Genomic DNA, 56,716 nt, shown 5'->3' on the forward strand with positions numbered 1-56,716 from the left:
GCCCGGTACAGGCCGGCCAGCAGCCCGCTGACAAATGCGTCGCCCGCTCCTGTGGTATCGACCGGTTGCAGCGGCCTGCCGGCCACGCGGCCGCTCTGTCCCCGGAAATAGTAAGCCGCGCCGTCTGCGCCGAGGGTAACGACAATCAGCTGTTCGGGGGATTGCGCCGCTAATGTGCGGGCGGCTTCGTCGGGTGCGGTGATGCCGGTTAAGAGTGTCAGCTCTTCTTCCGAAAATTTGACGATATCCGCCATGGCTGCCACGCGGTTTACTGTGGTTTTCATTTCTTCGGCCGACGGCCAGAGTGTTTCGCGCAGATTAGGGTCGAAAGAGAAGCGTCCGCCGGCTGCTTTGATGCGGCGGACGGCTTCGAGCGTGGCGGAACGGGACGGTTCGTTAATCAGGGCGATGGAGCAGCAGTGCAGATAGTCGCCCGCCGAGAAATGCGGCAGATCGCCGCTTTGCAGGAATTGGTCGGCACTCGGATTGACCATAAAGGTAAAGCTGCGTTCGCCCTGATCCAGATCCACGATAACGGTTGAGGTGCGGTGGTCGGGGTCGAGAATCATATGCTCGGTGGCCACGCCTTCCGCACGCAGCGTTTCCAGCATAAAGCGGCCGGGCGGATCGTCGCCGACCCGTCCGATAAAGCCGGTTTCGATGCCCAAACGTGCTGCGCCCACCGCGACATTGGCCGGTGCGCCGCCCGGGCATTTGAGGTAGTGCTGTCTGCCGTCGGGAATCAAATCGACGACGGCATCGCCGAGAACCCAGATTCTGCTCATGTTTTTCTGTCCTGTGAAAACCGAAACCTGCACGGGGCGGCCGTGCAGGTCGGGAAAGTGCTGTCTTGCGGAAGATTATTTTTTCGGCTCGACTTTAACCAGCTTGATGTCGAATACCAGTGCCGAATTGGCCGGAATATCGCCCGCTTCGCGTTCGCCGTAAGCCAGTTTGGCCGGGATGAACAGCGTGTATTCGCCGCCTTCCTTCATCAGCTGGACACCTTCGGTCCAGCCCGGAATCACTTGATTGAGCGGGAAGGTAACCGGCTGTCCCTGTTTTTTGCTGCTGTCGAATACTGTACCGTCAATCAGACGGCCTTCGTATTCCACCGTTACCACATCGTCGGCTTTGGGCTGCTTGCCGGTGCCTTCGGTTTTCACCGTATATTGCAGGCCGGAAGTAGTGGTTTTCACGCCTTCTTTGGCCGCATTTTCTTTCAGGAAGGCTTCACCTTTGCCCAGATTGGCTTTGGCCTCTTCTTCGGCTTTGGCCGCAGCTTTCTGCTGCTGTTCGGTCAGGAAAGCCATCATGACTTCCTGTGCCTGGGTTTCAGTCATTTTCGGCTCTTTGCCGTTTACCACGGCTTCGACCGCTTCGTTAAACAGTTTCAAATCGACTTCGGTACCCTGATCTTTCATCTGTTTGAATGTGCGGCCGATGTCGATGCCCATTGCGTAGCTCGCCTGTTGCAGCGGCGAACCCAAATCGGCAGCCGCCGCCGATGCCGGCTTTTCCGCCGTACCGGCAGAAACGTTTTGCTTGCAGCCTGCCAGTGCCAAACCTGCGGCCACGGCCAGTAATCCGAATTTGAAACCCTGTTTCATGTGATTGACTTTCTGAAATATAAATACCGCATGGAGCGGAACGGCGGGGATTATATAATAATTATCCGGGTGAATGATGCAGGCCGTTTGTAAAAATCAGACAGAACAGGTTTACGGCGGCAACGGGGAGCAGCTTTACACTAAAAAGTCTTTACGCTATATTTGCCGCTGACCGGTTGCGGGCGGTAACCGTACGCCGGAAGCAGAAAATATCATGACAGGGTACTGCGCTGCCGTGCGGTGCCGTTTCCCGGTACAGAAAAGGAGAAATCCATGACCCAAGCAGCAGAACGCGTGCGCCACGAGGGCTTGCGCGCCAAAATCATGTCGGCCGAACAGGCGGCCGAGTTTGTGCAAAACGGTATGATGCTGGCCGTGAGCGGCTTTACCGGCGCGGGTTATCCCAAAGCCCTGCCTACCGCGATTGCCGAGCGTGCCAAAGCGGCACACGCGCGCGGCGAAGAATTTAAAGTCGGTATGGTAACCGGCGCATCGACCGCGCCCGAGTGCGACGGTGTTCTGGCCGCTGCCGACTGCATCAGCTTCCGCAATCCTTTTCAATCGGATCCCACTCTGCGCAACAATATCAATGCGGGCAATATTGCTTATCAGGATATGCATCTGTCGCATGTCGAGCAGCAGATGCGCCAAGGTTTCTACGGCAGCTTTGATTTGGCCGTTATTGAAGCTTCGGGCATTACCGAAGAGGGAAAAATCATTCCGGCCATGGGTATCGGCCACGGCAACGAAGCCTTGAAAGCGGCGAAAAAAATCATTGTCGAAGTCAATACGGCGCAAAACGCCAAATTGGAAGGTATGCACGATGTGGTATACGACATCGGCGTGCCGCCGCACCGCAAACCGATTCCGCTGACCGGCCCGTTCGACCGTATCGGTTCGCCCTATCTGGAATGTGATTTGGACAAAATCGTTGCCGTCGTGATGACCGACAGCGGCGACCGCAACAGCAAATTTGCCGACCCCGACGACAATTCCAAACGCATTGCCGCGCAGATTATCGATTTCTTCAATCACGAAGTGAAGGCAGGCCGTCTGCCGAAAAACCTTCTGCCGCTGCAATCGGGCGTGGGCAACGTGGCCAACGCCGTATTGGCCGGGCTGTTGGACGCGCCGTTCGACGATTTGACCGGCTACACCGAAGTGTTGCAGGACGGTATGCTCGATCTGATTATCGCGGGCAAAATGAAGTCGGCTTCGGCCACCGCGCTGTCGTTCAGTCCCGACGCGCTGCAACGCTTTAACGACAACATCGAATTCCTGCGCGACAAAATCATTCTGCGCCCGATGGAATACACCAACAATCCCGAAGTGATCCGCCGTTTGGGCATTATCGGCATGAATGCGATGATTGAAGCCGATATTTACGGCAACGTCAATTCCACGCACGTGATGGGCACCAAAATGATGAACGGTATCGGCGGTTCGGGCGACTTTACCCGCAACGCGTTCTTCTCGTTCTTCGTGTCGCCCTCGGTGGCCAAAGACGGTGCGATTTCCTGCATCGTGCCGATGGTTTCGCACCACGACCACACCGAACACGATGTGATGTTCATCGTTACCGAGCAGGGCATGGCCGATTTGCGCGGCAAATCGCCGCGCCAGCGCGCGAAGCTGATTATCAACAACTGTGCGCACCCCGATTACCGCGACCAGCTGAACGATTATTTCGACCGTGCCGAAAAAGCGGGCGGCCTGCATACGCCGCACATTTTGAGCGAGGCACTTTCTTGGCACCAGCGGTTTGTCGAAACGGGCGATATGCGCGTGAAATAATCCCGTTTTCCGTTACAGGCCGTCTGAAAATGCGATGGGTGCGTTTTCAGACGGCCTTTCTGTATCTGCTGATCGGAGTGGAGTAATTGCTTCTATTTTCTGCTTGTTTTTCCTGCCGGAACGCTCTATAAAGACAAAAATATCCATAAATTTAAATTTGTTTACAATTTATTGTGTAATGTGAGGAAAACTTATGAGAATCGGTATCCCGAAAGAATCTGCGGCGGGTGAATCCCGCGTGGCGTGTACGCCGGAATCGGCAGAGCAGTTGCAGAAGCTCGGTTTTACCGTGATGGTAGAGCGCGGGGCGGGTGTGGCGGCCGGTTTGGCCGATGCGGATTATGAGGCGGCAGGCGCGGTGTTGGCCGATGCGCAAAGTGTGTGGGACTGCCCGTTGGTTTATCAGGTCAATCCGCCGAATGAGGAGGAGACAGGCCGTCTGAAAGCGGGGCAGACGCTGGTGAGTTTTTTATGGCCGGCTCAAAACCCCGATCTGGTGCAGAAACTGGCCGACAAAAAAGTGAATGTGCTGGCAATGGATATGGTGCCGCGCATTTCGCGCGCGCAGGCCTTGGACGCGCTTTCTTCCATGGCCAATATCAGCGGCTATCGTGCGGTGATTGAGGCGGCCAATGCGTTCGGCCGTTTTTTTACCGGCCAGATTACGGCGGCGGGCAAAGTGCCGCCCGCGCAGGTGCTGGTGATTGGTGCGGGCGTGGCGGGGTTGGCCGCGATTGGTACGGCCAACTCTTTGGGCGCGGTGGTAAAAGCGTTCGACACGCGCTTGGAGGTGGCCGAACAAATCGAATCGATGGGCGGGAAGTTTCTCAAATTGGACTTTCCGCAGGAAGCGGGCGGCAGCGGCGACGGCTACGCCAAAGTGATGAGCGAAGAATTCATCGCCGCCGAAATGAAGCTGTTTGCCGAGCAGGCCAAAGAGGTGGACATCATCATCACCACCGCCGCCATTCCCGGCAAACCCGCGCCCAAGCTGATTACCAAAGAAATGGTGGAAAGCATGAAGGCGGGCAGCGTGATTGTGGATTTGGCTGCGGCCACCGGCGGTAACTGCGAATTGACCCGCCCGGGCGAATTGTTCGTTACCGACAACGGCGTGAAAATCATCGGCTACACCGATATGGCCAACCGCTTGGCGGGGCAGTCTTCCCAACTCTACGCCACCAATCTGGTCAGCCTCACCAAGCTGTTAAGCCCGAACAAAGACGGCGAAATCGCGCTGGATTTTGAAGACGTGATTATCCGCAACATGACCGTTACCCGCGAGGGCGAAATCACCTTCCCGCCGCCCGCCATTCAGGTTTCCGCCGCGCCGCAACAGCAGGCCGCCCAAGCCGCGCCTGCGGCCAAACCCGAGCCGAAACCCGTTCCCGCTTGGAAAAAACTTGCGCCTGCCGTGATCGGCGCGGTGTTGGTTTTATGGGTGGGTGCGGTGGCGCCTGCCGCTTTTCTGAACCACTTTATCGTGTTCGTGCTCGCCTGCGTGATCGGCTATTACGTGGTGTGGAACGTGAGCCATTCGCTGCACACGCCGCTGATGTCGGTAACCAATGCGATTTCCGGCATCATCGTGGTCGGCGCACTTTTGCAAATCGGCCAGGGCAACGGCTTGGTGTCGCTGCTCGCCTTTATCGCGGTGCTGATTGCCAGCGTGAATATCTTCGGCGGTTTTTACGTTACCCGCCGTATGTTGAATATGTTCCGTAAAGGATAGGCTTGAAGGCCGTCTGAAGAAACCACTGAAGGAATGCGGAAATGACTTTTGCCCAAACACCCGAACCGCCTTACTACGCCGTGATTTTCACATCGCAGCGCACCGACGGCGACAAAGGCTACACCAAAACTGCCGGGCGCATGGTTGAGTTGGCGCAACAGCAGCCGGGCTTTCTCGGCGCAGAAAGCGTGCGGGCAGACGGCTTCGGCATCACAGTTTCATACTGGGCAAGCGAAGCGGACATCACGGCATGGAAAAGCCATGCCGAGCACCGCATCGCCCAAGAAACAGGCAAATCCATCTGGTATGCCGACTTCGCCGTCCGCGTGTGCAAAGTGGAGCGTGCCTACGGTACGGTTTTTCAGACGGCCTGAGCGATCTAAAATACAAAAATTCGGAGAACAAATCATGTCTTCAGGACTCGTAACCGCGGCATACATTGTTGCCGCTATTCTGTTTATTTTCTCGCTGGCGGGGCTTTCCAAACAGGAAACCGCCAAAAACGGCTGCTATTACGGCATCGCCGGTATGGCGATTGCGCTGTTCGCCACGATTTTCAGCGAAAACACCGCCGGCTTGGGCTGGATTATCATTGCCATGGCGCTGGGCGCGGCAATCGGTATTTATAAAGCGCAAAAAGTCGAAATGACCGAAATGCCCGAACTGATTGCGCTGCTGCACAGCTTCGTCGGCCTGGCCGCCGTGCTGGTGGGCTTCAACAGCTTTATCGAAGCGGGCAATATGCCGTCTGAAATGCACACCATTCATTTGATTGAAGTATTTTTAGGCGTATTTATCGGTGCGGTAACGTTTACCGGATCGCTGGTGGCGTTCGGCAAACTCAACGGCCGTCTGAAAAGCAAGCCTTTGCAGCTGCCGCACCGGCACAAGCTCAATCTGGCGGCTTTGGTACTGTCTTTTCTGCTGCTGACCGGTTTTGTCGGGGCGGACGGCAGTTGGCCTGCCCTGGTGGTGATGACCTTGATTGCCTTGGCTTTCGGCTGGCATCTGGTGGCTTCCATCGGCGGCGCGGATATGCCGGTGGTAGTGTCCATGCTCAATTCCTATTCGGGCTGGGCGGCGGCAGCGGCAGGCTTTATGCTCGGCAATGATTTGCTGATTGTAACGGGTGCACTGGTCGGTTCCAGTGGGGCGATTTTGTCGTACATCATGTGTCAGGCCATGAACCGTTCGTTTATTTCCGTCATCGCGGGCGGTTTCGGTACCGACGGCTCGTCTGCCGTATCGGACAGCGGTGAAGTGGGCGAATACCGCGAAGCGAAGCCCGCCGAAGTGGCCGAAATGCTGAAAAACGCCGACAGCGTGATTATCACGCCGGGCTACGGTATGGCGGTGGCGCAGGCGCAATATCCGGTGGCCGAAATCGTGGAGCTGCTGCGCCGGAACGGTACGCAGGTACGTTTCGGTATCCATCCTGTTGCAGGGCGGCTGCCGGGCCATATGAATGTTCTGTTGGCCGAAGCCAAAGTGCCTTACGACATCGTGCTGGAAATGGACGAAATCAATGATGATTTTGCCGGTACCGACGTGGTGTTGGTAATCGGTGCGAACGATACGGTCAATCCTGCCGCACAGACCGATCCGGGCAGTCCGATTGCCGGTATGCCGGTTTTGGAGGTGTGGAAGGCCAAAGAAGTGGTGGTGTTCAAGCGTTCGATGAATACCGGTTACGCAGGTGTGCAAAACCCGCTTTTCTTCAATGAAAACAGCGTGATGTGTTTCGGTGATGCCAAAGCCAGCATTGATGGGATTCTGGCAGCGTTGAAGTAGGCAGGGTTATTGATTCCGAAATTGCCGGAGCGGGATTTTGAGGGCGTGGCAGGTGTCGGATACGGAGTATCCGACACCTGCTCTGAAATCCAGCCTGTCATATATTCGGCCGTCTGAAAACGCCGATGGTGCGGTTTTCAGACGGCCTTTTGCTGTCGCGGCGTTTAACCCAGGGCTTTGCGCGCACCGGCAAACAGGCGGTACCAGCCGGACAATTCGCTGTCGCGCCATGTTTCGGGTGCCCAGCTCATTTGTACGGTGCGGTAAACGCGCTCGGGGTGCGGCATCATGATGGTGATGCGGCCGTCGGTATTGGTTACGCCCGCGATGCCTTGCGGCGAGCCGTTGGGGTTGAGCGGGTAGGTTTCGGTGACCTCGCCCAAGCCGTCGGTGTATTGCAGCGCGATGGCGGTTTCGGACGGCACGCGGCCGCCCTGACGGGCAAAATCGGCGCGGCCTTCGCCGTGGCTGACGACGACGGGCAGGCGGCTGCCCTGCATTTCGGCCAGAATTAGCGAGGGCGAGCGGGCAACGGACACCATGCTCAAACGGGCTTCAAACTGCTCGCTGCGGTTGCGGCGGAATTTCGGCCAGGCGGCGGTGCCGGGAATGATTTCGGCCAGATTGCTCACCATCTGGCAGCCGTTGCACACGCCCAGAGTCAGGGTATTCGGATCGGCGAAAAATGCGCTAAATTGGTTGCGCAGGGCAGGGTGGAACAGAATCGATTTGGCCCAGCCCTCGCCCGCACCCAATACGTCGCCGTAGCTGAAACCGCCGCAGGCGGCGATCATTTTGAAGTCGGCGAGTTTGACACGCCCGGCCATCAGGTCGGACATATGCACGTCATAGGCATCAAAGCCGGCGCGGGTAAAGGCGGCAGCCATTTCGATTTGGCCGTTCACGCCCTGCTCGCGCAAAACAGCGATTTTCGGCTTGGCACCGCGGTGGATAAACGGCGCAGCGATATCTTCGCGAATGTCGAAAGTCAAATCGGCAGACAGCGCGCTGCGTTTGTTGTCGTCCAGCAGGGCAAATTCGCTGTCGGCGCATTCGGGGTTGTCGCGCAGGCGTTGGATGCGGTAGGACGTTTCCTGCCATGCCTGTTGCAGTTCGGTCAGCGGTTCGTCAAACAGAATGCTGCCTGTCTGTGTACCGCCGGTGCCGAGAATGCGCAGGCGGCCGTCTGAATTTAAATGTGCCGTGATGCCGTTGTCCAATGCGGCACGCAGGCCGCAATCGGCAAACATTTTTTCGACGGCGGCACGGTCTTCGTTGCGGATTTGAATGACTGCGCCCAATTCTTCGTTAAACAGGGTGCGCAGCACGGTATCGGGTGTGTGCGTTCCGGCACCCAGATCAACCGTCAGGCCGACCCGGGCGGCAAACGCCATTTCTGCCAGTGCGGCAAACAGGCCGCCGTCGCTGCGGTCGTGATAGGCCAAGAGCCTGTTTTCGGCCACCAGTTGCTGAATAACGGTGTAAAACGCTTTCAGACGGCCTGCATCGTCCAAATCGGGCGATTCTCCGGCTATTTGCTTGTATACCTGCCCCAAGGCAGAACCGCCCATACGCGCCCGGCCAAAGCCCAAATCCACTGCCAGCAGCACGCTGTCTGCTACATTTTTCAATTCGGGGGTAACGGTTTTGCGCACGTCCTGAACGGGCGCGAATGCCGAAATAATCAGGCTTAGCGGCGAGGTAACGGATTTTTGTTCCGCGCCGTCCTGCCACACGGTTTTCATCGACAGGCTGTCTTTGCCTACCGGAATACCGATGCCCAGTTCCTGACAGGTTTGCGACACGGCCTGAACCGTGCGGTAGAGTTTTTCGTCTTCGCCTTCGTTGCCGCAGGCGGCCATCCAGTTGGCGGAAAGTTTAATGTTGCCCATATCGCCGATATGGGCGGCGGCGATGTTGGTTACCGCTTCGCCGATGCACATGCGGCCGGAGGCGGGCGCGTCCAGCAGGGCGGGGGCGGGTCTTTCGCCCATGCTCATCGCTTCGCCGCGATAGGTGTTGAAACCCATCAGGGTTACGGCGCAGTCGGCTACGGGGGTTTGGTAGCGGCCGACCATCTGATCGCGGTGGGTCAGGCCGCCCACGCTGCGGTCGCCGATGGTAATCAGGAAGTTTTTCGCGGCGACGGCGGGCAGGCGCAAAATGCGGTAGGCGGCTTCGGTCAGGTTGATGCCGTCTGTATCGAAGGCGGTTTCAGACGGCCTGACGCTGATGTCGCTGCGCGTGGTTTTCGGCGGTTTGCCCAGCAGAACGTTCATCGGCAGGTCAACGGGGTGATTGTCGAACAAGTCGTCGCGCACTTGCAGACGACCGTCGTCGGTGGCCGTGCCGATAACGGCAAACGGGCAGCGTTCGCGTTCGCAAATGGCGCGGAATGTGTCCAAATCCTGTTCCAAAACCGCCAAAACATAACGCTCCTGCGCTTCGTTGCTCCAAATCTGCATCGGTGTGAGGCCGTTTTCTTCCAGAGGTACGGCGCGCAGGTTGAATATTGCGCCACGCCCGGCATCATTGACCAGTTCGGGGAAAGCGTTGGACAGACCGCCCGCGCCCACGTCGTGAATCGAAATAATCGGATTGTCGCCGCCCAGCTGCCAGCAGCGGTCGATGACTTCCTGTGCGCGGCGTTCGATTTCGGGGTTGCCGCGCTGAACCGAATTGAAGTCCAGCCCGGCATCGTTGGTACCTGTATCCATAGAAGAGGCCGCGCCGCCGCCCAGTCCGATCAGCATACCGGGGCCGCCGAGCTGGATTAACAGCGCGCCTTCGGGGATTTCGTCTTTATGCGTTTGTGCGGCCTGAATATTGCCCAAGCCGCCTGCAATCATAATCGGCTTGTGGTAGCCGCGCACACGGCCGCCGAATTTTTCTTCAAAGGTGCGGAAGTAGCCCAACAGATTGGGGCGGCCGAACTCGTTGTTGAACGCCGCACCGCCGATGGGGCCTTCGATCATGATGTCCAGCGGCGTGGCGATGTGGCCGGGTTTGCCGTAAGGCGTTTCCCAAGGCTGGCCGAAACCGGGGATATTGAGATTGGAGACGGTAAAGCCGGTGAGGCCGGCTTTGGGGCGCGAACCTTTGCCGGTGGCGCCTTCGTCGCGGATTTCGCCGCCCGCACCGGTGGCCGCACCGGCAAACGGCGCGATGGCGGTGGGGTGGTTGTGGGTTTCCACTTTCATGATAATGTGGGTGTTTTCTTTATGAAAACGGTAGGCCTGACCGGCGGCGGCATCGGGATAGAAACGCTCGATTTCCGCACCTTCGATGACGGAGGAATTGTCTTTGTAGGCGACCACCGTGCCTTCGGGGTGGGCGTTGTGGGTGTCGCGGATCATGGAAAACAGGGATTTTTCCTGTTTTTCGCCGTCCAGAATAAAATCGGCGTTGAAGATTTTGTGGCGGCAGTGTTCGCTGTTGGCCTGCGCGAACATCATCAGTTCGACGTCGCTCGGATTGCGTCCGATGGCTTGATAATTTTCCAGCAGATATTCGATTTCGTCCGGCGAGAGTGCCAGTCCCATGTCACGGTCGGCCGCTTCCAGGGCCGCGCGGCCGCCGTTCAGAATATCGATGCGGGCAAAGGTCTGCTCCGGCGCGCTGTGGAACAGTTTTTCGGCCGACTGAAAATCGGACAGCACGCTTTCGGTCATGCGGTCGTGCAGCAGAGCCGCCCAGCGGCGGTAGTGTTCTTCGTCCAAATGCCCGTCCAGCCACACGGCCGTACCGCGTTCGATGCGGTGTATGCCCGACAGGCCGCAGTTGGCGGCAATGTCGGTGGCTTTCGAGGCCCAAGGCGAGATGGTGCCGATGCGCGGCGTGATGAGAAACAGCGTGCGGCCGCCGGTATCCTGCCCCCCGTCGGCTTCTGCGGCCAGCAGGGCTTGGAGGCGGGCGGTATCGGATTCGTTCAGTGGGGCGTCGCTGTGGACGAAATAGCGGTATTCGCTGCTGACGGCGGCAGGCGGCAGCCCGGCCGCAGCGGCTTTTTGCAGCAGTTTTTCAATACGGAAATCGGACAGGGCGCGCTCGCCGCGCAAAGACAGGACGACAGACATGGATACAGTTTCCGGGCAGTTGGACAAACGGGCGGATTATACGCGATTTGTATTGTTTTGGCTTGGGATTTGTCGGGCGGGGAGGCCGTCTGAAAACGGTGTCGGAACGGTTTCGGACGGCCGGCAGGGCAGCGGCGCGGTTCAGCGGAACACCTGCCACAGCATTTTGGCGGCAATCAGCAGCAACAGGATACCGAAACCCGTTTTCAGACGGCCTGCGGGCAGTTTGTGCGCCAGCCGCACGCCGATGGGGGCGAATAAGACGGTAGCGGCGGACAGAACCAGCACGGCAGGCAGATAGATGAAACCGGCGGAGCCTTCCGGCAGTACGGCACCGGATGTGAGGCCGGCCAGCCAGTAGCCCAGCGCGCCGGTCAGCGCAATCGGCCAACCCAGCGCGGCCGAAGTGGCAACGGTGCGGTGCATGGAAACATGGCAGGCGGACAGGTAGGGAATGACAAGCGAACCGCCGCCGATGCCCACCCAGCTCGACAGAATGCCGAACAGGCCGCCCATGCCGAAGAGCGTGCGCCGGCCGGGCAGGCTGCGCATGTTTGCGGGACGGATGCCCAGCAGGGTGCGCAGAGCCAGAACGGCGGCAAAACAGGCGAAGAAAATCTGCATACCGCTGTTGGGCAGATAGCGTGCCATCTGCGCACCGGCGGCCACGCCCAAAATCATGCCCGGTGCCATGCTTCTGAACACCGGCCACTCGATGGCCTGTTTGCGGTATTGGGCATAGGCACTGGCAAACGACGTGAACACCATCACGGCAAACGAGGTGCCGACGGCCAGATGCTGGGCATGTGCCGACCCCGCACCGCCCTGAATTTGCAGCACCCACAGCACCACCGGCACCAGAATCATGCCGCCGCCGATACCGAACAGTCCCGCAATCAGGCCGGCCAGCGCACCCATGCCCAGCATCAGGCCGACGGCTTCGGGCGACCACATCAGCTGTGATCTCCCAGCAGGGCCACCAGAACGGCTTTGATGGTGTGCATACGGTTTTCCGCCTGCTCAAAGACGATGCTGGCCTCGCTCTCAAACACATCTTCGGTGACTTCCACGCCGTCCAGCCCGAATGTTTGGTAAATCCATTCGCCGACTTGGGTTTCGCGGTTGTGGAAGGCGGGCAGGCAGTGCATAAACTTCACATTCGGGTTGCCCGAGGCGGCCATCAGGCCGGCGGTGACGCGGTAATCGCGCAGCAGCCCGATGCGTTCGCGCCACACTTCGGCCGGTTCGCCCATGCTCACCCAAACATCGGTATGGATAAAATCGACGCCGTTTACCGCTTCCTGCGGCTTGTCGGTCAGCAGAATACGCGCGCCGCTTTTTTCGGCCAGCCGCTGTGCGGTGGCAATGATGTTTTCAGACGGCCACAGCGATTTGGGCGCGCCGATGCGCACGTCCATGCCCAAAAGTGCGCCGGTAATCAGCAGCGAATTGCCCATGTTGTAGCGCGCGTCGCCCACATAGGCATAGGCCGTCTGATTCAGCGGTTTGCCGCTGTGTTCGCGCATCGTCAGCATATCGGCCAGCATCTGTGTAGGGTGGAATTCGTCGGTCAGGCCGTTGAACACCGGCACACCGGCGTACGCAGCCAATTCTTCGGCTACGGCCTGGCCGTAGCCCCGGTATTCGATGGCATCGTACATTCTGCCCAGCACGCGCGCCGTGTCTTTGATGCTCTCTTTGTGGCCGATTTGGCTGCCGGAGGGTTCGAGATAGGTAACACCCGCGCCTTGGTCGCGCGCGGCCACTTCAAATGCGCAGCGGGTGCGGGTGGAAGTTTTCTCGAAAATCAGCGCGATGTTTTTGCCGGTCAGGCGCGGTACTTCGCGGCCGGCTTTTTTCGCCGCTTTCAGTTCGGCGGCCAAATCCAATAAGGCGGTGATTTCTCCGGCGGTGTAATCGAGCAGTTTCAGAAAATGTTTTTGGCTGACAATGGGCATGATCAGGTTTCCAAGGCGGGGCGGTTAGTCGGAAAAAGGCAGTCCGGCGAGCCAGTCGCGGGGCATGAGATAGCGGTTCAAACGTGCTTCGGGCGAGCCGGGTTCGGGGCGGTAATCGTATTCGAAACGCACCAGCGGCGGCAGCGACATCAAAATGCTTTCCGTGCGCCCGCCGCTTTGCAGGCCGAAATGGGTTCCCCTGTCCCACACCAGATTGAATTCGACATAGCGGCCGCGCCGGTAAAGCTGGAACCGGCGTTCGCGCTCGCCGTAGGGCGTGTGTCTGCGTTTGGCGACAATCGGCACATAAGCATTAAGATAGCCTTCGCCCACGGCGCGGGTGAAGGCAAAACAGGTTTCGAAGTCCCAGCGGTTCAAATCGTCGAAAAACAGGCCGCCGACGCCGCGCGTTTCGTTGCGGTGTTTCAGATAAAAATAATCGTCGCACCAGGTTTTCAATTCGGCATACAGGCCGTCTGAAAACGCATCGCAGAGGTTTTTGGCGGTTTGGTGCCAGTGCAGAATGTCTTCGTCGAACGGATAAAACGGCGTTAAATCGAAACCGCCGCCGAACCACCACACCGGCGCGGCGTTTTCGGGATAGGCGGCAAAAAAGCGTACATTGGCATGACTGGTCGGCACAAAGGGATTGCGCGGGTGGATTACCAGCGATACGCCCGCCGCTTCAAACGGCGCACCCGCCAAATCCGGCCGCCGCGCACTGGCCGCCGCAGGCAGCGATGTGCCTTTGATATGGGAAAAATTCACGCCCGCCTGCTCGAAAACTGCACCTTCTTTCAATACGCGGCTGATGCCTTGCCCGAGCGGGCTTTCCCAGCGGTCGGACACAAATCCGGCCGCGCCGTCTTGGGCGGCCAATTCGTCGCAGATGCGGTTTTGCAGGGTTTGCAGCCATGCCGTTACGGCTCCGGTGTTCATGCGCTATTCCTTCAAGGGCTGAAAAACATCATTATATACCGTCTGCACGCTTGGCAGGCCGTCTGAAAAGCCAGTAAGATGGCTTTTTTACAACGGCTTTTGTCAGGAGTATGCTGATGGCTTATTCTTTCACACTTCCTTCTTCCGCAGGGCGCGATTTTGTTTCAGACGACCATCTGCCTTTGGTGCTGTATTTCTATCCGAAAGACCACACCCTGGGCTGCACCACCGAAGGGCGCGACTTTCAGGCACGGCTGGCCGATTTTCAGGCTTTGGGTTACACCGTGGCGGGCGTATCGCGCGACAGCGTCAAAACCCATCAGAATTTCTGCGCCAAACAGGGTTTTCGGTTTGAACTGCTGAGCGATGCCGACGAGACCGTCTGCCGCCTGTTCGATGTCATCAAACTGAAAAAACTGTACGGCAAAGAATCTTTGGGTATCGAGCGCAGCACTTTTGTGCTGGACAAAAACGGCGAAGTGGTTCACGAATGGCGCAAAGTCAAAACGGCCGGCCACGCGCAGGAAGTGCTGGACACTTTGCGTGCGGCCTCGGAAAATCAGGCGCGCTGAACGGCGGACACTTTGATTTCCACCGCCCACGCGCTGTCGGCCAGCTTAGCTTCGACACAGGCGCGGGCGGGCGCGCGTTCGGGATTGACCCATTCGTCCCATGCCTCATTCATGGCCGCATAATCGGCCAAATCGCGCAGGAAAACAGTGGCTTCCAAGATATGGTTTTTATCCGAACCGCATTCGTTCAGCCAGTAATCAATCTGGCGCAGCACATCGCGCGTTTGTGCCCGGGTATCGGCTTCGGGGTTTTCCGGCACCATGCCCGACAAAAACACCAAGCCATTGGCGCAGACGGCCTCGGACAGGCGCGCGGTTTGGCCGAAATAGCGGATAGTCATAGCTTGCTCCTGAGTGATGATGGGGTGGAAAATCAAAGTGCAGACGGCAGAAAGGCCGTCTGAAAATACGTTTGCCGGACCGGCAGCCCTTGGCGGGCGCAGCCGCATTTACGGCGGGCGCCCGACTAATATAACGGCCGCAGCCGCGGCAGGCAAGGGCGGAAGATTAGTGCGGAGTATCAACATGGGCAAAACCGATTATCCGATTACCGCAGCGGTGCGCTTTTTACGCGCGCACCAAGTGGACTTTACGCCGCATCTCTATCCTTATGCGGAACGCGGCGGCACGGCGCATTCGGCCGCCTGTCTGGGCGTAGACGAGCACAAAGTCATCAAAACCATTATCCTGCAAAACGACCGCAAACAGGGCTTGGTGATGCTGATGCACGGCGATAAGCAGATTTCCACCCGCAATCTGGCGCGCCATCTGGGCATGAAGCACATCGAAGCGGCAGACCCCGCGCAGGCCGGCCGCTGGACGGGCTATCTGGTCGGCGGCACTTCCCCGTTCGGCCTCAAAACCGCGCTGCCCGTGTTTGTCGAGCAGAGTATTTGGGATTTGGACGAAATGTATATCAACGGCGGCAAACGCGGTTTTCTGGTGTCGGTACGGCCGGAGGCGTTGAAGCATCTGAATCCGCAAACGGTCCGGGTGGCGGTGTAGCAACGGGTCGCCGTTGTGCATGAAAAACCGTACGGTGCGACACCCAATCCATTCAAATGCGGTGGCAGTACGGCCGTTTTGACTATTTTTTCAGGGAGCAGTGATGATTTATCTGTTAATCAGTATTGTGTGCAGCGTGGCGGTGTCCGTGCTGTTGAAAGTGGCGCGCAGCCGTCAGGTGGATTTGGAACAGGCGGTGGCGGTGAATTACCTGATGGCGATTGCGTTATGCCTGTATTGGCTGCAACCCGATGTGGCCGGCTGGCGGCAGCTGCTGCCGACTTGGTGGCTGTTTGCCGCTTTGGGTGTGCTGCTGCCTTCGGTATTTGTGGTGATGGGGCGGGCGGTTCAGACGGCCGGGATTGTCAAATCCGATGCTGCACAGCGGCTGTCGCTGTTTCTGCCCGTGCTGGCTGCGTTTACCCTGTTCGGCGAACCGTTGGCGCAAAACCGCCTGATCGGCTTGGTGCTGGCATTTTGTGCGCTGTTCTGCCTGTTGTGGAAAGACGGCGGCGGCAAAAAAGCGGCGGGCGGTTCGGGTGCGCTGTTGCTGCTGGGTGTATGGGGTGGTTACGGTATTATCGATATTCTGTTTAAACAGTTGTCGAAAAGCGGGCAGGCTTTTTCGGCCAACCTGCTGGTGGCCTTTATGCTGGCGGCGGTGCTGATGTTTGCCTATCTGTTTGCCAAAGGGACGCGCTGGCGGACGGGCAGCGTGGCGGGCGGCCTGCTGCTGGGTGCGCTGAATTTTGCCAATATTTTGTCGTATATCCGTGCACATCAGGTGATGTCGGCAAACCCCACGCTGGTGTTTGCCGGTATGAATATCGGTGTGATTGTGCTGGGTACGCTGGTGGGCGCGGCGGTATTCGGGGAAAAAATCAGTACGCTGAATGCGGCGGGCATCGTACTGGCACTGGCCGCCATCGGCTGTTTGTTCTACTGGCTGCCGTAAGCGTGGGCGGGCAGTGTACCGCGGACGTCAATCACGGCGATTTCCGACTGCGAACCCAGTCTGAACGGTACCGCCCAAAAGCCGAAACCCGAGGTAACGATAAAATGGCCGCTGCCGATTTGGCGGTAGCCGTAATTCATAAAATTGACTGCTTGCGCGATCAGGTTGGCGGGAGCAATCTGCCCTTTGTGGGTGTGTCCCGCCACCGCCAGATCCACCGGCAGGGTACTTAATTTGGGAAACTCTGTCGGACGGTGTTCCACCAGAAAAACCGGTTTTTCTGTATCCAGGTCTGCCAAGAGTGTATCGGCGTTGCGGCGGTTTTTGACCATGTCGTCTTTGCGCCCGACCACATAAAACCGCCCGTCCGGCGAAATGCTTTCGTCTTCCAAAACCGTCAGGCCGGCTTTTTCCAGCTCCTGCCGTACTTTTTGCGGCTCGACCATATAATCGTGGTTGCCCAAAGCGGCATATACGCCGAGCGGTGCTTTCAGACGGCGTAGGGCGGATTGCAGATTGCCCGCCGTATAAGCTTCTGTACTGTCGTCCATGATGTCGCCCGCCAGCAGAACCATATCGACTTTCTCTGCCGCAAATAAGGCGGTCAGACGGTCGATCTGGTGTTTGCCGACCAGTCTGCCCAAATGCAGGTCGCTGGCCAGCCCGATGCGCAGCGGTTCAGCCAGGGGCTTGTCGATCTGCACCGAATAATAGACGGTACGCGGCGTGTAGGCATGGTAAACGGCCCAAGCCGCCAGTGCGGCGAATACAAAGGGATAAGCGGCTTTCAGACGGCCTTCCAGCCCGGCGCGGTTTCTGCCCAGTTTTAAGATACAGAATGTCAGCGCACTGACGATAAACACCAGCCACAATACCGCAAACAGCGCACCAATCCATTTAAAACTGATGCCCAAGCGTAAAAATGCCGCCGCCGGAAGCATGTTCAGCGCGGTTAAGGCGGCAGCCAGCAGTATTTTCCGGTTTCGGGGTGTAAGCTGAGACAGCCAGGCGAGGGTACGGACTAAATTCCAGATCAGAAGCTGCAAGGTAAAAAATGCGGCGGCAAAGATGAAGTAGTAATAAAATTCCATTGTGTGTCGAGCCGGAATGGGAAGTGCATGCTGCGGACAAACCGCCGTTCAGACGGCCCGGAAAAGCAGCATCCCAGTACCGGCGGGGGGCGGAAGTGCGCTGTGGCGGTGTTCCGCCGTGGGCGGCACTGTGTGTGGTGGGTAGAAATATTTTATCGGTTTGGGAGAACAGCGGGATTGTGTTGTCTTCCTACTTTCTGTTCGGGCAGCCGGAGGACGGTAGCAGAAAATGAAAAATCCGCCATCTGTCTGCCGATAACACAGACTGACGGCGCATTATAGCACCCGACGGGCGTTCGGGCGGTTTTCGAGAAAGGTAAAAATATGAAATGGCAAACGGTTCCGCAGGAAATCCGCCTGCATTCGGGCGGCCGTTTTCTGTCGCTTTATTACAGTAGTGGCGAAAAAGTTCTGAGTGCGGAGTATCTGCGCGTTTATTCGCCCAGTGCGCAAGTGCGCGGACACGGGCGGGGCAATGGGGTGTTGCAGGCGGGAAAAGCAGACGTGTCTGTTGTGTCGCTGGCGGCGGCAGGCCATTATGCGTTGAAAATAACGTTTTCAGACGGCCACGATTCGGGTTTGTACGATTGGGATTACCTGTATAAATTGGCGCACGGATACGCTACAATGTGGCCTGATTATCTGCAACGCCTCCAAGCTGCGGGTGCTTCGCGTTTTGCCGAGTCGGCACAAGAGCACCAAGCGGCAGGCATGAAGAGCCAGAGAAAGACATGATGAGCGACAACAAAACCCATTTCGGCTACCAAACCGTCGATGAAAGCGAAAAAGCCGGCAAAGTGGCCGAAGTATTCCATTCGGTTGCCAAAAACTACGACATCATGAACGATGTGATGTCCGGCGGCCTGCACCGCGTTTGGAAACATTTCACTATCAGTACCGCGCGCCTGAAAAAAGGCGATAAAGTCTTGGACATTGCGGGCGGCACGGGCGATTTGTCGCGCGGCTGGGCCAAGCGGGTGGGGAAAACGGGCGAAGTGTGGCTCACCGACATCAATTCTTCCATGCTCGGCGTCGGCCGCGACCGTCTGCTCAACGAGGGTATAATCTTGCCCGTTGCGCTGGCCGATGCGGAAAAACTGCCGTTCCCCGACAATTATTTCAATCTGGTTTCCGTGGCTTTCGGCCTGCGCAATATGACGCACAAAGAAGATGCCCTCAAAGAAATGTACCGTGTACTCAAACCGGGCGGCACTTTGCTGGTGCTGGAATTTTCCAAAGTCTTCAAACCGCTGGCACCGGCTTATGATCTTTATTCGTTCAAACTGCTGCCGCTGATGGGTAAGCTGATTGCCAAAGATGCCGACAGCTATCAATATCTGGCCGAGTCGATCCGCATGCACCCCGATCAGGAAACCCTGAAACAGATGATGTCGGATGCGGGCTTTGATGCGGTGGACTATCACAATATGAGTGCGGGTGTGGTGGCACTGCACAAAGGTGTAAAGTTCTAATCGGCTGCCGTGCAGATTCAAATCGAAAGATGCTGTGAGGTCTAGTTAATTTTCTTTGGGTCTGTAATAATATCAGCCTGTAATATATAAGGCCGTCTGAAACCCAAACCGGTTTTCAGACGGCCTTTTTTGTCCGGGCTGTATGCCGCTGTGCAGGCCGGATACTTGTATCCGGCTTGTCGGGCTGCACCTATGGGCAAACGGGAGCGGCTTTTACGCCAGAGGCAAAACAAGTTTTTGCCGATGTCGCCGATCTGATGGCTGCGGCAAAGTAGATAATAGCAAAATCGTGCAAGATTTGATGCCGTCTGAATTGTGTGATTGCGTAGGTCGGATATTTATATCCGACATAACAAAATAATCCACCCCCTACAAAAGTCGGATACAAGTTTCGTAGATTGGATTTTCAAACCGACATTAAAAAGGCAATGGCACAAAATGGCGTTGAAATGTTGGATTCAAGAATCCAACCTACAATTATCATTATCCGAATGCTGTAAATGTCAAAAGACCGTAGATCGGATTTTCAAATCCGACATCGGCAAACTCCTTGCCATAATTGCAAAAAAAATAGCAAAAATAGTGAGTATTCACAGCGCTTCCTGCAAGGCTTGCGAAGCCTGCTCGTCGGCGTGGTAGGAGCTGCGTACCATGGCGCCGATGGCGGCGTTGGTAAAGCCCATGTCGTAGGCTTCGCGCTCAAACTGCTTGAACATTTCGGGCGTAACATAGCGCAACACAGGCAAATGCCCATCAGACGGTTGCAAATATTGCCCAACCGTAATCATTTCAATATTGTGTTCACGCATATCGCGCATGATTTCGCGCACTTCCTCGTCGGTTTCGCCCAAGCCGACCATAATGCCCGATTTGGTGGGAATGTCTGGCTTCATTTCTTTGAAGCGGCGCAGCAATTCCAAAGAATGCTTGTAGTCGGAACCGGGGCGTGCCTGTTTGTAGAGGCGCGGGTGGGTTTCCAGATTGTGGTTCATCACATCTGGCGGGGTTTGCGCCAGAATATCCAGGGCGATGTCCAAACGCCCGCGAAAATCGGGAACCAGAATTTCGATTTTGGTTTCGGGGCTGCGCTCGCGGATGGCACGGATGCAGTCGGCAAAATGCTGCGCACCTCCGTCGCGCAAATCGTCGCGGTCCACCGATGTGATGACGACATAGCGCAGTTTCATCGCCGCCACGCTTTCGGCCAGATTCTTCGGCTCGTCGGGATCGAGCGGGTTGGGGCGGCCGTGTCCCACATCGCAAAACGGACAGCGGCGCGTGCAGATGTCGCCCATAATCATAAAGGTGGCCGTGCCTTTGCTGAAACATTCGCCGATATTGGGGCATGAGGCTTCTTCGCACACGGTGTGCATTTTTTGGTCGCGCAGAATGTTTTTGATTTCGAAAAACTTTTTTCCGGTCGGCACTTTGGCGCGGATCCAACTCGGCTTTTTCAGTTTTTCTTCCAACGGCACGACTTTAATCGGAATACGCGCGGTTTTCGCCGCGCCTTTGTGTTTCACGCCTTGGGCGTTGTCGGGCTTGATTTCGATACTCATGTGCTTGCTTTCTGTACAGGCCGTCTGAAAACGGCTGCGGTTGGGTTGATACCTGCGGTTCAGGCCAGTTCGTGCTGTAAATGGGCCGTCAGGGTTGCCGACACTTCGGACATCGGCGGGCAGGGGGTCAGCCGGTCGGCCATCTGCGTCATTTCCAGACCGGCATAGCCGCAGGGGTTAATCTGCCGGAACGGGGCCAAGTCCATATCGACGTTCAATGCCAGCCCGTGATAAACCGAGCCGTTTTTAATCCGCAAACCGAGCGAGGCGATTTTTTTGCCGTCCACATACACACCCGGCCGCTGCGGGTCGGCGGCGGCAGTGATGTCGTAATCGGCCAGCGTGGCGATGATGGCGTTTTCCAGCGCGGAAACGATGTGGCGCACGCTCTGTTTGCGCCGTTTGAAATCGATCAGGGTATAAACGACCAGCTGGCCGGGGCCGTGATAAGTGATTTGGCCGCCGCGGTCAATCTGTACAACGGGAATATGGCCGGCCTCGTGCAGGTGTTCGGGTTTGCCCGCCAGACCCTGTGTGAACACCGGCGGATGTTCCACCACCCACAATTCGTCTTCCGTATGTTCGCCGCGCGAGTCGTTAAAGGCTTTCATGGCCTCGAAAACGGGTGCGTAGTCGGCCAGACCGAGATGGACGGTTTTCATGGTTTACAGCACCACTTTCACCAGCTCGTGGCCGGTCAGTGCACGGTAGATATTGTCGAGCTGTTCCTGATTTTGAATATCGGCCAGCTGAACGGTCGCGCCCAAATAATTGCCCTTGCTGCTGGGGCGGACGGTAATGTCGGCTTCGGTGGTGGCCGGTGCGTGTTCGCGGATGCAGGCGAGAATGCGTGCCTGAAACTCGGGGTGTTGCACGCCCATCACTTTAATCGGGAAATTGCAGGGGAATTCGATTAACGAAGTTTGCTCTGACATAAGGGGTTTCTTTCCATTTGATACGGATTGCCGCAAGGCCGTCTGAAAAGGCCATATCCGATTTTCAGACGGCCTTTGCGGCCATTTAAACGCGGCTGCGTATTTTAGCCGAAAGCGGCGGTAAAGTCTGCCGCTATATGCGGCCGGTGTCCGTGCCTGCCAAGGGCGGAAAATGCAGCGGTACTCTTGAAATCCTTTTTTCAGCCCGCATTTGGCGCGCATCATTCTAAGAAGGTAGGAAAAATGGCCGATAATCAAGATTGGGACGAAATCCGTACACTGCCGCTGCTGCCGCTGCGCGATGTGGTGGTTTATCCGCATATGGTGCTGCCGCTGTTTGTGGGGCGCGACAAATCGATTGCCGCTTTGGACAGTGCGATGGATGCCGGCCGTCAGGTATTTTTGCTGGCACAGCGCAACCCGAACGAGGAAGAACCGCAGGCAGACGATCTGCACGAGGTCGGAACGGTCGCCAATGTGTTGCAGGTATTGAAACTGCCCGACGGCACGGTCAAGGTTTTGGTCGAAGGAATCAGCCGCGCCCGCGCGCTGCGGGTGGGCAGTACCGAAGACCATTTCTTCGCCCATGTTGAGGCAGCGGAGGAGACGGAAACCGCCAATGCCGATTTGGTGGCACTGCGCCGCGCGCTGCTGTCGGAGTTTGCCCAGTTTGCCAAATTGAACAAAAAAATTCCCGATGAAGTATTGGCCACCATCAACGGTATTGAAGACAACAGTTGTCTGGCCGATACCGTGGCCGCCCATCTGCAATTGCGGCTGGACCTGCGCCAGATGGTGCTGGAAAAACTCGATGTGGCCGAGCGTATGGAATTTCTGCTCGGCCAGCTGGAAGCCGAGTTGGACATTATGCAGGTGGAAAAGCGTATTCGCGGCCGGGTAAAACGGCAGATGGAAAAATCGCAGCGCGAATATTATCTCAACGAACAGGTCAAAGCGATTCAGAAAGAGCTGGGCGAAGAAGACGAGCGCAGCGAACAGGATGCTCTGGAAGGCAAAATCAAAGCGGCGGGCATGAGTCGGGAGGCAGAGGAAAAAGCCTTGTCTGAGTTGAAAAAACTCAAAATGATGCCGCCGATGTCGGCCGAATCGACGGTGGTGCGCAACTATATCGATACTTTGCTCGAACTGCCGTGGAAGAAGAAAAGCCGCGTGATTAAAGATATCGCCAAGGCCGATTTGGTACTCAATGAAGACCATTACGGCCTGGAAAAAGTCAAAGAGCGGATTTTGGAATATCTGGCGGTTCAAAAACGCAGCGACAAACTCAAAGGGCCGATTCTGTGCCTGGTCGGTCCGCCCGGGGTGGGTAAAACGTCGCTGGGCCGTTCCATCGCCAAAGCCACCGGCCGCCAATATGTGCGCATGGCTTTGGGCGGGGTGAAAGACGAGAGCGAAATCCGCGGCCACCGCCGTACCTATATCGGCTCAATGCCGGGCAAAATCATTCAGGGTATGATTAAGGCCGGTGTGAAAAATCCGCTGTTTCTGCTCGATGAAATCGATAAGTTGGGCAACGATTTTCGTGGTGACCCTGCTGCCGCGCTGCTGGAAGTGTTGGATCCGGAACAGAATAATGCGTTTGCCGACCACTTTGTCGAAGTGGATTATGATTTGAGCGATGTATTGTTTATCGCTACGTCCAACAGTATGAATATTCCGCCTGCCTTGCTCGACCGCATGGAGATTATCCGTCTGTCGGGTTATACGGAAGACGAGAAAGTCAGCATCGCCATGCAGTATCTGGTTCCCAAGCAGATGCAGCGCAACGGTGTGCGTGATGGTGAGGCGCGCATCGAAGAGTCGGCCGTGCGCGATATTGTCCGCTATTACACCCGCGAAGCCGGTGTGCGCGCACTGGAACGGGAAATTGCCAAAATCTGCCGCAAGGTGGTCATGGCGGCCCAGTTGGCCGAAGATGCACAGAAGGGCAGAACGCGCCGCACTAAGCCGAAAACCGTTGTGGTAGACAGCAGCAATCTGCAAACGTATCTGGGCGTGCGCCGCTTCGATTTCGGCGTGGCCGAGAGTGAAAACCGCATCGGGCAGGTAACCGGTTTGGCATGGACGGAAGTCGGCGGCGAATTGCTGACGGTAGAGGCAGCCGCACTCAAAGGCAAAGGCAATATCGTGCGCACGGGCAAACTCGGCGATGTGATGCAGGAATCCATCAGTGCGGCGTGGAGCGTGGTGCGTTCGCGTGCGGAAGGCTTGGGGATTGCGGCCGATTTCTACGAAAAGCGCGATATCCATATCCATGTACCCGAAGGTGCGACACCGAAAGACGGCCCCAGTGCAGGCATTGCCATGACTTTGGCGATGATTTCGGCATTGACGGAAATTCCGGTGCGTGCCGATGTGGCGATGACGGGCGAAATTACCCTGCGCGGCGAAGTGCTGCCCATCGGCGGTTTGAAAGAAAAACTGCTGGCGGCACTGCGCGGAGGCATTAAGCACGTGCTGATTCCGCAGGGCAATGTCAAAGACTTGGAGGAAATTCCCGATAATGTCAAAGCCGGTTTGACCATTCACCCGGTCAAATGGATAGAGGAGGTTTTGGCGTTGGGTCTGGAACGCCAGCCCGAAGCGGCCGAGGTTGCTTCTCTGCCTGCGCCGGTTCTGGAAAAAAGCGTCAAGTCAAGCACAAAAGCACGCAAACACTGAATCCGGCCGGAATGTGTTGTAAAAGTAGGGGAGCGGATCGGATGTGCGGCAGAAAAAGCATTCTGCCGCCGTCTTTTGCTTGACACAGTGAATTTAGCCTTGCTATAAAGGCGGACATGGTGTTTTGATGTTTCCAGATACCCGATATTTCGGGGTTTTATCTAAACCTTTACGATAGAAAGGGACTTATTGTGAACAAGTCTGAATTGATTGAAGCGATTGCTCAAGAAGCCGATATTTCCAAAGCCGCCGCAGGCAAAGCCTTGGACGGTCTGGTTAATGCCGTTACCGGCGCGCTCAAAGCGGGCGATACGGTTACTCTGGTTGGTTTTGGTACTTTCTACGTAGGCGAGCGTGCCGAGCGTCAGGGCCGTAACCCGAAAACTGGCGAACCGCTGACCATTGCCGCAGCCAAAACCCCGAAATTCCGCGCCGGCAAAGCCCTGAAAGACGCGCTGTAAGCAAGAGACGGAATAATATAGAACCGCCGCAGGCCTTTGTGTCTGGCGGCGTTTTTTTATTTCTGTACGGCAGAGGATGTGTACCGGTACGGACGGTTGGCTTCGAGGCCGTCTGAAAACGGCAGCAAGGCGGTTTTTCAGTCGTTTCGGCTGTCCAGATGACTGCGCGCACCGCTGTCCTGAGCGAGCAGGCGGCACAGTGCGGGCAGGGTGTCTGCCAATTGCTGAGCCAGCAGATAGGGCGGATTAATGACGAACATACCGCTGCCGTGCATACCGAAACCGTCGGCGCGCGGGGTGTGGACGTGCAGTTCGGCTTGCAGATAATGATGGGGGGCGAGTTTTTTCAGCTGTTCGGGCAGTTTGCGGCTCTCTTCGCGGCTCAGGCAGGGATACCAGATCAGATAGCAGCCCGAGGCAAAGCGTTTTTGTGCCGCCTGTACGGTTTTAATCACGCGCGCGTAATCCTGTTTTTCTTCATACGGCGGATCCATCAGCACCACGGCGCGGCGGGTCGGCGGCGGCAGCAGGGCGGTCAGGCCTGCGAAGCCGTCTTCTTGGCGGACGAGGCCGCGCTTTTTCAGTCCGGCAGCCTGCATATTGTTTTGCAGGTGGGCAAAGTCGGCAGGGTGCAGCTCGAACAGGCGCAGTTTGTCGTCGGCACGGGTGTGTGCCTGTGCCAGCCAAGGCGAGCCGCAATAGCGGCTTTCCTGCGGCAGAATGGCTTTCAGACGGCCTCGGAAGGTTTCCAGCAGCGGCGGCAGCGTTTCGGCCTGCATCAGACGCTCGATGCCTTGGCGGTATTCGCCGACTTTCTGTGCTTCGCTGCCGTCCAGCCGATACAGGCCGGCACCGCTGTGGGTGTCGATATACCAATACGGTTTGTCTTTTCGGTTGAAGTAATCCAACGTCAGCCAGAGAATAAAATGTTTGAGAACATCGGCATGGTTGCCGGCATGGTAGGCGTGGCGGTAGCTGAGCATGGTTGAAGGGGAGAGGTCAAAAGGGTTATTTTATCGGGAATACGGCCGGCCGTCTGCCGGTGGGCAGGCATGTTTTGGCAGGATTTCGATGCATTCTACGTAATGGAAATTCGGTTGATGCCCGTAAAACACAAATAACCCTGCATACTGACAAACAGCAGGATCGGGTAGAGATATATTCAGTCCATTCAGGCGGCAGGCACCAGTCTGCCGCCTGCTGTGTTTGATGCTGGTTCTGCCGGGGGCGAACGGTGTGCCGGTTTGCATACAGATGCAGGCAGATTTAGCATCTGGCACATCATCAGGCCGTTTGAAAGCCTGCCGTTCCTTATCCGGCGCTGCGGTGTAGGTGGCAGGCTGTTTGAAGGAATGTATGCGGAGAAGGACGGCTGCCGTCTATTCGACGCGTTCGCCGTGGATATTCACATCCAAGCCTTCCCGTTCGACATCGTGTCCGACACGCAGGCCGCCGCATACGAGGCCAGTGGCTTTCAAAATCACAAAGCTCATGATGCCGCTGTATAGGACGGTAATCAAAGCGTCTTTGGTCTGGATCCATACCTGGCTGCCGATGGCGGCTTCGCCGCCGAAGATGCGGTTGTCGAACAGCAGGCCGGTAAGTATGGCGCCGATCAGGCCGCCGAAGCCGTGAATACCGAAAGCGTCCAGTGAGTCGTCATAGCCCAGTTTGCGTTTTACGGTAACTGCCGCCCAGTAGCAGCCGAGCGCGGTCAGGCCGCCGATCATCAGTGCGCCTTTGGGGCCGACAAAGCCTGCCGCAGGCGTAATGCCGACCAAACCGGCCACCGCACCGGAAGCCAGCCCCAGAGCAGAGGGTTTGTGGCCGACGGATTTCTCGCACAGCAGCCATGCCAGTGCGCCGGCAGCCGCAGCCAGTTGGGTAACGGCCATTGCCATACCGGCAGAAGCGTCCGCAGCTACGGCCGAACCCGCATTAAAGCCGAACCAGCCCACCCACAGCATGGCCGCGCCGATCAGTGTCAGTGCCAGATTGTGCGGCGGCATGGCTTCTCTGCCGTAACCTGTCCGTCTGCCCAGTACCAGTGCAGCCACCAGACCGGCGATGCCCGCATTGATGTGCACGACGGTGCCGCCGGCATAATCCAGCACGCCGCCTTCACTCATAAAACCGCCGCCCCACACCCAATGTGCGGTCGGTACGTAGACCAGCAGTATCCACAGGCCGGAAAACAGCATCATGGCAGAATACTTCATCCGTTCGGCAAATGCACCGGCAATAATGGCGGTTGAAATAACGGCAAACGTCATTTGGAAAAACATAAATACCGTTTCGGGTATGCTGTCCGCATTGGGGGAGACGCTGACCGAATTTTGAGTCAGATCCAGTCCCATTCCGTTCAGGAAAATGCGGTCCAAACCGCCGATAAAGGCATTTCCGGGCGTAAAAGCCAGCGAATAGCCTACCGCAGCCCATAAGATACTGACCAGAGCGGCTGCCGAGAAGCTGTGCATCATGGTTGAGAGAAGGTTTTTCTTGCGGACCATGCCGCCGTAAAAAAGCGCCAATCCGGGAACCGTCATAAACAATACCAGTATGGCCGAAATCATGACCCAAGCAGTATTGCCGGAGTCAATGGCCGACAAGGGCTGCTGCCAGCTGACTGTTGTGTCGGCCGAAGCGGAGGCGGACAGCAGAAAAAACGGGAGTAGGGAAGCGTATCTCATGTTTCAAACCTTTCATTGTGTTCACTATCGGGTCGTTTCAGACGGCGTCATCACCGGTTTCCCCTGTCCGGATACGGATGACCTGCTCAACGGGGGTCACAAAAATTTTTCCGTCTCCGACTTTGCCGGTACGTGAATATTCGATAATCATTTCGATTACCTGTTCGGCCTCGTGATCGCTGACCACGATGTCCAACTGTACTTTGGGCAGGAAATCCACCGCATATTCTGCGCCACGGTAAATTTCGGTGTGGCCTTTCTGGCGGCCGAAGCCTTTGACTTCGGTAACGGTCATGCCCTGAATGCCGATGTCGCTCAAAGCTTTCCGGACATCTTCCAATTTGAATGGTTTAATCATGGCGGTGATTTTCTTCATGTTCCCTCCGGTAAATTGTAAACAATTTAACAAAACGAATACCGAAGATACCAAAAAAAATTTGCCTGCTGCAATAAATTGTCTACATTTTTATATATTAGTTTGGGGCGGTAAAAACGGTTTGGTTCGGAAACAGGTAACGGGGAGCCGTGTACCCGGCGGCAGCCATGGGCAGTCGCAGGACATGGCTTGAGAAGGGCAGGTGGGATATGTTGGAAATGTGCAGGCAGGAAAAAGGCCGTCTGAAACGGCACCGGTGCGGTGTTTTCAGACGGCCTTGATGAGGGCGGAGAATCAGCTGCCGGCTTTAATCCGCTGCCATTCGCGTACCATGTCGCGCAGGCGTGCAGGATCCAGCGGCACCATAATGAAGCTGTTGGCCAAATCCTCTTCCGATAAGAAAACCGTCGGGTCGTTGCGCAGAGACTCGTCCATCAAATCGCGCGCGGGCATGGAGGAGGGCGAGTAGGACACGTAATTGCCGTTTACGGCGGCGACTTCGGGGTCGAGAAAGTCGTTGATAAAGCGGTGGGCGTTGCGCACATTGGCCGCATCGGCCGGAATGGCGAAGGAGTCCACCCAGATGCCCACGCCTTCTTTGGGAATCAGCACTTCGATGTTTTCGCCGCGTCCGGCTTCCTGTGCGCGGCGTTTGGCGACATTGAGTTCGCCGCTGAAACCGATAGTCGCACAAGTATCGCCGCGCGCCAGATCATCGATATAGCCCGATGAGGTAAAACGTTTGATATTCGGGCGGTTGGCTTTGAGAAGCGCGGTGGCCGCATCGGTGTCGGCCTGATCGCTGCTGTTGGGGTTTTTGCCCAGATAATTGAGTACCAGCGGGTAAATTTCCGCCGCGCTGTCGAGATAGGAAATGCCGCAGCTTTTGAGCTTGGCGGTGTATTGCGGGTCGAAGACCAAAGCCCACAGATTCTCGGGCATCGGCAGGCCGTTCAAGGCTTTTTCCACCCGTTCGGTATTGATAGCCAGCGTATTGCTGCCCCAGAAAAACGGTACGGCGTATTCGTTGCCCGGATCCACCTGCTGCATCAGTTGCAGCAGTTTCGGGCTGATGTGTTTCAGGTTGGGAATCAGCTCTTTATTGATTTTTTGATAAGCCCCCACCTTAATCTGGCGGCCGACAAAGGCATTGGACGGGGCGACCACATCGTAGCCCGATTTTCCTGTCAGCACTTTGGCTTCCAGCGTCTCATCGCTGTCGTAAATATCGTAAGTCAGTTTCACGCCGGTTTTCTGTTCGAACCCGCGCAGCGTCTGCGGATCGACATAGTCCGACCAATTATAGACTTTGACGGCCGCCGTTTCCGGCAGACCGGATACGGCTTCCGAAGCGGCGGAAGCAGGAGACGAAGTGTTTGGCGGCTGCTCGGATTTGCCGCCGCAGGCTGCCAGCGAAAACACGGCAGCACCGAGCAGAAACAGTTTTTTCAACATGGACATTCCTTCATGGTAGACACAATACGGATAAGGCCTGCATGGCGGAAAATACAAAAGGCCGCGCAGGCCGGCCGCCAGTATAAAGGACTTGCCCGTTTTTGAGTAGGCGCGGCGGGAAAACTGCGGTAATATTCGGAGATTGCCGGATACGGTTTTTCCTGTTTTTCAGACGGCCTCCCTTCCTGTTGCAGCCGTCTGAAAAACGGTTTATTTTTTAAGAAAAAAGTGATGATGAAAACTTCCGAACTGCGCCAAAAATTCCTCAAATTCTTTGAAAGCAAAGGCCACCAGATTGTGCCTTCCTCTTCACTCGTGCCGCATGACGACCCGACCCTGCTGTTTACCAATGCGGGCATGAACCAATTCAAAGACGTTTTTCTCGGTTTCGACAAACGCCCGTACAGCCGCGCCACTACTGCGCAAAAATGCGTGCGCGCCGGCGGCAAGCACAACGATTTGGAAAACGTCGGCTATACCGCCCGCCACCATACCTTTTTTGAGATGATGGGCAATTTCTCGTTCGGCGACTATTTCAAGCGTGATGCCGTCAAATTTGCCTGGGAGTTTCTCACTTCCCCGGAATGGCTGAATATCCCCCAAGAAAAACTGCTGGCCACCGTTTATGCCGAAGACGACGAAGCCTATGCCATCTGGCGCGACGAAATCGGCCTGCCCGAAAGCCGGATTATCCGCATCGGCGACAACAAAGGCAGCCGCTACGCTTCCGACAACTTCTGGCAGATGGGCGATACCGGCCCCTGCGGCCCCTGCTCGGAAATTTTCTACGACCACGGCAGCCACATCTGGGGCGGCCCGCCGGGCAGCGCGGAAGAAGACGGCGACCGCTTTATCGAAATCTGGAACTGCGTATTTATGCAGTACAACCGCGATGAAGCGGGCAATATGAACCCGCTGCCCAAACCCAGCGTGGATACCGGCATGGGCTTGGAGCGCATGGCCGCCGTGATGCAGCATGTGAACAGCAATTACGAAATCGACCTGTTCGACAACCTGCTCAAAGCCGCCGCGCGCGAAACCGGCGTGCCGTTCAGTATGGACGTGCCCAGCCTGAAAGTGATTGCCGACCATATCCGCGCCTGCTCTTTCCTGATTGCCGACGGTGTGCTGCCTTCTAACGAAGGGCGCGGTTATGTCTTGCGCCGCATTATCCGCCGTGCCGTGCGCCACGGTTACAAACTCGGCTGCAAAGAAGCGTTTTTCTACAAACTCGTGCCGGATTTGGTCAGAGAAATGGGCAGTGCCTATCCCGAATTGGCCGAAAAGCAGGCGCAAATCGCCGATGCACTGAAAAACGAAGAAACCCGCTTCGCCCAAACGCTGGAAACCGGCATGGCTCTGCTGGAAAACGCTTTGGCCGGAGGCGGGCGGACACTGGGCGGCGAAGTCATTTTCAAACTCTATGATACTTACGGTTTCCCCTACGATCTGACGGCCGATATCTGCCGCGAACGCGGAATCGAAATGGACGAAGCGGGTTTCAACCGCGAAATGGAAGCCCAGCGTGCCCGTGCCCGTGCCGCACAGAGCTTCAAGGCCGATACCCAATTGGCCTATGAAGGCAGCGATACCGAGTTCAAAGGCTACACCGAGCGCAAAACCGAAGCCGTGATTCTCGCGCTGTACAAAGACGGCGAACCGGTGGACGAATTGGCCGAAGGCGACAGCGGTGCGGTGGTGCTGGACAATACGCCGTTTTATGCCGAAAGCGGCGGCCAGGTGGGTGATGTCGGCTATATTTGTGCCGGAGAAAACCGCTTTGAAGTGCGGGATACGCAGAAAATCAAAGCTGCCGTTTCCGGCCAGTTCGGCGTGCTGGTGTCCGGCCGTCTGAAAAAGGGCGACCGCGTATCGGCGGAAATCGACCATCAGGTGCGCGATGCCAATATGCGCAACCACAGCGCGACCCACCTGATGCACCAGGCCCTGCGCGATGTATTGGGCAGCCATGTCGAGCAGAAAGGCTCGCTGGTAACGGCAGAGCTGACCCGCTTCGATATTTCCCACCCGCAGGCCGTCAGCGCGGAAGAAATCGCCGAAGTGGAACGCCGCGTCAATGCCGCCATTCTTGCCAACGTGGAAGTGAAAGCCGCCATCATGAGCATGGAAGAGGCGCAGAAAACCGGCGCGATGATGCTGTTCGGCGAAAAATACGGCGAAACCGTGCGCGTATTGCAGATGGGCGGTTTTTCTACCGAGCTGTGCGGCGGAACCCACGTTGCGCGTACCGGTGACATCGGATTTTTCAAAATTGTCAGCGAAGGCGGCATTGCCGCCGGAGTGCGCCGCATTGAAGCCATCACCGGCCTGAACGCGTTGGCTTGGGCACAGAAACAGGAGCAGCTGCTCAAAAACATTATCGGCGAAGTGAAAGCGCAGACCGAACGCGACGTATTGGCCAAAATCCAAGCCAATGCCGCGCAAAACAAAGCTTTGGAAAAAGAACTCGCGCGCGCCAAAGCCGAATTGGCCGTACACGCGGGCGCGAAACTGCTGGAACAGGCAAAAGATTTGGGCGGGGCTTTGCTGGTGGCGGCACAGGTTGAAGCTGATGCCGCCGCGCTGCGCGACATGGTAACCGACCTGAGCGGCAAATCCGACAAAGCAGTGATTCTGCTGGCTGCGGTAAACGGAGGAAAAGTTTCCCTGTGCGCGGGCGTCTCCAAACCGCTGACCGCCAAAGTGAAAGCAGGCGATCTGGTTAAATCCGCGGCCGAACAGATCGGCGGCAAAGGCGGCGGTCGTCCCGATCTGGCACAGGCGGGCGGTACCGATGCCGCCAAACTGCCGGAAGCTCTGGCAGGCGTGGAAAGCTGGGTAACGGCCAAACTGGCCTGATGGGCTGATTCCCGATAACCCCGAGGCCGTCTGAAATCTGTTTACCGATTTCAGACGGCTTTGCTGTTGCTGATTGCAGGCCGTATTGATGGTATGCCGTTTCAACATGTGTACGGCTCTTGTCGGATTCAAGAATCCGACCTACATGTGGTTTAATCCTGATACGTTGGTTATGAAACACAAATCCGACTTTGTGGGAAGAATCAAATTGTCTTCGGTATGATAAGAGACGTAGGTTGGGTTCGAGAATCCGACACATTCGGATCATGAGCAGCATTCTGATTCGGAGTTGTCCAAACGCAGAATGTGGACTGGATATTGATGTCCGGTTTCAACCTGTGCGGGTTTGTCGGATTCGGGAATCCGACCTACGGGTACTGTACAAAGGCGTGAAATAACAGACAGCTGCTGTGAAAAAGGCCGTCTGAAATCCAAACCGGTTCAGACGGCATGCTTTTTCCCGAACGGTTTGTACCGCTTTGCAGGCCGGATTAAGTCGGTAGCCGGCCTGCCCGGCTCAAATCCGATCAATTCCCTGCCGCCGCTGATGCTGATGCCGCCGCCCGGATTCGGCCTGCCGGATACAGTTGCCCGCCCTGCATTCTGCCGTCAGCCTGTTGACGGGCTGCCGACAGCAAATGCCGTCTGAAAACACCTGAAACGGTTTTCAGACGGCATGTCTTTACCCGAATGGGCATTATGTGTAGGTAGGATTCCCGAATCCGACCAATACGCTGGCAGATGCTTAAACCTGCCAACAAATCCCGCCGCTGTTGCCGAAACGCCGGATAGGGGCGGCCGCGATGCCGTTTCACATTCCGGCCGGCGGCCTGCTTCGTATCGGCACAGAAAACTGCGGTTGCAGACGGCCTACATTGCGCTGTAATTCGGCCCGCCGCCGCCTTCGGGGCAGACCCAGACAATATTCTGCGTCGGGTCTTTGATGTCGCAGGTTTTGCAGTGTACGCAGTTGGCGGCATTGATTTGCAGGCGCGGGCCGTCGGCGTTTTCAACCGTTTCGTACACGGCGGCGGGGCAGTAGCGCGTTTCCGGCGCGGCGTATTCGTGCAGATTCACATCAATCATGGTCTGCGGGTTTTTCAGCGTCAGGTGCGCGGGCTGGTTTTCCTCGTGATACACATTGGCCAGTGCCACGCTGCTCAAACGGTCGAAGGTCAGCACACCGTCGGGTTTGGGGTAGTCGATGGGGCGGCAGCGTGCCGCTTTGCGCAGGGCGTTGTGGTCGCCGCCGTTGTGGTGCCTGAGCGTCCACGGCGTGCGGCCTTTGAACAGATATTGTTCCAAACCCGTGTAGGCAAATGCGGCAAACAGCCCCCATTTGAAAGCGGGGCGGATATTGCGTGCCTGATGCAGTTCTTCATACAGCCAGCTTCGGCGGAAACGTTCCGTATAGTCTGCCGCCTCGGGCGCGCTGTCGAGTTCGGTACCGTTTTCGGCCAAACAGCCGAAAACGGCTTCGGCCGCGAGCATACCCGATTTGATGGCCGTATGAATGCCCTTGATGCGCGGCACATTCAGAAAACCGGCCGCATCGCCCGCCAAAACCGCGCCGGGCGCAGTCAGCTTGGGCAGGCTCTGCAAACCGCCTTCGTTGAGCGCGCGCGCGCCGTAGGCAATCCGCCGCCCGCCCGCCAGCGTTTTGCGGATTTCGGGGTGGGTTTTGAAACGCTGGAATTCTTCAAACGGCGAAAGATAGGGATTTTCGTAATCCAGACCGACCACAAAGCCGACAGCGACTTGATTGTTGTCCAAATGATAGACAAACGAACCGCCGTAAGTCTTCCGGTCCAGCGGCCAGCCCGTAGTATGCACCGTCAGACCCGGCTGCGACTGCCCGGGCGGGATTTCCCAGATTTCCTTGATGCCCAGCCCGTAGGTTTGCGCCTGACAGTTTTCGTCCAACCTGAAACGGCGGATCAGCTGTTTGCTGAGCGAACCGCGGCAGCCCTCGGCAAATACCGTCTGTTGCCCGTACAACGCCATGCCGCGCTGAAACATATCGGTCGGCGTGCCGTCTTTGCCGATGCCCATATCGCCCGTGGCAATCCCTTTTACGCTGCCGTCTTCGTGATACAGAATCTCGGCAGCGGCAAAGCCCGGATAAATTTCTACCCCGAGGCTTTCCGCCTGTTCCGCCAGCCAGCGCGTCAGCAGGCCGAGGCTGATAATATAATTGCCCCGGTTGTGGAAACTCGGCGGCGTGGGCAGCCTGTATGCCTTTTCTTCTGTGAGAAACAGTACGCGGTCTTCGGTAACACTGCGCGTCAGCGGCGCACCGTCCGCCTGCCAGTCGGGCAGCAGCTCGGACAATGCTTTGGGATCGATGACGGCACCGGACAAACTGTGCGCCCCCACTTCCGAGCCTTTCTCCACCACGCACACACTCACTTCGCGCCCGGCGGCGGTGGCAAGCTGCTTCAACTTGATGGCGGCGGACAAACCGGCAGGACCGGCGCCCACCACCACCACATCGTACTGCATACTGTCGCGTTCAACGGTTTCGTTCATGGAGGTTCCTTGTCATATTATTTTCATTGATGGGCGGATTATAACCGAAGCAAACGGCCGTCTGCATTTCCCGATACGCTGTATCTGTGCAGGCCGGATTCTTTGAATCCGACACTGCCGGAATCCGACACACCGCTTGTCCATAGCGGTACGGGTAAGGCATTCGGCGGTTCGGATTCGAGAATCCGACCTACCGTCTGCCGTTATACGGGAATGTCCGCCCGATGCCGGAAAGCGATTTTCAGACGGCCGCCCGACAGTTTGACGTTCGGCCCGCCCGGCCGTCGGCTGCGATACCGTCGGATTCAGGCATCCGGCCTGCCACAGTAAAGCGGCCATTTCCGCCGCTGTCTGCCACACGGCTGCAATCCGCGCCGTCTGTCTGCTCTAAACGCGTACATAGCGGACAAACGCCATGTAGGTCGGATTCTTTGAATCCGGCCTACCGTCTGCCGTTATACGGAGATGTCTGCCCGATGCCGGAAAGCGGTTTTCAGACGGCCGCCCGAAGTGTGACGTTCGGCCCGTCAGGCCGTCGGCTGCGATACCGTCGGATTCAGGCATCCGGCCAGCCACAGTAAAGCGGCCATTTCCGCCGCTGTCCGCCACACGGCTGCAATCCGCGCAGTCTGTCTGCTCTAAACGCGCACATAGCGGACAAACGCAAAGCGCAGCCCGTTTTGGGAAATCCCTGTCTCGCGCGACATCTCGCGCCAGTTTTCAGACGGCCATTCGGGGAAAAACGCATCGCCCTCGACGTCGGTTTCCACTTCCGTGATACGGAGTTCGGTAGCCAGCGGCAGAGCCTGACGGTAGATTTGCGCACCGCCCATAATGACGGCTTCCTCGCTGCCCGAGCACAAAGCCAGTGCCGCTTCCAGACTGTGCACCGTTTCCGCGCCTTCCGCACGGTAGCCGGTTTGGCGGCTGATAACGATATTGCGCCGCCCCGGCAGCGGTTTTTTCGGCAGCGATTCCCACGTTTTCCGCCCCATAATCACGGGTTTGCCCAGCGTATAGGCTTTGAAGAAAGCAAAATCTTCGGGCAGATGCCAGGGCATACGGTTGTCGGTGCCGATACAGCGGTTGGCGGCGGCATAGGCGGCAATCAGGGTAATGTTCATGGGTTGAAATCGGAATAGGGAAGATGGAACGGTATGGTATTCTGAATCAGGCCGTCTGAAAAGCGGCCAGCGGTTTTGCCGGTAGAATAAACAAAAGCCGCTGAAAAATCAGCGGCCTGAAACTGGCGGAGGCGGTGAGATTCGAACTCACGGAGGGCGCAAACCCTCGACGGTTTTCAAGACCGTTGCATTAAACCGCTCTGCCACACCTCCGGTTTATGCGTTTCAAGATTGGCGGAAGCGGTGAGATTCGAACTCACGGAGGGCGCAAACCCTCGACGGTTTTCAAGACCGTTGCATTAAACCGCTCTGCCACGCTTCCGTTTCTTGAAAGACGGAATCATAAGGGGTTTTACCGTTTTTGCCAAGCAGTTTTGTCGGCTTGCGGCCTAAAATTCTGTTTTTATTTTGATTGTTCCGGGCGCAGGAATACCCATTCGTTTTCGGTGGAGGCAGCCTCATGGAAGCGGTAGCCTTCGCTGTCGAAGTTTTTCAGCATTTCGGGATCGGTAATGCCGTTCTCGGCGGCATAGCGCACCATCAGGCCGCGCGCGCGTTTGGCGTAGAAGCTGATGATTTTGTGGCGGCCGTTTTTTTCGTCTTGGAAGACGGGGGTAATCAGGCGGGCATGGAGTTCTTCGGCTCGGACGGCTTTGAAATATTCCTGAGAGGCGAGGTTGATAACGGTGCGGCCGTTTTGTGCGGACAGGGTGCGGTTGATGAGATCGGTCAGGCTGCTGCCCCAAAACTCATAGAGGTTTTTGCCGCGCGTGTTGGCAAACGGTGTGCCCATTTCCAGACGATAGGGCTGTATCAAATCCAGCGGGCGCAGCAGGCCGTAGAGGCCGGAGAGTATGCGCAGGCGGTGTTGCAGGTAGGCGGTGGCGGTTTCGCCGAGTGCGGCGGCGTTCAGGCCGTCGTAAACATCGCCGTTGAACAGATAGACGGCGGGCTTGGCGTTTTCGGGTGTAAACGGGGTGTGCCATGCGGCGTTGCGTTCGGCGTTGAGCAGGGCGATTTTGTCGGAAATGTGCATCAGTCCGGCCAGATCTTGCGGTGCGAGCGGTTTGAGCTGCGCCATCAGTTCGGCGGCATCGTCCAGTAAATCGGGCAGGGTGTGTGCGGCAGGCGGTGCGGGGTCTTTTTCGTTCAGGTTTTTGGCGGGGGAAAGCAGAAACAGCATAGCGGTGTCCTGTGGTGCGGTCGGTCGGAAGGCCGTCTGAAAAGCTGTAAAGAGCGGTTTTCAGACGGCCTCGGGCGGTGATTCGGCGGGGTCAGGGCTGCGGCAGTGACATGGCCAGTACGGCGGCTTCCTGTTCGGCACGGAATGCGGCCAATTTCTCTGCCAGTGCGGCATCGTGGTTGGCCAGCAGGGAGACGGCGAACAATGCGGCATTGGCCGCACCGGCCTCGCCGATGGCGAAGGTGGCGACGGGCACGCCTTTGGGCATCTGGACGATGGAGAGCAGGGAGTCTTCGCCGCGCAGGTATTTGCTGGGTACAGGTACGCCGAGAACGGGAACGGTGGTTTTGGCGGCGACCATACCGGGCAGGTGCGCTGCGCCGCCCGCTCCGGCGATAATCGCCTGAATGCCCCGTTCGCGCGCGGTTTCGGCATATTCGAACATTAAATCGGGGGTGCGGTGGGCGGAAACGACGCGCGCTTCATAGGCGATGCCGAATTTTTCGAGAAAGTCTGCGGCGTGCTGCATAACGGGCCAGTCGCTGTTGCTGCCCATGATGATGCCGATTTGAATCATGATGCTTGTCCTTGTTCAAGTTTGCCGTTTGGGCCGACGGTTTGCCGCCGGCAGGGTAAGGCCGTCTGAAAGCGGCTGTCTGCCGGCAGACGGTGCCGGCCGGTTTCAGTATTTCAGGTATCGGGCGGTACGGCGGGCGGCGGCACTGTCGGGATAGGTGGCCGCCAGTTTGCGCCACGTGGCGCGGGCGATGTCGCGCTGCTGCATCGTCCACTGGCACCGGCCGACGGTATAGAGGGCTTCGGCGGCTTCGGGGCTGGTGCGGAAACGCGAAAGGTAGCGGTTGGCAATGTTGATGGCCGATTCGCAGTTGCCCTGTCTGTAGTGGCTTTGCAGCAGCAGATACATGCTTTTGCGTTCGGTTTCGCTGCCGTTGCCGCCACTTTCGGCGGAGTTCAGTATTTTGATGGCGGCAGCATAGTTGCCGTTGCGGTAATGGGTTTGTGCCTGTGTCAGGTTTTGCGCTGAGCGGGCGGCCCGGTCGGCTGAGGGCGAGGCAGTCCGGGCAGGCGGTGCAAAGTTTTGTGCAGGGCTGCTGTGCCGGGTTTCGAAACGGTCGATGCGGTTTTCCAGTTCGTCCAAACGGTATTGCAGACGGCCGATTTCCACGCTCAGACGGCGGATTTGTGTTTCGCTGTCGGCTTTAGGGTGGGGAATGCCGCTGTCGGCGGCGGTGGGGGGCGTCTGCGGGGAGGCGGCCGGTTCGCTGTGTGCGGCGCAGGCGGCCAACAGAAAAAGTGTCGGAAGCGGAAAAGCATATTTCATTTTCAGACGGCCTATATGCGGGTAAGGGCGGGTTCAGCGTTTTTGCAGCAGGGTCAGCCCGTCGCCCAAAGGCAGGGTAATCGGGATAATCCTCGGGTCATGGGGCAGGGCGGCGTTGAAAGCCTGCAAAACCGGCCAGGCTTGCGGTGCGTTTGGCGGGGCATCGTGCAACACGCGGCCGCCGAGCAGGATATTGTCGATGGCGATGATGCCGCCGGGGCGCACCAGTTGCAGGCAGCGTTCGTAATAGTGCGGCGTGGGCGGCTTGTCGGCATCGATAAACGCCATGTCGAAGCTGCCGCTTTTTCCTTCGGCGATCAGTTCGTCCAAGGTAAACAGTGCCGGTTGCAGATGCAGGGTAATCTTGTCGGCGACACCGGCCTGCTGCCATGCGGTTTGCGCCAGTGCGGTAAAGCCCGCGTTGATGTCGCAGGCAGTGATGCGGCCGTGCGGCGGCAGGGCCAGTGCCATGGCGGTGCTGCTGTATCCGGTGAATACGCCGATTTCCAGATAGTTTTCGGCGCGGATCAGGCGGGCCAGCCATGTGAGCAGCGCGGCCTGTTCGGGGGCGACCGCCATTTTGCCCATGCGGTGGCCGGTATTGGCGGCACGGATGGCGGCGAGCGCGGGGTGTTCCGGCTCGCCGATGCGGCGCAGATAGGCCAGAAGCTCGGGCGTGGCGGCGGTGGCCGTGATGCTCATGTGCTTAATCCGGCTGGTAGGCGTAAGGCTTTTTCGGCAGTTTGGCCGCTTCGTAGTTTGCCTGTTCTTCGGGATTGACGGCCACGTCCCACAAGATGCCGCGGTTTTTCAGCCGCTGCTCGGCTTCCTGCGGGTTTTGTTCGAGATAGTCGTTGATAAATCGGGTGGCATCGGATTGATAATGGTACATAAGTCCGCTCCTTTGACGATGGCGGCATTATACCCAAAATCGCCGCCTGCGGTGTGTAAATGGCAAAACGGGCGGAGGGTGAGTATAATCGGCCGCTGCTGTTCGAACCTGGTTTGCAGAAGGAAAAAAACATGACGGATATTCAAATCGAAAAAAAGATGAATGTGGAGAGTTTTAATCTCGACCACACTAAGGTCAAAGCACCTTATGTGCGTCTGGCTTGTGTTACCGACGGCGATTTCGGCGACAAAATCTATAAATACGACCTGCGCGTGTGCCAGCCCAACCGCGATCATATGGAAATGCCCGCGCTGCATTCGCTGGAACACTTGATGGCCGAATTGTCGCGCAACCATTCCGATAAGATTGTGGACATCAGCCCGATGGGCTGCCAAACCGGTTTTTATGTCGCGCTGCTGAATATGGGCGATTATGAGGAAGTTTTGTCGCTGATAGAGCGCACACTCAAAGATGTGTTGGCGGCCGAAGAAGTACCGGCCTGCAACGAGGTGCAGTGCGGTTGGGCGGCCAGCCACAGTCTGGAAGGGGCGAAAAAAATCGCCCGAACGCTGCTGGACAAGCGCGGCGAATGGCCGGAAGTGTTCGCATGAGGGCGCAGACTGTCGGCATCATCGGCGCGATGCAGCCGGAAATCGAGCTGCTCAAAGGCCGTCTGAAAAACAGGGAAACCCACCGTTTCGGTGCGTTTGAAATCGATACGGGCGAATTGGGCGGCTGCCGCGCGGTGCTGTCGCTCAGCGGCATCGGCAAAGTGAATGCCGCCGTGGCGACGGCTCTGCTGGTGCGGCATTTTTCTCCCGACTGCATCATCAATACCGGCAGCGCGGGCGGTTTGGGCAGCGGGCTGAAAGTGGGCGATGTGGTGGTGGGCGTGCAGACGGCGCATCACGATGTCGATGTTACCGCTTTCGGTTATGCGCCCGGCCAAGTGCCGCAGCTGCCCCCCGTGTTTGCTTCCGATGCGGATTTGGTGGAGGCGGCCGGACAGGCTGCGGCGGCATTTGACGGTGCGGCCGTGCATTTCGGGCAGATTGTCAGCGGCGACCAGTTTATCCACAGTACGGAAAAATCGGCACAACTGCGCGCGCTGTTTCCCGGAGCGTTGGCCGTGGAAATGGAAGCGGCGGCGATTGCCCAAACCTGTGCGCAGTTGGACGTGCCGTTTGTGGTGGTACGCGCCCTGTCGGATACGGCCGACGAGCAGGCAGAGGTGTCGTTTGACGAATTTTTGCAGCAGGCCGGCCGCCGTTCGGCGCAGATGGTGGAAGCGATGATTGCGGCTTTGGCACAGCGGGGCGGCGATGGCGGCTAAATCCGGCGATGCTTACGGCCGTCTGATTCAGGCACTCAAAGGCCTGCCGGGCGTGGGGCCGAAATCGGCGCAGCGCATGGCGTTCGAGCTGCTGCAATACCGGCGCGACGATGCGGCACAATTGGTTTCGGCCTTGCAGGCGGCTTTGGGGCAGGTGCGGCACTGTTCGGGCTGCAATACGTTTTGCGAAGCCGATTTGTGCGCGATTTGTGCCGATGAAAGCCGTGATGCGACGCGGCTGATGATTGTGCACCTGCCGGTGGATGTGGCCGGTATGGAAGCGGCCAACTGCCACGACGGGCTGTATTTTGTTCTGATGGGGCAAATCAATCCCGCGCAGGGTATGGATTTGACCCATGTGGCGGTGAAAGAGCTGGTCGGCCGTCTGAAAAACAGCGCGGTGGAAGAAATCATTATTGCCACGGGCTTTACCGCCGAGGGCGATGCCACGGCGTATGTGCTGTCCGAACTGCTCAAACCGCTGCCGTATAAAATCAGCCGTCTGGCGCGCGGTATGCCGCTGGGGGCGGAGTTGGAGCATATCGATGCCGGTACGCTGGCGCAGGCGGTATACGAGCGCAAGCTGCTGAAAGAAAAAAGCTGAATGCCGTCTGAAAACGGTATGGCGGCAGCCGCAGGCAGAAAATGCCGTGCGGCTGTTTTTTTTGAGGCTGCCGCGGGCAGTGGCTGTTTTCAGACGGCCTTTGAAGCTGCCTATTCGGAACGGTAAAACGTTTCAGGATCGGTAAAGCGGCCGATGGCCGGTTTTTGGAATGACGGGCGGATCAGACCGGCCAAATCGCTGTTTTGGATGCCGAGTACCACAAAACCCATGGCATACGGCCCCAATTCATAGGGGTTGTAGCTGAATGTGATGCCTTGCGGCGTGAAATAGAAATTGTCGGTTACGGCCATCGGCCAGGCGTTGAGATGTTCGGTAAACGCGCGTTCGCCGAGGAGGCCGCCGCTTTCTTTTGCCTGTTCCTGCATCACGCTTTTGAGCCGTGCCGTCAGCCGTTTTTTCAGGGCGGTTTCCCGATTGGGCAGCAGTATATCGGCAAGCGTCAGGCGTTTTTGCCGTTTGCGGTCGAATACATAGAACGTGCGTGTGGGGATACCGTGCGCCCCGCCGCTGAAACGGTAATCGTCGGCGGCAATCTGTATGATTTGCGGCGATGCGCTGATCAGGCCGAGGCGGCGCGTGTACGTCAGGATGGCAGGGCGGCCGTCGCGCAAGGTTTCGTTCAGCCACGGGACGGTTTCGCCGATTTCCTGCCGCATCAGGGCGGCATCCCGATTGACGGCGGTGTTGAGCCACGGCAGGCGGCTGCGCAGCAGGGCGATATTGATGTCGGTACACGGGGTTTCGGCATTCTGTCGGCGGCACAGCCGTTTGGTTTCGGCAGGCAGGGTGTAGGCCATTCGGGTGGTGGCAAAGTCGATGCCGCGTGCGGCGGCGGGCATGACAAATGCGGCAAGCAGGGCGGACAGGAAGATTTTTTGCACGGCGGTTTCCTTTACCGTTAATGGAGGGGCGGACAAAGATTGTAAGGTAATTGGCGGGGACGGGATAGCGGGCGATGGTGTGAACAGGCCGTCTGAAACCGGAGGGGAAGGTTTCAGACGGCCTTTGTGTTGCCGTATCTCGCAGACTTTTATGCTTTATTGCGGCTGAATACGGCTTTGGCCGTTTGCCATGCGATGCAGCATGCGCCGCCGATAAAGATCAGGTCGGACAGGGTGCGGATCCAGCGCAGGGTTTGGAGAAAGTCCTGCTGCATAAAGCCTTCGGAACGGGCATACCACAATCCCTGTGTAATGCTGGCATAGGCTTGGAACACGCCCACGGGCAGCAGACTGGTGGCAATCATGCCGGCCAGCCCGCCGTTGAGCAGCCAGAATCCCCATGTCATGACCTTGTCGTCAAATACCGCATCGGGTTTCAGATAACGCGCAACCAGCAGGACAAAGCCCAGAGCGAGGAAGCCGTAAACACCGAACAGGGCGGCATGGGCATGGACGGCGGTGGTATTCAGACCTTGCAGGTAGAACAGCGAAATCGGCGGATTAATCATAAAGCCGAATACGCCCGCGCCGATCATGTTCCAAAATGCCACGGCAACAAAACACATCAGCGGCCAGCGCAAACGTTTCATCCACGGCGTAGCGTGCTGGTAAGACCAATGCTCGTAGGCTTCGTATCCCAACAGAATCAGCGGTACGACTTCCAGTGCGGAGAATGATGCACCGACGGCCATAATCGGTGTGGTGGTACCGGCGAAATAAAGATGGTGGAAAGTGCCGGGTACGCCGCCGACCATAAACAGGGAGGCGGAAACCAGCGCGGCCACGGTGGCGGTACGGCGGCTGACCAGTCCCAGATTGAAGAAAATAAAGGCCAGGGCGGCAGTGGCAAAGACTTCAAAGAAGCCTTCCACCCACAGGTGCACCACCCACCAACGCCAGTATTCCATCACGGTCAGGCTTTCGCGCTGGCCGTAGAACAGGCCGGGGGCGTAAAATAGTCCCACGCCCACCATCGATGCAACAAAAATCGCCAGCAGGTTTTTATCGGCATTTTTGTCGCGGAAGGCGGAAACGGTGCAGCGCAGCATCAAAAACAGCCACAGTATCAGGCCGACCAGCAGCAGAATCTGCCAGAAGCGCCCCAAATCCAGATATTCGTAGCCTTGATGGCCGAACCAAAAGGCGGTGCTGCCCGGTTCGATGGCGCCGGAAAGGGTCAGGAAATTGCCGCCGTACGAACCCAATACCACGACAAACAGCGCGATATACAGAAAGTTCACGCCCAAAGCCTGATATTTGGGATCTTTGCCGCCGTTGATAATCGGCGCGAGAAAGAGGCCGGCGGTCAAGAAACCGGTGGCAATCCAGAAAATGGCCGTCTGAATATGCCATGTGCGCACCAAGGCATAGGGGAACCATTTGGACAGGTCGATACCGTAGAACTGCTGGCCTTCAACCGTATAGTGTGCGGTCAGACCGCCGAGCAGCACTTGGGCGACAAACAGGGCGACGGTCAGGAACACATATTTGCCCAATGCCTTTTGCGACGGAGTCAGTCTGATTTTGGCGACGGGGTCTTCTGCCGGTACGGCGGGTGCGGCATCATGCTTGCGCAAAAACGCATAACCCCATACCAACAGACCGATACCGGCCAGCAGCAGCACAATGCTGGCAATCGACCAGGCGATGTTTTCGCCGGTCGGCACATTATTGATTAAAGGCTCGTGCGGCCAGTTGTTGGTATAAGTGGCTTCGCTGCCCGGGCGGTTGGTCGAGGCGACCCAGGAAGTCCAGAAAAAGAAATCGGTCAGGCGTTGGCGGTGTTCCGCGCCGGGCAGTGTGCCGTTTTTCATGGCAAAGGCTTCGCGGGTGGGAATCATGGCCGGATCATCACCGTAGAGTGCGGTGTAATAGGGGGCAACGGCTTTGATGGCGCGGATGCGCGTGTCTGACAGGACAACCGTACCGTTTTCGTTCATTTGGCTGCCTTTGCGGTATTCGTCGGCCATCTCGGCTTTCAGCGCGGCCTGCGAGGCGGTATCCAAGTCGGCAAATGCCTTGCCGTGCCGTGTTTGGGCGGCGGTTTCCAGCCAGGCGGTCAGCTCGCGGTGCAGCCAGTCGGCCGTCCAGTCGGGTGCCTGAAAAGCACCGTGGCCGAACATGGAACCTAATTCCATGCCGCCGGTGGCTTGCCAGGCTTCCTGTCCGGCCAGAATCTGATCGCGCGTCATCAGGGTTTCGCCGGCGGTACTGACATATTGTTGGGGAACGGGCGGTGCTTGGCGGTAAACTTCTACGCCCAAGTAGCCCAGCAGGGAAAAGGTTACGGCTAATACGGCGATCAGCGATAACCACAGCTTTTTATACTGGCCCATGGTTTGCTCCTTATGGTTGGCAGTGGTGTGTAAAATAAATTCATAAAATATGAATGTTAAAAAATGGTAGCACAGCTTGAATGCGAAATAAACAGCCTGTTTTTGAGCTTGAACTCAATTTCAGTGGAGGTGCCGCTATATTGATTCATTGCTTTTTATTTTGATTTTAATGGATAATTTTATTTTTCCGAACGGGAGTTGGCCATCTGAAAATATGACGGGGATGTTGTTTGTGTTTTTTACTGTCTTTTAAAGTTTCATTTTATGTAAATAATTTGATGTGCATCAAACAGGCGGCAGCACGCTGCACGCATAATGGTTTCCAGACAAAAAAACAAACCCGCCAAAAAGGAAACCACTATGAAACTGCAAGTTTTATCCGCCCTGATTGCTTCTGCCTTTGTGCTGGCCGCCTGCGGTGAAAAGGCACAGACGGTTCCGCCCGCGCCGGTTGCCGTAGCGGCTTCTTCCGCACCGGCGGCATCTGCGCCCCAGGGTGAATTGCCGGTGATGGATGCCGTGCTGACTCAGGCACCGGATGTGCCGCCCGCCATCGACCGCGACTATCCGGCCAAAGTGGTGGTAAAAATCGAAGTGGTGGAAAAAGTGATGGAGATGGCCGACGGGGTCGAATACAAATATTGGACGTTCGGCGGCGATGTACCGGGGCAGTTTATCCGTGTGCGCGAGGGCGACACGGTGGAAGTGCAGTTTTCCAATCACCCCTCTTCGACGGTGCCGCACAATATCGACTTCCATTCGGCCACAGGCCCCGGCGGTGGTGCGGAGTCGAGCTTTACCGCACCCGGCCATACTTCGACATTCAGCTTCAAAGTGCTGAATCCGGGGCTGTATGTGTATCACTGTGCCACCGCGCCGGTGGGAATGCATATTGCCAACGGTATGTACGGCCTGATTCTGGTCGAACCTAAGGAAGGGCTGCCCAAAGCCGATAAAGAGTTTTACGTGATGCAGGGCGATTTCTATACCAAAGGGGCATACGGCGAGCGCGGTTTGCAGCCTTTCGATATGAATAAAGCGATTAAGGAGCAGCCCGATTATGTCGTATTCAACGGCCGTGTCGGTTCGATGCTGGGCGATAAGGCCTTAAAGGCCGAAGTGGGCGAAACCGTGCGTATGTATGTGGGTAACGGCGGTCCGAACTTGGTTTCTTCGTTCCACGTCATCGGCGAGATTTTCGATAAGGTATATATTGAAGGCGGTTCGGCGGTCAATGAGAATATCCAGACCACGCTGGTGCCTGCGGGCGGTTCGGCGATTGTTGAATTTAAAGTCGATGTGCCGGGCAACTTTACCTTGGTCGATCACTCCATTTTCCGCGCGTTCAACAAAGGCGCGCTGGGCCAGCTCAAAGTAAGCGGTCCCGAAAATAAAGAGATTTTCTCGGGCAAATTGAGCGATTCCGTTTACCAGCCGGAGGGCGGTACCGTGCAGACGGTTCCGCTGACGCAAGAAGAGCAGGCCAAAGCCGATGCCGGTGCGGCCAAAGCGGCCGGCAAGGACGATCAGATCAAGTTGGGTAAGGCTGTTTACGATTCCAACTGCATGGCCTGCCACGGTGCGCAGGGACAGGGTGTAGAGGGTGCATTCCCGCCGTTGGCCAAATCCGATTATCTGCTGCAGGATCCGAAGCGCGGGATTGATGCGGTTTTGAAAGGCGTGAACGGTAAGATTACCGTGAACGGTAAGGAATACAACAGCGTGATGCCCGCACTGGCTTTGGACGACGAACAGACGGCCAATGTGCTGACGTATATCCTGAACAGTTTCGGCAACGACGGCGGTCAAATCAGTCCGGCAGATGTGGCCAAACGGCGTTAAATTGCCACGGTGGCCGGAAGTCTTCTTCCGGCTTTATTTGAACACTGCCGAAACCGCGTTTTCAGACGGCCCCAGTCCGCAACAGGCCGTCTGAAAACGGTTTGGCAATCCGGGGAGCGCGTTGATGAAAATGGCTTTAATCTGCCGCATCGTCTTTGTCCTGTTGTCAGTGCCGGCGGCTGCTTATTCCGGGGCGGCAGAGATGGTCAAACTGCCGGGCGGCAGTTACCGTCCGCTGTACCTGAAAGAGAATACGCCGCAAATCAGCGTCAGGCCGTACCGCTTGGACAAATATCCTGTAAGCAACCGCGAATTTGCCGCCTTTACCGCCCAAAATCCGCAATGGCGGCGCGGCCATACCGGCAGCAAGCAGAGTGACAGGCACTATCTGGCGCACTGGGTGGCCAAGGGGCAGGGGTTTGCCCCGAAAACGGCCGATTTGGATAAGCCGGTAACTTATGTTTCATGGTTTGCCGCCCACGCCTATTGCCGCGCACAGGGAAAACGCCTGCCGACCATAGATGAATGGGAATTTGCCGGACAGGCTTCGCAAACCAGTCCCAACGGTGCCAAAGAAGCAGCCTACCGCGAGACCATTCTGAACTGGTATGCCGAAGGCAGCAGCAAAGGCTTGGGCAAAATAGGCCGGAAAGCTCCCAATTATTGGGGGATTCACGATATGCACGGCCTGATTTGGGAGTGGACGGAAGATTTCAACAGCAGTCTGCTCAACTCCGGCCAAGTCGATAACAGTATGTTCTGTTCGGGTGCGTCGGCGGGGGCGGCAGACCCGAGCGATTATGCCGCCTTTATGCGCTACGGTTTCCGCACCAGTGTCCAGGCCAAGTTTTCCGTGCATAATCTGGGTTTCCGCTGCGCGGCCGATTCCTGAACACAGGATAGAAACCGCCGCCGTATCGGGTATACGGCGGCGGTTTGCGGTTTCTTGGGGGGAAGCCGGCGTTTATCCGCCGACGGCATCGCTGCCGATACGGCCGGAAGCCGGCACTTTGCCGCCGCGCTCCAGCAGACGCGCACGCAGGGCTTCGCCGTTTTTCGGTACGCCGTCGATACACCACACTTTATACAGTGCACCGCGTACCGGTTCCGGGCTGCTCAGAATGGATCCGATGTTCTGCCATTGCGGATTGCGCGGCTGAATCCAGCGCCGGTTCTGCATATCGGCAAAAGCATAGATTTTATACGACGATTTTTTTTCCTGACGGAAAGAGGTCGGCGCACAGTAAACCGCTTCGGCGCTGATATTGTCGTAACCGCTTTGCGAACGTATGTTCAGCACATAGCGGATACTGCCGTCTGCCGCCAGCCGCACGCTGTCCAGAGCGACGGACGGTTCGCTCGGGAAGCCGGGCGTGACATAAATCCGCTGCCAGCGGGTTTGGCTGTCAGGCAGTGCGGGCAGGATTTCATCGGATTCGCTGAACCGGTTGCGTGCCGCCTCTTCGGGCGATTCGACATAATTGGTATTGTAGAGAGTGTCTTTTTGATTGATACCGGCGGCTTGGGCGGCCAATGCCGCAACGGTTACCGGCAGAATAAGCAGGCGCATGGGCGATCCTTGCGGTCATGAAAAACGGTATCTATTCTAACCTGCCGCTGCGGCCATTGCCAGCCGCCGCACGTTCCACAGACGGCATCTGCCGCGCTATAATCCGCTTTTTACGTTTGCTGACCGAAAACAAGATGAATGAACAATTATTGGATTTGAGCGGCCTGAAATGTCCGCTGCCGATTCTGCGCACCAAAAAAACTTTGGCACAGATGAAAGGGGGCGTGTTGAAAGTGTTGGCAACCGACCCCGGCGCACCCGGCGATTTTGCCGCTTTCTGCCGCCAAACCGGCCACGTGCTGCGCGAATCGTCCGTCGAGAACGGCGTATTTGTTTTGGTGGTACAGCATAAAGACGGCGTTTGAACGCCGCCCGGTTATTTAAAGGAACGCATATGCAGACTCTGACCCTGACCCGCCCCGACGATTTCCACCTCCACGTGCGCGACGGTGCGGCACTCAAAGCCGTAGTGCCGTATACCGCCCGCCAAATGGGGCGTGCGCTGATTATGCCCAATCTGAAACCGCCCGTTACTACGGTAGCGCAGGCCTTGGCCTATAAACAGGAAATTTCAGCTGCCGTTCCGGCCGGTTTGGATTTCGAACCGCTGATGTGCCTGTATCTGACCGACCATGCCACGCCCGACTTGGTGCGCGAAGCCAAAGCGGCGGGCATTGTGGCCTTCAAGCTGTATCCGGCCGGTGCGACCACCAATTCCGATTCGGGCGTTACCGATTTATTTAAATTGCTGCCGGTTTTGCAGGCGATGGCCGAAGAGGGAGTGCGGTTTCTGGTACACGGCGAAGTGACCGACCCCGACATCGATATTTTCGACCGCGAAGCAGTGTTTATCGAGCGGGTGATGAAGCCGGTGTTGGCGCAGGTGCCCGATTTGAAAGTGGTGTTCGAGCACATCACCACGGCCGAAGCGGCGCGGCTGGTGATGGAGGCGGGCGACAATGTGGCGGCTACCGTAACCCCGCAGCATCTGCTGCTCAACCGCAACGATCTGCTGGTGGGCGGTGTGCGTCCGCACCATTACTGCCTGCCGGTGCTCAAACGCGAAAGCCACCGCCGGGCTTTGGTGGCGGCCGTAACCGGCAGTCAGTCGCATAAATTCTTTTTGGGTACCGATTCCGCACCGCATGTGCAGACGGCCAAAGAAAATGCCTGCGGTTGTGCGGGTATGTTCAGCGCGATGCATGCCATCGGTCTGTATGCGGAAGTATTTGAAGCGGCCGGCGCGTTGGACAAACTCGAAGCGTTTGCGGCGCAAAACGGCGCGCGTTTTTACGGTTTGCCGCAAAACAGCGGCCGCATCACGCTGGTCAAGCAGGCCGAGCAGGTGCCGCAGAGTGTGCCGTTCGGCGACGGACAGCTGGTGCCGATGCGTGCGGGCGGCGAAGTGGCCTGGCGCGTGGCGGCGGAGTAAGGGCGGCTGTGGCGGCTTTCGCGGATACGGTTTGTTCGCGCCGCAATCTGTTGGGGGCGGCGGCGTTTTTCTGTCTGCCGTCTGCGGTACACGGCGCGGTGCAGCACGAAGAAACTTTGGCTGATGATGTCGCTTCCGTGATGCGCGGTTCGCTGGAAAACGCTTCGCCCGCGCGGCTGGTATTTGCCGACCCCGGCGAAGGGCGGCGGTGGCTGGCGGAAATGTCGCGCCGTTTGCAGCGTTTTGTGGCCGATGCGTATGAGCGCGAGCGTATGCTGGTGCATATCCAATATGAAAGTGCGCGGGCGGGTTTGGACAGTCAGCTGATTTTGGCTTTAATCGAAGTAGAAAGTGCGTTCCGCCAGTATGCGGTCAGTGCGGCCGGTGCGCGCGGGCTGATGCAGGTGATGCCGTTTTGGCAGCGGTATATCGGGCGGCCGGAGCATAATCTGTTTGATGTGCGCACCAATCTGCGTTACGGCTGTACGGTGCTGCGCCATTACCGTAATGTCGAGCGAGGCGATTTTGTCCGCGCTTTGGCACGCTATAACGGCAGTTTGGGCAGCCGCCGTTATCCCGATGCGGTTTATGCGGCATGGCAGCGGCGCTGGCGTTGGCCGTAAAGGGTAAATCGCGGACAGAGACCGTCTGAAAACAGTTTGTTGTTTTTCAGACGGCCTTTTGTTTGCGGAAAATGAAAACGGTTTCTGCTGTGTCGTTTTTGTCCGTCAGCCGCAGACATTTGATGCAGCTGCTTCACACGGCGTTTTTTGCTGTTTCAGGCAGCCTCTGCTGCGGCCGTCAGTTCGGCTATCCGTGCGACGATGGCTTCGGCTGCGGCTGCTTTGCTGCCGGCGGGCAGGGCGGTTTCACGTTCGGCATCGATTAAAGTGATTTGGTTGTCGGGTTTGCCCATCGCCACCGAAACATCGTTGGCCACCAGCAGCGGAATGCCTTTTTTCAGGCGTTTGGCGCGGCCGTGTTCAACAATGTTTTCACTTTCGGCAGCGAAGCCCACGCAAAACGGCGCATCGGGCAGGGCGGCCACGGTGGCGAGAATGTCGGGATTTTGCGCCAGTTCGATAATGGGCGGTGCGCCGCTGCCGTCTTTTTTGATTTTGTGGCGGCTGCGGTTTTTGACGTGATAATCGGCGACGGCGGCCACGGAGATGAAAATATCCTGCCCGTTCAGACGGCGCAGGACGGCGTCCAGCATCTCGCGCGCGCCCTGTGTCTGCTCGCTGTATGCCAGACCGGCAGGCAGGGCGGTCTGCATCTGGCCGTGAATCAGGCTGACTTCGGCACCGGCGGCACGGCAGGCACGTGCCAAGGCCGCCCCCATTTGTCCGCTGGACAGGTTGGTGATACCGCGCACGGGGTCGATGGCTTCAAATGTGGCACCGGCGGTAATCAGCACTTTTTTTCCGGCCAGCGGTTTGGCGTGCCATAAATCGGGCAGTAAATCGGCCAATTCGGCCGCTTCCGGCATACGGCCGGTACCGCTTTCGCCGCAGGCCTGTTCGCCCTCGGCGGGCTGGAAAACGGTAATGCCGTCGTCCTGCAAACGGGCGATATGGCGCAGATTCGCCGGATTGTGCCACATTTCGACGTTCATGGACGGGGCAACGGCCAGCGGGCATTTTCGCGCGGCAGCCAGTGTGGTGAGCAGGTTGTCGGCAATGCCGCAGGCGATTTTGGCCAGCGTGTTCGCGCTGGCGGGCGCAATCAGAAACACATCGGCCTGGCGGGTCAGGTTGATGTGCGCCATGCCGTTGCCGCCGAAACTGCCGTCGTGGGTATCGGTGTAAACGGGATTGCCGCTGAGTGCCTGAAAGGTCAGAGAGCCGACAAATTCGGCAGCAGCGCGGCTCATGACGATATGTACGTCGTGCCCCTGTTTTTTCAGCAGGCGCACCAGTTCGCACGATTTGTAGGCGGCAATGCCGCCGCTGATGCCCAATAGAATATTTTTTTTCATGGCGTTTTCTGCGACAGGCCGTCTGAAAGCTGCGTTTTGGCCGTTTATCGGTTTATTTTTTGATAAACGGAACGGAGCCGACGTTTCAGACGGCATTTAAAGTTTGACTGTTTCGGCTGATAGATTCGGTCGATGGAAACCGGGCAGATTATACCGCCGATACGGCAGAGACGGGCGGTATAGCGGCCGGATTTTCAGCTGCCGATTAACTGGATGCGTTTGCCGGGAATCAGCACACTGCCGTCGTTAGCCCGGCGTACGTCTTCGGCATTCATATTGAAACGGCGGGCAATGTCGTTGATGGTGTCGCCCTGCCGTATCGTGTACGACACTTGGCGGACGGTTGCCGCAGGCGCGGCGGAACGGGCGGCGGCAATGTTGAGCATCTGCCCCAAGCGGATATTGTTGCCGCGGATATTGTTGGCGGTAATCAGATCGGCTACGCTCACATTATAGCGCCGGGCGATATTGAACAAAGTATCGCCGCTCTCGACACGGTGGGTACCGGCAGGTGTTTTCGGGGCGGCTGATGTGCTGCGGACTGTGCTGCTGTGTTCCGTTTGGCGCGGCACGGCGGCTGGTACTTCTGTTTCCAAGCGTCGGCTGGCAGCCTGAGCCAGTGCGAACAGTTCGTCTCCGTCCGGTGTGGCGGCCTCCGGGAGGGCAGCTGTATAGGACGTTCCGGTTTGCGGGGCGGTTTGTACGATAAAATTCTGCTGGATGCCGTCGGCGTTCTGCACCGCCGGATTCAGGCTGTCTGCCGCAGTATTGAGGCTGCCGGTTGCCGGGTCGGTATCGGCTATGGCAGCGGTTTGTGCGACAACAGTAACAGTCTGCCGTTCGGGTACAGGGGCGGAACGTACGGTCTGCACGGCGGGATAGGCTTCACGCTGTGCGGCGGGCGGATTGAGCGGCTGGACGGTAAAATCCGGCACGCTGCGCGCTGCGGCGGTCTGGAAAGCGGGTTCGGCAGACAGGGCTTTATCCGGTGCGGCAAAATCGATGCCGATATTGCTGCTGCGGTTCAGGCTGTTTTTGGCAACCAGTATGCTGCGCCCGGCACCGACGGTGTTGCCGCGCAGGTTGTTGAGGCTGCGCAGTTCGCCGACGCTCATGCCGGTTTCTGCGGCAATGGCGCTCAGGCCGGTATGGGTGTAGGTAGTGTAAACGTCCCAAGACAGCAGGGTGTTTTTGTCGGCTTTGCTGTAGTTGCGCTCGAATGTGCCGACGGAGGCGGCCGGTATCAGCATTTTGCGTCGACCGTTTTGCGGCAGGAAAACCGGTGCGTTAAAGGCCGGATTGAGCGTTAAAAATTCGGTTTCGCTGATGCCGGCCAGACGGGCGGCAGCGCTGATGTCGATGGGCTGATTGATTTGAACCGCTTTAAAGTAGGGGCGGGTGTCGATTTCAGTCAGGTTGATGCCGAAGTAGTCGGGATTATTGACAATATTGCGCACGGCCAAAAGCTTGGGGACATAGTTGCGCGTTTCGTTGGGCATACGCAGGTTTTCGTAAACCGGATCCAGGCCTTGGGCGCGGGCGCGGGCGACGGCGCGGCCGACATTGCCTTCGCCCCAGTTGTAGGCGGCCAAAGCCAGAGACCAGTCGCCGAACATGCCGTGCAGGTATTGCAGGTAGTTCAGAGCGGCGTGGGTGGCGGCGTAAACATCGTGGCGGCCGTCATACAGCGGGGTTTGCTCCAACCCGTACTGGCGGCCGGTGGCCGGCATAAACTGCCACAGCCCCGATGCGCCGACGGGCGAGCGCGCTTTGGTAACGAACGCGCTTTCGATAAAGGGCAGCAGCGCGATTTCGGCGGGCATGCCGCGTTTGGCGACTTCTGCGCTGATAAAGGAGAGATACGGTTTGCTGCGGTCGATGGTGCGGTTGAAGTAGGCGCTGTTGGCGGCCAGCCTGCGTTCGTGGCTGCGCACAAGTTCGGGATTGACTTCGCTGATGGCGAATTGGTTGCGCAACTGGTTCCAGAGGCTGCCGAAAGCGGCTTTGGGTGTGCCGTGATCCATCGGCGCGGCGTTGAGGCGCATCATGGCATGGCCGATTTGGGCGGGGCTGTAAGTCTGGCCTGCGGCCGCTGCGGACAGGAAAAGGCCGGCAACGGCGGCAGAAAGGGCTGTTCGGGAACGCATGTTGAACCTTGCTGATGACACACGACAATCGACCGATGGTAACTTGCCTGTCAAACATCCGTCAAGGATGTCGGATGAAAATACTAAATATTTACATATTCTTAGGCGATTTTCTGATGCGGAATGAGAATTTTTACCGCTTGGCGGATGAGGCGGAAACGGGGCGGCGCATTGGATTTAAAGCGGTTTTTCGGATAAAATGCGCGCCGTTATCCGTTTCGGACACCGGCGCGGCATTCCGTCGGAAAAGCTGCGCCGGAGGCCGTCTGAAAAACGGCGGCACCGTTCGGCAACCCGTCGGCAGCCGGCGGCCGGTGCCTGCGGTTTTCAGACGGCCTTTCGATTGAATTGTTTGAAAATTATGAAAAATATCAGAAATTTCTCCATTATCGCCCATATCGACCACGGCAAGTCAACGCTGGCCGACCGCTTCATCCAATATTGCGGCGGTTTGGAAAACCGCGAAATGAGCGCGCAGGTGCTCGATTCGATGGACATCGAAAAAGAGCGCGGTATCACGATTAAGGCGCAGACCGCCGCACTGCAATACCGTGCGCGGGACGGGGAGGTTTATCATCTGAATCTGATCGATACGCCCGGGCACGTCGATTTTTCGTATGAAGTTTCCCGCTCGCTTTCGGCCTGCGAAGGCGCGCTGCTGGTGGTGGACGCATCGCAGGGCGTGGAAGCGCAAACCGTGGCCAACTGCTATACCGCGATTGATTTGGGCGTGGAAGTAGTGCCGGTGCTGAATAAAATCGATTTGCCTGCGGCCGATCCCGACCGTGTGGCGCAGGAAATCGAGGACATTATCGGCATCGATGCGGTGGGTGCGGTAACCTGTTCGGCCAAAAGCGGCTTGGGCGTGGAAGATGTTTTGGAAGAAATCGTTGCCAAAGTGCCCGCGCCCGAAGGAGATGCCGCCGCGCCGTTGCAGGCGGTGATTATCGATTCGTGGTTTGACAATTATGTCGGCGTGGTGATGCTGATTCGGGTGAAAAACGGCACCATCAGACTGAAAGACAAGGTGCGTTTTATGAGCACCAAGGCCGAATCGCAGGTAGAACAGCTGGGCGTATTTACGCCCAAATCAGTCAATAAAGAGATGCTGAGCGCGGGGCAGGTGGGCTTTCTGATTACCGGCGTGAAAGAACTGGGGCAGGCCAAAGTGGGCGACACAGTTACTTTGGTGCAGAATCCTGCCGCCGAGCCGCTGCCCGGCTTCAAAGAAGTGCAGAGTCAGGTATTTGCCGGCCTGTATCCGGTGGAAAGCCACGATTACGAAGCCCTGCGCGATGCGCTGGAAAAACTGCAATTAAATGATGCATCGCTGAAATTCGAGCCGGAGGTGTCGCAGGCTTTGGGTTTCGGTTTCCGCTGCGGTTTTTTGGGTCTGCTGCATTTGGAGATTGTGCAGGAGCGGCTGGAACGCGAATTCGATATGGATTTGATTACCACCGCGCCGACGGTGGTATATGAAGTGATTCTGAAAAGCGGCGAGAAAATTCTGGTGGAGAATCCGTCGAAACTGCCCGATACCGGCAGCATCGAAACCATTCTCGAGCCGATTATCACGGCAACGATTCTGGTGCCGCAGGATTATGTCGGCAATGTGATGACGCTGTGCAATCAAAAGCGTGGTGTACAGGCCAATATGCAGTATCTCGGCCGTCAAGTCATGCTGACCTATGATCTGCCGATGAACGAAGTGGTGATGGATTTCTTCGACAAACTCAAATCCACTTCGCGCGGTTATGCTTCGCTGGATTATGAGTTTAAAGAGTTTCAGCCGTCTGATCTGATTAAGCTCGATATTATGGTGAACGGCGAAAAAGTCGATGCGTTAAGCCTGATTGTACACCGCCAGAGTTCGGTACACCGGGGGCGCGAACTGGCGGCGAAAATGCGCGAGCTGATTCCGCGCCAGATGTTCGATATTGCGGTTCAGGCTTCCATCGGCAGCCAGATTATTGCGCGCGAAAACGTGAAAGCCCTGCGCAAAAACGTTTTGGCGAAATGCTACGGCGGCGATATTACGCGTAAGAAAAAGCTGTTGGAGAAACAGAAAGCGGGTAAACGCCGTATGAAACAGGTAGGCAATGTGGAAATTCCGCAAAGTGCGTTTTTGGCCATTTTGCAGGTGGGAGACAAATCATGACAGTTTGGTTTGCAGCGGCACTCGCGGCCGTAGCGGCAGGTGCGGTAATGTGGTTCAGAAGCAGCAAAACGCGCACGGAAAACGGCGAATGGAACAACGGCCTGCAATGGGCGTATCTGCTGATGCTGGTGGGTGTGTTCGGCCTGCTGGCTTCGGCGATGAGCTTTACCGCCGTGTTGCTGGTTTTTGTGTTGTTTACGGGTGCGGTATGGCTGTGGCGCCGTCTGAAAGTGGGCAAAAACCGTATCGACGACAATCATTTCCGCGACTATATGGCGGGCTTTTTCCCGATTATCGCGCTGATTTTCGTCTTGCGCAGTTTTATTGCCGAGCCGTTTCAGATTCCTTCCAGCTCGATGAGGCCGGGGCTGGTGGCAGGCGATTTTATTCTGGTCAATAAATTTGCCTACGGTATCCGCACTCCGGTTGTCAATAATGTGCTGGTCGATACCGGCAAAGTGGCGCGCGGCGATGTGATGGTGTTCAATTATCCCGAATCGCCCCAAGTCAATTACATCAAGCGCGTGATCGGCCTGCCCGGCGATTTGGTGGAATACCGCAATAAAACATTGAGCATCAACGGCCGGACCGTGCCGGACAGTGCAGAAGGCGCGCAGAGTTACCGCGAAAATACCGCCCAATACGGCACGGTGGACATTCGGGCCGAAGTATTCGGCGAAACCTTGGGCGGCCGCCGTTTCCAAGTGCTGAAAATGCCCGAACAGCCCGCGTTTCTGCCGCAGGGGGTGCGCAGCGGTTTCCCGTTCCGCGAAAACTGCGAATATGCGGAAGACGGTACTTGGTTTTCCTGCCGTGTTCCCGAAGGGCATTATTTTATGTTGGGCGACAACCGCGACAACAGTGAAGACTCGCGTTATTGGGGTTTTGTCAGCGACAAACTGGTGGTCGGCAAGGCGTTTTTGATTTGGATGAATTTCGGCGACTTCTCGCGGATCGGCAAACGGATTGAATAAAGCGCCGATGTGAAAGGCTCAAAGATAGAGTGGCACTTTTCAGTTTCTTGGCGTTTGGACGATATTAAGGCCGTCTGAAAACAGCATCAGCTTGTTTCAGACGGCCTTGTTGGATATGGTTTTCGATGCAGGCGGCCGCCGTCAGGCCAGCAACTGCGCGCCGGCATCGGGCGGTAAGCTGCCGGTAACGCGGTTTTGGCGGATTTTCAGACGGCCTGCGGCAAAATCGGCCACGGCCTGCGGGTAGAGTTTGTGTTCCACTGCCAGCACACGTGCGGCCAGATCGTCGGCCGTGTCG

50 protein-coding genes and 2 tRNA genes (2 of these 52 cut by a window edge) are annotated in these 56,716 nt (G+C 57.2%); 22 read left to right on the forward strand and 30 right to left on the reverse strand.

The genetic code is table 11. From position 1 onward, the window contains the following. Both ORY85_RS02225 and ORY85_RS02230 read right to left on the reverse strand, forming a co-directional pair. Positions 1-785, reverse strand: the 5' portion of a protein-coding gene (locus ORY85_RS02225; protein WP_274571343.1) for an aminoimidazole riboside kinase. 169 nt of this gene lie to the left of the window's left edge; 785 of the gene's 954 nt are visible here — the first part of the coding sequence; the start codon lies at positions 783-785; the stop codon falls past the left edge of the window. A gap of 75 nt (positions 786-860) precedes the next feature. Then, positions 861-1,610, reverse strand: a complete 750-nt coding sequence (locus ORY85_RS02230; protein ID WP_274571344.1) for an FKBP-type peptidyl-prolyl cis-trans isomerase — start codon at positions 1,608-1,610, stop codon at positions 861-863. Between the two features lie 273 nt (positions 1,611-1,883). Between ORY85_RS02230 and ORY85_RS02235 the strand changes: the two genes are divergently transcribed. The 4 genes from ORY85_RS02235 to pntB all read left to right on the forward strand — a co-directional run bounded on the left by ORY85_RS02235 (position 1,884) and on the right by pntB (position 6,927). Continuing rightward, complete coding sequence (locus tag ORY85_RS02235) at positions 1,884-3,404, forward strand: acetyl-CoA hydrolase/transferase family protein (protein WP_274571345.1); 1,521 nt, start codon at positions 1,884-1,886, stop codon at positions 3,402-3,404. 193 nt (positions 3,405-3,597) lie between these two features. Then, positions 3,598-5,136, forward strand: a complete 1,539-nt coding sequence (locus ORY85_RS02240; protein WP_274571346.1) for a Re/Si-specific NAD(P)(+) transhydrogenase subunit alpha — start codon at positions 3,598-3,600, stop codon at positions 5,134-5,136. A gap of 41 nt (positions 5,137-5,177) precedes the next feature. Next, a complete protein-coding gene (locus tag ORY85_RS02245) occupies positions 5,178-5,510 on the forward strand; it encodes an antibiotic biosynthesis monooxygenase (protein WP_274571347.1) in 333 nt (110 codons plus the stop codon). Between the two features lie 34 nt (positions 5,511-5,544). Continuing rightward, positions 5,545-6,927 carry a Re/Si-specific NAD(P)(+) transhydrogenase subunit beta gene (gene pntB, locus ORY85_RS02250; protein WP_274571348.1) on the forward strand — a complete coding sequence of 461 codons (1,383 nt, stop codon included), beginning with the start codon at positions 5,545-5,547 and terminating at the stop codon, positions 6,925-6,927. 164 nt (positions 6,928-7,091) lie between these two features. Here pntB and purL read toward each other — a convergent pair whose 3' ends face one another. The 4 genes from purL to hemF all read right to left on the reverse strand — a co-directional run bounded on the left by purL (position 7,092) and on the right by hemF (position 13,900). Continuing rightward, complete coding sequence (purL, locus tag ORY85_RS02255; RefSeq protein WP_274571349.1) at positions 7,092-11,003, reverse strand: phosphoribosylformylglycinamidine synthase; 3,912 nt, start codon at positions 11,001-11,003, stop codon at positions 7,092-7,094. Positions 11,004-11,144: 141 nt separating this feature from the next. After that, positions 11,145-11,957 carry a sulfite exporter TauE/SafE family protein gene (locus ORY85_RS02260; protein ID WP_274571350.1) on the reverse strand — a complete coding sequence of 271 codons (813 nt, stop codon included), beginning with the start codon at positions 11,955-11,957 and terminating at the stop codon, positions 11,145-11,147. Then, positions 11,957-12,961: an ornithine carbamoyltransferase gene (gene argF / locus ORY85_RS02265; protein WP_274571351.1), complete on the reverse strand. Its 1,005-nt coding sequence runs from the start codon at positions 12,959-12,961 to the stop codon at positions 11,957-11,959. The genes ORY85_RS02260 and argF overlap by 1 nt, the downstream gene beginning before the upstream one ends. Before the next feature lie 24 nt (positions 12,962-12,985). Further along, positions 12,986-13,900, reverse strand: coding sequence for an oxygen-dependent coproporphyrinogen oxidase (gene hemF, locus ORY85_RS02270; RefSeq protein WP_274571352.1), 915 nt, complete (start codon positions 13,898-13,900; stop codon positions 12,986-12,988). 110 nt (positions 13,901-14,010) lie between these two features. Between hemF and ORY85_RS02275 the strand changes: the two genes are divergently transcribed. Further along, the gene (locus ORY85_RS02275; RefSeq protein WP_274571353.1) at positions 14,011-14,472 is read left to right on the forward strand and encodes a peroxiredoxin; all 462 of its coding nucleotides are present in this window, start codon (positions 14,011-14,013) and stop codon (positions 14,470-14,472) included. On the opposite strand, the gene ORY85_RS02280 is transcribed toward ORY85_RS02275, so the two are convergent. After that, positions 14,460-14,813, reverse strand: coding sequence for a RidA family protein (locus ORY85_RS02280; RefSeq protein WP_274571354.1), 354 nt, complete (start codon positions 14,811-14,813; stop codon positions 14,460-14,462). The two genes, ORY85_RS02275 and ORY85_RS02280, sit on opposite strands and share 13 nt — an antisense overlap. A 184-nt stretch (positions 14,814-14,997) precedes the next feature. Between ORY85_RS02280 and ORY85_RS02285 the strand changes: the two genes are divergently transcribed. Together ORY85_RS02285 and ORY85_RS02290 are read left to right on the forward strand one after the other, a co-directional pair. Next, complete coding sequence (locus ORY85_RS02285) at positions 14,998-15,477, forward strand: aminoacyl-tRNA deacylase (RefSeq protein WP_274571355.1); 480 nt, start codon at positions 14,998-15,000, stop codon at positions 15,475-15,477. 103 nt (positions 15,478-15,580) lie between these two features. Continuing rightward, positions 15,581-16,432 carry a DMT family transporter gene (locus ORY85_RS02290; protein ID WP_274571356.1) on the forward strand — a complete coding sequence of 284 codons (852 nt, stop codon included), beginning with the start codon at positions 15,581-15,583 and terminating at the stop codon, positions 16,430-16,432. Here the strand turns inward: ORY85_RS02290 and ORY85_RS02295 are convergent. Then, on the reverse strand, positions 16,417-17,523 hold the full coding sequence (locus tag ORY85_RS02295) for a metallophosphoesterase (protein WP_274571357.1): 1,107 nt from the start codon (positions 17,521-17,523) through the stop codon (positions 16,417-16,419). The two genes, ORY85_RS02290 and ORY85_RS02295, sit on opposite strands and share 16 nt — an antisense overlap. Before the next feature lie 324 nt (positions 17,524-17,847). On the opposite strand from ORY85_RS02295, the gene ORY85_RS02300 reads away from it, so the two are divergent. Together ORY85_RS02300 and ubiE are read left to right on the forward strand one after the other, a co-directional pair. Then, positions 17,848-18,258, forward strand: coding sequence for a DUF971 domain-containing protein (locus tag ORY85_RS02300; protein ID WP_274571358.1), 411 nt, complete (start codon positions 17,848-17,850; stop codon positions 18,256-18,258). Then, complete coding sequence (gene ubiE, locus ORY85_RS02305; RefSeq protein WP_274571359.1) at positions 18,258-18,995, forward strand: bifunctional demethylmenaquinone methyltransferase/2-methoxy-6-polyprenyl-1,4-benzoquinol methylase UbiE; 738 nt, start codon at positions 18,258-18,260, stop codon at positions 18,993-18,995. Before ORY85_RS02300 ends, ubiE begins: the two co-directional genes overlap by 1 nt. A 590-nt stretch (positions 18,996-19,585) precedes the next feature. Here the strand turns inward: ubiE and lipA are convergent. From lipA to ORY85_RS02320, 3 genes are read right to left on the reverse strand one after another with little or no spacing between them, the layout of a single operon-like run. Beyond that, positions 19,586-20,554: a lipoyl synthase gene (gene lipA / locus ORY85_RS02310; RefSeq protein WP_274571361.1), complete on the reverse strand. Its 969-nt coding sequence runs from the start codon at positions 20,552-20,554 to the stop codon at positions 19,586-19,588. 59 nt (positions 20,555-20,613) lie between these two features. Further along, positions 20,614-21,216 (reverse strand): lipoyl(octanoyl) transferase LipB, encoded by a 603-nt coding sequence (gene lipB, locus ORY85_RS02315; RefSeq protein WP_274571362.1) that lies wholly within the window; start codon positions 21,214-21,216, stop codon positions 20,614-20,616. 3 nt (positions 21,217-21,219) lie between these two features. After that, a complete protein-coding gene (locus ORY85_RS02320; RefSeq protein ID WP_274571363.1) occupies positions 21,220-21,489 on the reverse strand; it encodes a YbeD family protein in 270 nt (89 codons plus the stop codon). Between the two features lie 243 nt (positions 21,490-21,732). On the opposite strand from ORY85_RS02320, the gene lon reads away from it, so the two are divergent. Then, positions 21,733-24,171, forward strand: coding sequence for an endopeptidase La (gene lon, locus ORY85_RS02325; RefSeq protein ID WP_274571364.1), 2,439 nt, complete (start codon positions 21,733-21,735; stop codon positions 24,169-24,171). A gap of 191 nt (positions 24,172-24,362) precedes the next feature. Next, positions 24,363-24,632 (forward strand): HU family DNA-binding protein, encoded by a 270-nt coding sequence (locus ORY85_RS02330; RefSeq protein ID WP_274571366.1) that lies wholly within the window; start codon positions 24,363-24,365, stop codon positions 24,630-24,632. A 137-nt stretch (positions 24,633-24,769) separates the two neighbouring features. On the opposite strand, the gene ORY85_RS02335 is transcribed toward ORY85_RS02330, so the two are convergent. The 4 genes from ORY85_RS02335 to ORY85_RS02350 all read right to left on the reverse strand — a co-directional run bounded on the left by ORY85_RS02335 (position 24,770) and on the right by ORY85_RS02350 (position 29,153). Continuing rightward, positions 24,770-25,615 (reverse strand): 23S rRNA (adenine(2030)-N(6))-methyltransferase RlmJ, encoded by an 846-nt coding sequence (locus ORY85_RS02335; protein ID WP_274571367.1) that lies wholly within the window; start codon positions 25,613-25,615, stop codon positions 24,770-24,772. Positions 25,616-26,011: 396 nt separating this feature from the next. Next, entirely contained in the window at positions 26,012-27,322 is a 1,311-nt protein-coding gene (locus ORY85_RS02340; RefSeq protein WP_274571369.1) for an ammonium transporter, read from the reverse strand. Between the two features lie 37 nt (positions 27,323-27,359). Next, positions 27,360-27,698, reverse strand: coding sequence for a P-II family nitrogen regulator (locus ORY85_RS02345; protein ID WP_274571371.1), 339 nt, complete (start codon positions 27,696-27,698; stop codon positions 27,360-27,362). A 294-nt stretch (positions 27,699-27,992) separates the two neighbouring features. Continuing rightward, positions 27,993-29,153, reverse strand: coding sequence for a polyamine ABC transporter substrate-binding protein (locus tag ORY85_RS02350; protein ID WP_274571372.1), 1,161 nt, complete (start codon positions 29,151-29,153; stop codon positions 27,993-27,995). Positions 29,154-29,387: 234 nt separating this feature from the next. On the opposite strand from ORY85_RS02350, the gene alaS reads away from it, so the two are divergent. Then, positions 29,388-32,012, forward strand: coding sequence for an alanine--tRNA ligase (gene alaS / locus ORY85_RS02355; RefSeq protein WP_274571616.1), 2,625 nt, complete (start codon positions 29,388-29,390; stop codon positions 32,010-32,012). An 870-nt stretch (positions 32,013-32,882) separates the two neighbouring features. Here alaS and ORY85_RS02360 read toward each other — a convergent pair. The 9 genes from ORY85_RS02360 to ORY85_RS02400 form a co-directional block, all read right to left on the reverse strand. Continuing rightward, positions 32,883-34,541, reverse strand: a complete 1,659-nt coding sequence (locus ORY85_RS02360; RefSeq protein WP_274571373.1) for an electron transfer flavoprotein-ubiquinone oxidoreductase — start codon at positions 34,539-34,541, stop codon at positions 32,883-32,885. Positions 34,542-35,179: 638 nt separating this feature from the next. Next, a complete protein-coding gene (locus ORY85_RS02365) occupies positions 35,180-35,665 on the reverse strand; it encodes a dihydrofolate reductase (RefSeq protein WP_274571374.1) in 486 nt (161 codons plus the stop codon). Between the two features lie 123 nt (positions 35,666-35,788). Next, positions 35,789-35,878: transfer RNA gene (locus ORY85_RS02370), tRNA-Ser, on the reverse strand. A gap of 19 nt (positions 35,879-35,897) precedes the next feature. Then, a tRNA-Ser gene (locus ORY85_RS02375) sits at positions 35,898-35,987 on the reverse strand. 81 nt (positions 35,988-36,068) lie between these two features. Continuing rightward, positions 36,069-36,848: a peroxide stress protein YaaA gene (gene yaaA / locus ORY85_RS02380; RefSeq protein ID WP_274571375.1), complete on the reverse strand. Its 780-nt coding sequence runs from the start codon at positions 36,846-36,848 to the stop codon at positions 36,069-36,071. A 91-nt stretch (positions 36,849-36,939) separates the two neighbouring features. After that, complete coding sequence (purE, locus tag ORY85_RS02385; RefSeq protein ID WP_274571377.1) at positions 36,940-37,425, reverse strand: 5-(carboxyamino)imidazole ribonucleotide mutase; 486 nt, start codon at positions 37,423-37,425, stop codon at positions 36,940-36,942. 105 nt (positions 37,426-37,530) lie between these two features. Beyond that, positions 37,531-38,190, reverse strand: coding sequence for a tol-pal system YbgF family protein (locus tag ORY85_RS02390; protein WP_274571378.1), 660 nt, complete (start codon positions 38,188-38,190; stop codon positions 37,531-37,533). Positions 38,191-38,223: 33 nt separating this feature from the next. After that, positions 38,224-38,892, reverse strand: a complete 669-nt coding sequence (locus ORY85_RS02395) for a class I SAM-dependent methyltransferase (RefSeq protein ID WP_274571379.1) — start codon at positions 38,890-38,892, stop codon at positions 38,224-38,226. 4 nt (positions 38,893-38,896) lie between these two features. Further along, positions 38,897-39,082, reverse strand: a complete 186-nt coding sequence (locus ORY85_RS02400; RefSeq protein ID WP_274571380.1) for a DUF3460 family protein — start codon at positions 39,080-39,082, stop codon at positions 38,897-38,899. Between the two features lie 131 nt (positions 39,083-39,213). Between ORY85_RS02400 and ORY85_RS02405 the strand changes: the two genes are divergently transcribed. From ORY85_RS02405 to recR, 3 genes are read left to right on the forward strand one after another with little or no spacing between them, the layout of a single operon-like run. Next, a complete protein-coding gene (locus tag ORY85_RS02405; RefSeq protein ID WP_274571381.1) occupies positions 39,214-39,693 on the forward strand; it encodes an S-ribosylhomocysteine lyase in 480 nt (159 codons plus the stop codon). Beyond that, positions 39,690-40,415 (forward strand): 5'-methylthioadenosine/adenosylhomocysteine nucleosidase, encoded by a 726-nt coding sequence (locus ORY85_RS02410; protein WP_274571382.1) that lies wholly within the window; start codon positions 39,690-39,692, stop codon positions 40,413-40,415. The genes ORY85_RS02405 and ORY85_RS02410 overlap by 4 nt, the downstream gene beginning before the upstream one ends. Continuing rightward, positions 40,405-41,019, forward strand: coding sequence for a recombination mediator RecR (gene recR, locus ORY85_RS02415; protein WP_274571383.1), 615 nt, complete (start codon positions 40,405-40,407; stop codon positions 41,017-41,019). Before ORY85_RS02410 ends, recR begins: the two co-directional genes overlap by 11 nt. A 110-nt stretch (positions 41,020-41,129) precedes the next feature. On the opposite strand, the gene ORY85_RS02420 is transcribed toward recR, so the two are convergent. Together ORY85_RS02420 and ORY85_RS02425 are read right to left on the reverse strand one after the other, a co-directional pair. Beyond that, positions 41,130-41,921 carry an RsiV family protein gene (locus ORY85_RS02420; RefSeq protein ID WP_274571384.1) on the reverse strand — a complete coding sequence of 264 codons (792 nt, stop codon included), beginning with the start codon at positions 41,919-41,921 and terminating at the stop codon, positions 41,130-41,132. A gap of 149 nt (positions 41,922-42,070) precedes the next feature. Beyond that, positions 42,071-44,317: a nitric-oxide reductase large subunit gene (locus ORY85_RS02425; protein ID WP_274571385.1), complete on the reverse strand. Its 2,247-nt coding sequence runs from the start codon at positions 44,315-44,317 to the stop codon at positions 42,071-42,073. A gap of 360 nt (positions 44,318-44,677) precedes the next feature. On the opposite strand from ORY85_RS02425, the gene nirK reads away from it, so the two are divergent. Together nirK and ORY85_RS02435 are read left to right on the forward strand one after the other, a co-directional pair. Further along, entirely contained in the window at positions 44,678-46,159 is a 1,482-nt protein-coding gene (nirK, locus tag ORY85_RS02430; protein ID WP_274571386.1) for a copper-containing nitrite reductase, read from the forward strand. 130 nt (positions 46,160-46,289) lie between these two features. Beyond that, positions 46,290-47,051: a formylglycine-generating enzyme family protein gene (locus ORY85_RS02435; RefSeq protein WP_274571617.1), complete on the forward strand. Its 762-nt coding sequence runs from the start codon at positions 46,290-46,292 to the stop codon at positions 47,049-47,051. A gap of 72 nt (positions 47,052-47,123) precedes the next feature. On the opposite strand, the gene ORY85_RS02440 is transcribed toward ORY85_RS02435, so the two are convergent. Beyond that, entirely contained in the window at positions 47,124-47,729 is a 606-nt protein-coding gene (locus tag ORY85_RS02440; RefSeq protein WP_274571387.1) for a CNP1-like family protein, read from the reverse strand. Positions 47,730-47,863: 134 nt separating this feature from the next. Here ORY85_RS02440 and ORY85_RS02445 point away from each other — a divergent pair, with 134 nt between their 5' ends. The 3 genes from ORY85_RS02445 to ORY85_RS02455 are packed head-to-tail and all read left to right on the forward strand — an operon-like array spanning position 47,864 to position 49,784. After that, positions 47,864-48,094 carry a sulfurtransferase TusA family protein gene (locus tag ORY85_RS02445; RefSeq protein ID WP_274571388.1) on the forward strand — a complete coding sequence of 77 codons (231 nt, stop codon included), beginning with the start codon at positions 47,864-47,866 and terminating at the stop codon, positions 48,092-48,094. 29 nt (positions 48,095-48,123) lie between these two features. Beyond that, entirely contained in the window at positions 48,124-49,161 is a 1,038-nt protein-coding gene (gene pyrC, locus ORY85_RS02450; protein WP_274571389.1) for a dihydroorotase, read from the forward strand. A gap of 8 nt (positions 49,162-49,169) precedes the next feature. Further along, positions 49,170-49,784 (forward strand): lytic transglycosylase domain-containing protein, encoded by a 615-nt coding sequence (locus ORY85_RS02455; protein WP_405030335.1) that lies wholly within the window; start codon positions 49,170-49,172, stop codon positions 49,782-49,784. Positions 49,785-49,939: 155 nt separating this feature from the next. Here ORY85_RS02455 and coaBC read toward each other — a convergent pair whose 3' ends face one another. Then, positions 49,940-51,139 (reverse strand): bifunctional phosphopantothenoylcysteine decarboxylase/phosphopantothenate--cysteine ligase CoaBC, encoded by a 1,200-nt coding sequence (coaBC, locus tag ORY85_RS02460; protein ID WP_274571390.1) that lies wholly within the window; start codon positions 51,137-51,139, stop codon positions 49,940-49,942. A gap of 194 nt (positions 51,140-51,333) precedes the next feature. After that, positions 51,334-53,286, reverse strand: coding sequence for a LysM peptidoglycan-binding domain-containing protein (locus ORY85_RS02465; RefSeq protein WP_274571391.1), 1,953 nt, complete (start codon positions 53,284-53,286; stop codon positions 51,334-51,336). 361 nt (positions 53,287-53,647) lie between these two features. Between ORY85_RS02465 and lepA the strand changes: the two genes are divergently transcribed. Next, positions 53,648-55,444 (forward strand): translation elongation factor 4, encoded by a 1,797-nt coding sequence (gene lepA, locus ORY85_RS02470; protein WP_274571392.1) that lies wholly within the window; start codon positions 53,648-53,650, stop codon positions 55,442-55,444. Then, positions 55,438-56,418, forward strand: a complete 981-nt coding sequence (gene lepB / locus ORY85_RS02475; RefSeq protein ID WP_405030344.1) for a signal peptidase I — start codon at positions 55,438-55,440, stop codon at positions 56,416-56,418. The genes lepA and lepB overlap by 7 nt, the downstream gene beginning before the upstream one ends. Positions 56,419-56,559: 141 nt before the next feature. Here the strand turns inward: lepB and purN are convergent, their stop codons facing one another. Then, positions 56,560-56,716: the 3' portion of a phosphoribosylglycinamide formyltransferase gene (gene purN / locus ORY85_RS02480; protein WP_274571394.1), read on the reverse strand. The gene runs 470 nt beyond the window's last position; only the last 157 of its 627 coding nucleotides appear in the window; its start codon lies beyond the right edge, outside the window; it ends in the stop codon at positions 56,560-56,562.

Origin of the sequence: Neisseria leonii (assembly GCF_028776105.2) — a bacterium.
Lineage (GTDB): Bacteria > Pseudomonadota > Gammaproteobacteria > Burkholderiales > Neisseriaceae > Neisseria > Neisseria leonii.

What these genes read in the sequence shown, in the direction of transcription:
- ORY85_RS02410 (WP_274571382.1), top strand. Translation starts at nt 39,690, where the DNA reads ATGAGGGCGCAGACTGTCGGCATCATCGGCGCGATGCAGCCGGAAATC.
- recR (WP_274571383.1), top strand. Translation starts at nt 40,405, where the DNA reads ATGGCGGCTAAATCCGGCGATGCTTACGGCCGTCTGATTCAGGCACTC.
- coaBC (WP_274571390.1), bottom strand. Translation starts at nt 51,139, where the DNA reads ATGAAAAAAAATATTCTATTGGGCATCAGCGGCGGCATTGCCGCCTAC.
- yaaA (WP_274571375.1), bottom strand. Translation starts at nt 36,848, where the DNA reads ATGCTGTTTCTGCTTTCCCCCGCCAAAAACCTGAACGAAAAAGACCCC.
- pntB (WP_274571348.1), top strand. Translation starts at nt 5,545, where the DNA reads ATGTCTTCAGGACTCGTAACCGCGGCATACATTGTTGCCGCTATTCTG.
- ORY85_RS02320 (WP_274571363.1), bottom strand. Translation starts at nt 21,489, where the DNA reads ATGTCAGAGCAAACTTCGTTAATCGAATTCCCCTGCAATTTCCCGATT.
- ORY85_RS02405 (WP_274571381.1), top strand. Translation starts at nt 39,214, where the DNA reads ATGACGGATATTCAAATCGAAAAAAAGATGAATGTGGAGAGTTTTAAT.
- hemF (WP_274571352.1), bottom strand. Translation starts at nt 13,900, where the DNA reads ATGAACACCGGAGCCGTAACGGCATGGCTGCAAACCCTGCAAAACCGC.
- lipB (WP_274571362.1), bottom strand. Translation starts at nt 21,216, where the DNA reads ATGAAAACCGTCCATCTCGGTCTGGCCGACTACGCACCCGTTTTCGAG.
- ORY85_RS02235 (WP_274571345.1), top strand. Translation starts at nt 1,884, where the DNA reads ATGACCCAAGCAGCAGAACGCGTGCGCCACGAGGGCTTGCGCGCCAAA.
- ORY85_RS02395 (WP_274571379.1), bottom strand. Translation starts at nt 38,892, where the DNA reads ATGAGCATCACGGCCACCGCCGCCACGCCCGAGCTTCTGGCCTATCTG.
- ORY85_RS02390 (WP_274571378.1), bottom strand. Translation starts at nt 38,190, where the DNA reads ATGAAATATGCTTTTCCGCTTCCGACACTTTTTCTGTTGGCCGCCTGC.
- lipA (WP_274571361.1), bottom strand. Translation starts at nt 20,554, where the DNA reads ATGAGTATCGAAATCAAGCCCGACAACGCCCAAGGCGTGAAACACAAA.
- ORY85_RS02285 (WP_274571355.1), top strand. Translation starts at nt 14,998, where the DNA reads ATGGGCAAAACCGATTATCCGATTACCGCAGCGGTGCGCTTTTTACGC.
- ORY85_RS02435 (WP_274571617.1), top strand. Translation starts at nt 46,290, where the DNA reads ATGGCTTTAATCTGCCGCATCGTCTTTGTCCTGTTGTCAGTGCCGGCG.
- ORY85_RS02400 (WP_274571380.1), bottom strand. Translation starts at nt 39,082, where the DNA reads ATGTACCATTATCAATCCGATGCCACCCGATTTATCAACGACTATCTC.
- ORY85_RS02365 (WP_274571374.1), bottom strand. Translation starts at nt 35,665, where the DNA reads ATGAACATTACCCTGATTGCCGCCTATGCCGCCGCCAACCGCTGTATC.
- argF (WP_274571351.1), bottom strand. Translation starts at nt 12,961, where the DNA reads ATGCCCATTGTCAGCCAAAAACATTTTCTGAAACTGCTCGATTACACC.
- ubiE (WP_274571359.1), top strand. Translation starts at nt 18,258, where the DNA reads ATGAGCGACAACAAAACCCATTTCGGCTACCAAACCGTCGATGAAAGC.
- lepA (WP_274571392.1), top strand. Translation starts at nt 53,648, where the DNA reads ATGAAAAATATCAGAAATTTCTCCATTATCGCCCATATCGACCACGGC.
- ORY85_RS02465 (WP_274571391.1), bottom strand. Translation starts at nt 53,286, where the DNA reads ATGCGTTCCCGAACAGCCCTTTCTGCCGCCGTTGCCGGCCTTTTCCTG.
- ORY85_RS02445 (WP_274571388.1), top strand. Translation starts at nt 47,864, where the DNA reads ATGAATGAACAATTATTGGATTTGAGCGGCCTGAAATGTCCGCTGCCG.
- ORY85_RS02280 (WP_274571354.1), bottom strand. Translation starts at nt 14,813, where the DNA reads ATGACTATCCGCTATTTCGGCCAAACCGCGCGCCTGTCCGAGGCCGTC.
- ORY85_RS02440 (WP_274571387.1), bottom strand. Translation starts at nt 47,729, where the DNA reads ATGCGCCTGCTTATTCTGCCGGTAACCGTTGCGGCATTGGCCGCCCAA.
- ORY85_RS02340 (WP_274571369.1), bottom strand. Translation starts at nt 27,322, where the DNA reads ATGAGATACGCTTCCCTACTCCCGTTTTTTCTGCTGTCCGCCTCCGCT.
- ORY85_RS02230 (WP_274571344.1), bottom strand. Translation starts at nt 1,610, where the DNA reads ATGAAACAGGGTTTCAAATTCGGATTACTGGCCGTGGCCGCAGGTTTG.
- ORY85_RS02425 (WP_274571385.1), bottom strand. Translation starts at nt 44,317, where the DNA reads ATGGGCCAGTATAAAAAGCTGTGGTTATCGCTGATCGCCGTATTAGCC.
- nirK (WP_274571386.1), top strand. Translation starts at nt 44,678, where the DNA reads ATGAAACTGCAAGTTTTATCCGCCCTGATTGCTTCTGCCTTTGTGCTG.
- ORY85_RS02335 (WP_274571367.1), bottom strand. Translation starts at nt 25,615, where the DNA reads ATGCTCAGCTACCGCCACGCCTACCATGCCGGCAACCATGCCGATGTT.
- lon (WP_274571364.1), top strand. Translation starts at nt 21,733, where the DNA reads ATGGCCGATAATCAAGATTGGGACGAAATCCGTACACTGCCGCTGCTG.
- ORY85_RS02345 (WP_274571371.1), bottom strand. Translation starts at nt 27,698, where the DNA reads ATGAAGAAAATCACCGCCATGATTAAACCATTCAAATTGGAAGATGTC.
- ORY85_RS02260 (WP_274571350.1), bottom strand. Translation starts at nt 11,957, where the DNA reads ATGTGGTCGCCCGAAGCCGTCGGCCTGATGCTGGGCATGGGTGCGCTG.
- ORY85_RS02275 (WP_274571353.1), top strand. Translation starts at nt 14,011, where the DNA reads ATGCTGATGGCTTATTCTTTCACACTTCCTTCTTCCGCAGGGCGCGAT.
- pyrC (WP_274571389.1), top strand. Translation starts at nt 48,124, where the DNA reads ATGCAGACTCTGACCCTGACCCGCCCCGACGATTTCCACCTCCACGTG.
- ORY85_RS02300 (WP_274571358.1), top strand. Translation starts at nt 17,848, where the DNA reads ATGAAATGGCAAACGGTTCCGCAGGAAATCCGCCTGCATTCGGGCGGC.
- alaS (WP_274571616.1), top strand. Translation starts at nt 29,388, where the DNA reads ATGAAAACTTCCGAACTGCGCCAAAAATTCCTCAAATTCTTTGAAAGC.
- ORY85_RS02295 (WP_274571357.1), bottom strand. Translation starts at nt 17,523, where the DNA reads ATGGAATTTTATTACTACTTCATCTTTGCCGCCGCATTTTTTACCTTG.
- ORY85_RS02360 (WP_274571373.1), bottom strand. Translation starts at nt 34,541, where the DNA reads ATGAACGAAACCGTTGAACGCGACAGTATGCAGTACGATGTGGTGGTG.
- purE (WP_274571377.1), bottom strand. Translation starts at nt 37,425, where the DNA reads ATGATTCAAATCGGCATCATCATGGGCAGCAACAGCGACTGGCCCGTT.
- ORY85_RS02350 (WP_274571372.1), bottom strand. Translation starts at nt 29,153, where the DNA reads ATGTTGAAAAAACTGTTTCTGCTCGGTGCTGCCGTGTTTTCGCTGGCA.
- purL (WP_274571349.1), bottom strand. Translation starts at nt 11,003, where the DNA reads ATGTCTGTCGTCCTGTCTTTGCGCGGCGAGCGCGCCCTGTCCGATTTC.
- ORY85_RS02290 (WP_274571356.1), top strand. Translation starts at nt 15,581, where the DNA reads ATGATTTATCTGTTAATCAGTATTGTGTGCAGCGTGGCGGTGTCCGTG.
- ORY85_RS02240 (WP_274571346.1), top strand. Translation starts at nt 3,598, where the DNA reads ATGAGAATCGGTATCCCGAAAGAATCTGCGGCGGGTGAATCCCGCGTG.
- ORY85_RS02245 (WP_274571347.1), top strand. Translation starts at nt 5,178, where the DNA reads ATGACTTTTGCCCAAACACCCGAACCGCCTTACTACGCCGTGATTTTC.